Source organism: Rossellomorea aquimaris (genome assembly GCF_020172085.1).
In the GTDB taxonomy this organism is placed as follows: Bacteria; Bacillota; Bacilli; order Bacillales; family Bacillaceae_B; genus Rossellomorea; species Rossellomorea aquimaris_E.
This window is the reverse complement of sequence record NZ_JAIVAT010000012.1, coordinates 1-56,717: the sequence shown is the minus strand read 5'-3', so window position 1 is coordinate 56,717 and position 56,717 is coordinate 1. Positions and strand designations below refer to the sequence as shown.

Genomic DNA, 56,717 nt, shown 5'->3' with positions numbered 1-56,717 from the left:
TCGGCCGAGCCTCCTCAGCAAAATTCGCTTCCGGGGTCTCGGCGCGCCCGTTTTCCGCAGGAGTCTACGTAGTTCCCCATCCCCCTTTTAACAAGTCTTTCGTGACAGAGCTTAATAATGATCATATGATGTGATTACAATCAACAATGTCTGTTAAGTTATTGAAAGAATTTAACTAATTCTCACTTCATCAATATTTATACTATTTTTACGAAATCACCCCAAAATAAAAACCACAAGAAAAAAGCTGAGAGGTTATTCCTCATCAGCTTCTTTTTTGTTTTTATCGTCCATAGTTAGATAATTAAGTACTCCTTGATAGACGGATGCTGCAATTTTTTGCTGATAGTCTTCTTTTAGAAGGTTGGCCCTTTCTCCCGGATTGGAGAGGAAGCCGATTTCGACGAGGGCTCCGGATTTTTTTGCATGTTTCAGGATATATACATTCTGAAGTCCCTTTGCTTCTCTGGTTGTGTTTTCCAGATTCCTTGTCAGTTCAGCCTGGATGGCTTTGGCAAGTGCTTTGTTTTCTTCAAATTTTGGATTGTAGAACGTTTGGGCCCCGCTCCATTTTGCTGATGGGATGGAATTCAGATGAATGCTAAGAAACATATCGGCCTCTGATTCATTAATCAGGCTGAGCCGTTTCTTTAGATCTTCCACTTTTCGGCGGCTGTATCCCCTCGTATCCTCATCAGCAAGATCTTTATCCTTCTCGCGTGTCAGAATTACGAGCGCCCCTTGCTCTTGCAGATAATCCCTTATCATCAGCGATACATTCAAAGCGATATCCTTTTCCAGTGCCTTTTCATCCCCAGCCCCGCCATCAGGACCACCATGGCCAGGATCTATATAAATGATTTTTCCTGATAAGGGGAGGTTCCATGAATCCCATGTATCCTTGTCTAATACCTTATATTGAATGATGAATAATAAGATAGCCAGTGCAGAAATTATCCCGATAACCTTCAGTTTCTGAACCATTCCAGTCCTCCTATTTCCAGTCTTAACCACGGAAGAGAATTCCCGCTGCTTTACTAAAAAATATGGGACAAGAATGGATTTTAGAACTGAATTTAATTCAAACGCAGTTTGTGGCGCTTGATCCCTTTTTCATACCCTTCAGACCACCATGTTTCCACATAGTGTTCACAGCAATAATAAAAGGACTCGTCTACCTGATTGGAGACACCCATCTCAGACCAGTACAACCAAAAATTATACAGGGTATCAATAAAATGCTTCATTTCTTCCTCGCATCGCTTTTTCACCAGCTTCTCGTCTTCACCCGAGTAACCAAACTTACTGACCTTTCCACCCAGGAGATAGGCCTCGATCGCTACATCAAAGCAAGCCTCGTCAAATCCCTGCTGCATAAATACGCCGCCTTGAACCTTTATATATCCAAAATGCCGCCTGACACTCTCCTGCAGCATCTTAATCGAAATTTCTTTCAACAATGTTCTTTCCGTCTTGATTTGCTTTTCTCTTCTCTTTGTATTGAAAGTTGTAATAACGTTCAAACACATCCACCCCTTTGAACGTATTTTCCTACCCAACACCACACTTCATTCGAGTAACTGTTACCAATTTTTTTGAGGGACGGACCTCCAAAATCAGCCTTGTAATATAAAGAATCCATTGATACAAAAGGGTTTTAGTTCAGAAATGGAACATAAATGGAGGTCCGTCCCTCAAACCCAATAAAAAAAGCCCAGCCGACAGAATCGGCTGAGCTTTTGTGTGAAATAATAATTAACGCTTAGAGAATTGTGGCGCGCGACGTGCACCTTTAAGACCGTATTTTTTACGCTCTTTCATACGAGAGTCACGAGTTAATAATCCAGCGCGTTTCAGAGTTCCACGGTATTCAGGGTCTGCTTGTAGTAAAGCACGAGCGATTCCGTGACGGATCGCACCAGCTTGACCAGCATAGCCTCCACCATTAACGTTTACTAAAACGTCGTAGTTACCAAGAGTTTCAGTTGCAACTAGTGGTTGCTTAATTACTTCTCTTAGTGCTGCGAATGGGATATAAACTTCTACTTCACGATCATTGATAACAATGTTTCCGTTACCTGGTACTAAACGTACACGAGCTACTGAGCTCTTACGACGACCAGTTCCGTAATATTGAACTTGAGCCAAGATAATAACCTCCTCTTATTAATTATCCACGAAGTTCGTAAACTTCAGGTTGTTGTGCTTGATGTGGATGCTCTGCTCCAGCATATACATGTAATTTCTTGAACATTTGACGACCTAGAGAACCTTTTGGAAGCATACCTTTGATAGTAAGCTCTAACATTTTCTCTGAGTAGTTTGTACGCATTTCTAATGCTGTACGTTGCTTTAAACCACCTGGGTGATTTGTGTGACGGTAGTAGATCTTGTCCGTTAACTTCTTCCCAGTTAATTCAATTTTTGAAGCATTAAGAATGATTACATGATCACCAGTGTCAACATGTGGTGTGAATGTTGGTTTGTGTTTTCCGCGTAGAATTGAAGCAACTTCACTGGATAGACGTCCAAGAGTTTTACCTTCAGCATCTACAACGAACCATTTACGATCGATTTGGTTGGCTTTTGCCATATACGTTGTACGCATGATTTAACCTCCTATTTAATGAATCCGTAGTATTTATTTTCTAATCACAATAAGTTTCCGGGGCTTATCGTGGGGTTAATAACATACCATATGCTATATTATCTTGTTCCCAGTCTATTGTCAAGAGAATGTTACACCTGGATTAGTTGTTTTAGTATTTTTTTAAATCATTTATAGATAATCCTATTTTTCAGAAGAACCATACTCCACCTTCCACAAATACAACCCATGCGGCGGTGCGGTCTTTCCTGCACGATCACGATTCCGGGCTTCCAGGATTAGAGGTATGTCTTCTATAGGAATATTCCCAGAACCTACCTCCAATAATGTTCCGACCAGGATCCTCACCATATTATATAAAAACCCATTCCCTACAAAAGAAAAAATAATTTCTTCTTCATGCTCGTGAATGCTAATATGGTGGATCGTCCTTACTTTGTCTTCCACCTCGGTCTTAGCTGAGCAGAAGCTCGTAAAGTCATGCTCACCGATAAGATAACCTGCAGCGCGCTCCATGTCGGTCACTGAAAGGTTATAAGGGTAATGAAGCGCAAAGTGACGCTTAAATGGACTTCTTGACTCCCCGGTATAGACCCGATAACGGTATTCCTTCTGCTCTACTGAAAACCTCGAGTGAAAATCTGCCGATACAATCTCCGCGCTTTTCACCGTTACCTCATCCGGCAACCGTGTATTCAGAACTACTGGCCATTTCTCTTCAGGTATGGATAATGGGGTATCAAAATGAAATACCTGTCCGTTCGCATGGACTCCTGCGTCGGTCCGGCCTGAGCCGCTGATCCGTATCCTTTCCCCCTTATGGATGGTAGACAATATATCCTCGATGACACCCTGGACAGTCCGCTCTCTGGGCTGTACCTGATAGCCATGAAAATACGTTCCATCATATGCGATGGTACACTTCACTCTCTGCATAAGCCACACTCCCGTTACCCTCTGAAAATAACTAATACTGCTGTCAGGAGGGCAAGAACGATTAACGCCCCCGTGTCCTTCTTATGCCAGGATAGCAGGCGGTATTTCGTCCTGCCCTCTCCTCCTTGATATCCTCTTGCTTCCATGGCGGTTGCCAGGTCCTCTGCCCGTTTAAAAGCACTGACGAAAAGGGGGATCAATAAAGGAATGATGGCTTTGATCCGATCTTTAATGGGACCGGACGAAAATTCTGCCCCTCTCGCAATCTGTGCTTTCATGATCTTGTCTGTTTCCTCCATCAAAGTGGGGATAAAGCGCAGGGAAATGGACATCATAAGAGCCAATTCATGAACAGGGAACTTTACCTTTTTCAATGGATTCAATAGCGTTTCAAGCCCGTCCGTGATTGTGATGGGAGACGTTGTCAATGTCAATAGTGATGTCACAAGGATCAGGTAAAAGAAACGTAATGAAATAAAGACCCCCTGCCTTAACCCTTCTTTATGAACAGACAGAAGCCCGAGGTCCAGGATGACAGGACCTTCCTTTGTGAAAAACACATGCAAGAAGAATGTAAACAAAATCAGCCATAGAATGGGCTTGAGCCCTCCGATGATGAACCGGATGGAAAGATTGGATAGAATGAGTGCACTAATCGTAAACAGGCCAAGCAATGCGTATGTCACAGCGTTATTCGCCAGGAAGACGACACATATAAATCCGAAAATGAATAATAGCTTTGCCCTTGGATCCATTTGATGAAGAATGGACTTAGCCGGCACATAGCGTCCGAAGATCATTTTCTCCATCATAGCGCTTCACCTCCATCCTGAATCGTATGGATGGCAGAAACCAATTCATCGATTGTTAAGCAGGTCTTAGGCAGCTTCTTCCCTATCCTATGTTCGAGCTGATACTGAAAACGGACGACATCAGGGACATCCAGTCCCATTTCAAAAAGGGAATCCGCATCTGAGAATATATCCCTCGGGCTTCCTTGTCGTTTTAATCGCCCTTTCTGCATAATCACGATTTCCTCTGCATAATGAGCGGCATCCTCCATACTATGGGTGACCAGGATGGTCGTCAGACCCTTTTCTTTGTGAAGAGTATAGAACATGTCCATGATCTCTTTTTGCCCTCTTGGATCAAGTCCTGCTGTCGGCTCATCCAATACGATGACTTCAGGATTCATGGCCAGTACCCCGGCAATGGCGACACGTCTCATTTGTCCACCAGACAGATCGAATGGGGATTTCTGTAACACATCCTCAGACAGCCCGACCTTGACAATCAGTTCTTTCGCTCTTCGGATCGCTTCTTCCTCCGACACACCGAAATTCATGGGACCATAGCAAATATCCTTGAGGACGGTTTCTTCAAACAACTGATGCTCTGGGAATTGAAAGACGATCCCGACTTTTTGTCTTACGGGCTTCAGGTTCTTCGCTTTTTGTTTAGCCTTTATTTCATGCTCCCCTACCCGGACGATTCCCTCCGTAGGCTTTAATAACCCGTTCAAATGCTGCAGGAGTGTAGATTTACCTGAACCGGTGTGGCCGATCACCGCCAGAAACTGCCCCGTTGGAATAGAAAGATTGATATCCTGAAGAGCAAGCTTTTCGAATGGAGTGTTGAATGAATATCGGTATTCTACTTGTTGAAATGTAATGTGCATAATTCATCCACCAACTCTTCTTCTGTAAAATAGGTTCTGCTCAAAGGAATTCCAGAGTTCTTCAATGCCCCGGCAAGCTTGATTGTAAATGGGGAATCCAGTCCGAGCTTCATTAGTTCATCCTCTAAAAGGAAAATCTCTTCTGGCAATCCTTCCTTAAAGACACTGCCTTGGTTTAAGACAATCATACGATCTGCCTTTGTCGCTTCTTCCAGGTCATGGGTAATGGAAATCACCGTCAAGTTTTCTTCCTCTTTCAGTTTACGAACTGTTTCAAGGACTTCCTGTTTTCCTTTTGGATCAAGCATCGAGGTGGCTTCATCCAAGATAATGATCTTCGGCTGCAAAGCTACAACCCCGGCGATCGCAACACGCTGCTTTTGACCTCCTGATAAATGGTGCGGCTCTTGATCAAGAAAATCTTCCATATGGACACTTTTTAAAGCATCATTGACTCTCTGTACCATCGATTCATGAGGTACCCCATGGTTTTCTAACCCAAAAGCCACATCATCTTCCACTGTAGCACCCACAAATTGATTATCGGGATTCTGAAAAACCATACCTAGCTTAGAGCGGATATCCCAAATAGAAATTTCCTCAAGAGTGATTCCATCCACCTTAACAAGTCCCTTCTCAGGAAAATGAAGACCGTTCAACATCTTCGCAAGGGTGGATTTACCTGATCCGTTATGTCCGACAATGGCAAGCCACTCACCCTGACGAACAGTCAGACTAATACCTTTTAGGGCGAAGGTATCTTGATCCGGATATCTGAAATGCACATCGTCCACTTTAATGATTTCTTTCAATTCTGTAACCTCCTCTATGCTCTTCCATACTCAGCTCTGCTAAAACCTTTGCATATAAAAAAAAGCCTGCACCCCGACCAAAGAAAAGAGAGTCTTTTCTTGTTCATCCACTGAACAGCTTCTATGAACATAGAAGTTGGAAGGGGTGCACGAGCTAGACGAGTCAGACAGCGCTGCTCATCGTAACGCTCTGCTTTTCATCACATGCACTTATACAAAAAGGGCAAAGAAGCAGTTAAGGATTAACTGTCCCGCCCTTAATGTTAGAAGTCACGAATTATTAAACTAATTCGATGATTGCCATTGGAGCACCGTCACCACGGCGAGGACCAACCTTCATAATGCGAGTATATCCACCTTGACGCTCTGTGTAACGAGGAGCGATGTCAGAGAATAACTTTTGTAAAGCATCTTGGTTGTTTTCAGCGTTTGCAACTTCTTTACGAATGAATGCACCAGCTTGACGACGCGCGTGAATGTCACCACGTTTACCTAATGTGATCATTTTTTCCACAACTGAACGAAGCTCTTTCGCACGAGTTTCAGTTGTTTCGATGCGCTCGTTAATGATTAGGTCTGTAGCTAAATCACGTAGCATTGCTTTACGTTGAGCACTAGTACGTCCTAACTTTCTGTAAGCCATTAAGGGTTCCCTCCTTTGTTGAGTCTATATATGAAAGAAGATGTTATCAGTCGTCTTTACGTAATCCAAGTCCAAGGTCTTCAAGTTTCACTTTAACCTCTTCAAGGGATTTACGTCCTAGGTTACGTACTTTCATCATATCTTCTTCAGTCTTGTTAGCAAGCTCTTGAACAGTATTGATTCCAGCACGCTTCAGGCAGTTATAAGAACGAACAGAAAGATCCAATTCTTCGATCGTCATCTCAAGAACTTTTTCTTTTTGATCTTCTTCTTTTTCTACCATGATTTCAGCATTCTGCGCTTCATCTGTAAGGCCAACGAAAATATTTAAGTGTTCTGTTAGAATCTTAGCACCTAAAGAAATCGCTTCTTTCGGTCCAATACTTCCATCAGTCCATACATCAAGAGAAAGTTTATCGTAGTTCGTCATTTGACCAACACGAGTATTTTCTATTTGATAGTTTACGCGTGAAACTGGAGTGTAAATAGAATCGATTGGGATCACGCCAATAGGAAGATCCTCACGTTTGTTTTGGTCTGCTGGTCTGTACCCACGACCACGGGATGCACTTAAACGCACACGGAAGTGACCACTCTTAGATAATGTTGCGATGTGTAAATCAGGATTTAACACTTCAACATCACTATCATGAGTAATATCAGCAGCCGTCACGGCTCCTTCACCCTGCACATCAATTTCTAGCGTTTTTTCTTCATCAGAGTAGATCTTTAACGCCAGCTTCTTGATATTCAAAATGATGGATGTAACATCCTCTACGACGCCTTCAATTGTTGAAAACTCATGCAGTACTCCATCTATTTGAATAGATGTGACAGCAGCACCTGGGAGTGACGATAATAGGATACGACGTAAGGAGTTACCCAAAGTTGTACCATATCCACGCTCAAGTGGTTCTACGACGAACTTTCCATATGTGGCATCATCGCTGATCTCAACCGTTTCAATTTTTGGCTTTTCAATTTCGATCATTAATATTTACCCTCCTTCAAAACGTCGAAACTCCGGGCTAAATAAGATAAAGTCCGAAATTCCCCATGTTTACGTTCCCTATTGTGCACCAACAACTGGTTACTTTTCTGAATGAACGTATCTTGTATCATATCCCATTATAGACAACGATACAAAATTTATACAGAAAATTAAACGCGGCGACGTTTTGGTGGACGGCATCCATTATGAGGAACTGGAGTAACGTCTCTGATTGCAGTAACTTCTAGACCTGCTGCTTGAAGAGCACGGATAGCTGCTTCACGACCAGCACCAGGACCTTTAACTGTTACTTCAAGAGTTTTTAGACCATGTTCTTGAGAAGCTTTAGCTGCTGTTTCAGCTGCCATTTGCGCTGCGAATGGAGTGGATTTACGAGAACCTCTGAATCCTAGTGAACCTGCACTTGACCAAGCAACAGCATTTCCGTGAACATCAGTAATAGTTACGATTGTGTTATTGAATGTAGAACGAATGTGTGCAATACCAGCTTCGATATTCTTTTTCACACGACGTTTACGAGTATTAGTTTTACGTGCCATACTAAGAAGTAACCTCCTTTACCTATTATTTTTTCTTGTTAGCTACAGTCTTACGAGGACCTTTACGTGTACGAGCATTGTTCTTCGTATGTTGCCCACGAACAGGTAGTCCACGACGGTGACGAAGACCGCGGTATGAACCGATTTCCATAAGACGTTTGATGTTTAGTGATACTTCACGACGAAGATCACCTTCTACTTTTAATTTATCAACGATATCACGGATCTTTCCTAGTTCGTCGTCAGTAAGATCGCGAACGCGAGTATCCTCAGATACACCTGCTTCAGATAAGATTTTCGCTGCAGTATTTTTACCAATACCGTAGATGTATGTTAATGAAATGACAACACGTTTGTCACGTGGAATGTCTACACCAGCAATACGTGCCATAGTGATAGCGCACCTCCTTTAAGATTAGCCTTGTTTTTGTTTGTGTTTAGGGTTTTCACAGATAACCATGACTTTACCTTTTCTACGAATAACTTTACATTTTTCGCAGATCGGCTTAACAGATGGTCTAACTTTCATCTTATTCTAACCTCCTTAATAGTACGGAGTGCAATAGATTATTTATAACGATAAGTGATTCTACCACGAGTCAAGTCATACGGTGATAATTCTACTGTTACCTTGTCACCAGGTAGGATACGGATGAAATGCATACGGATCTTTCCTGAAACATGTGCCAGTACTGTATGACCATTTTCTAATTCTACCTTAAACATCGCATTGGGCAAAGTCTCGGCGACCTTACCTTCAACTTCAATTACATCATCCTTAGCCATCGAACATGTCTCCCTTCTTCTCATCATTTAACACTTCGTTAACAAACTTTGAAACAGCATAACGCAGTTTACCGTTCGTTACTCTGCCTGATTCTATCATACTGTTTTGAACTTCTGGAGAAACATAGTCACACAAGTGAAGATGAGCGATGTTCTTTCGCTTGGCGCGATCAAACTTTCGTCTATCCCCATCTGCTATGAGTACAAAACGTTCATCCAACTGCTGAACAACGACCGAGTAGCTGCCTGTTTCTCTCCCTTTAAGGGTTTGAACAATTTGGCCAATCCTCGGTACCGTCGAATCTGACTCGATCAATCCAATCACCTTCACTTAGGCTTTCGTCAATATCTCATAGCCGTCTTCAGTAATGGCAATGGTGTGTTCAAAGTGCGCACACATTTTATCATCTACTGTGACGACTGTCCAGTTATCTGATAACGTTCTAACATATCGACTACCTGCATTAACCATTGGTTCAATAGCCAGTACCATGCCAGGTTTTAAACGCGGACCTTTGTTGGGTGGCCCATAATGAGGAATTTGAGGGTCCTCATGTAAGTCTTGACCAACTCCGTGTCCTACATACTCCCGAACGATTGAAAAGCCATTTGCCTCAACAAAAGTTTGTATACTATGAGAGATATTCGACAGACGCTCGCCTGGTTTCGCTTCCTTAAGTCCAAGGAATAATGATTCCTCTGTTACATCCAGAAGCTTCTGGGTTTCATCATCTATTGTTCCAACTGGATAAGTCCAAGCTGAGTCGCCGTGATAACCGTTATATTTAGCACCGATATCGATGCTGATTATATCGCCATCCTTTAATACCCGATCGCCTGGAATTCCATGTACCAACTCATTGTTGACTGAAGCACAGATGCTGCCACGAAACCCATTATACCCTTTAAAAGATGGAATTGCATCATGTTTACGAATGAATTTTTCAGCAATTGCATCCAATTCCTTCGTCGTAATTCCCGGAGAAATATACTTTTGCAATTCCGCATGAGTTAATGCAACGATCTTTCCAGCATGCCGCATAATCTCAATCTCTCTCGGAGTTTTAGAAATGATCATTATGAAAGGCCTCCAAGTAGTTCATCAATGTCATCAAACACTCTATGGATGTCTTGTTGACCGTCAATGTTTTTCAGATAGCCTTTGTCTTCGTAGTAAGCCAATAGCGGCTGGGTTTGTTTGATGTTAACGTCCAAACGGTTTTGGACCGTTTCTTCGTTATCGTCTGCGCGTTGATATAATTCACCACCGCAGCGATCACAAACACCCTCTTCTGTTGGCGGATTAAAGACAAGATGATAAGTAGCGCCGCACTCTTTACAGATCCTGCGACCTGTCAAGCGCTCCATCAGGATGTCCTTATCTACATTTATATTAATGACATAATTCATTTTTTTACCAAGATCAGCTAGGATGTTTTCAAGTGCTTCTGCCTGAGCAACCGTTCTTGGAAACCCATCCAGTAAGAAGCCTTTTTCACAGTCCTCTTTGCTTAAACGTTCACGAACGATACCGATTGTCACTTCATCAGGAACAAGATCGCCATTATCCATGAATGATTTAGCCTTCAAGCCTAGTTCAGTACCTTCTTTAATAGCTGCACGGAACATATCGCCTGTAGAGATATGGGGGATACCATATTTATCTACGATTTTTTCAGCTTGAGTGCCTTTACCTGCGCCTGGTAAGCCCATAAGAACTATATTCACTCGTACTCCCCCTAATTGTCTATAAAATGGTTTCAGGAACAGGACGTTCCCGAAAACCCTCTTATTTAATAAATCCTTTGTAGTGACGTTTCACTAACTGCGCCTCTAGCTGCTTCATTGTCTCAAGTGCAACCCCTACTACGATCAGTAAGCTTGTTCCACCGATTTGAGCTGCAGGTGGTAGACCTGCAAAGTTAATGAAGAATACTGGAAGGACTGCAATGACAGCTAAGAAAATAGCCCCAACAAATGTTAGACGATACAGAACGCGAGTGAGATACTCTTGTGTGGTTTTACCTGGACGAATACCAGGGATATATCCACCTTGTTTCTTCAAGTTTTCAGCCATTTGTTCTGGATTCACTTGAATGAAAGCATAGAAATACGTAAAGGCAATGATCAGAGCTACATAGATAATCATACCAACTGGTTTGGTGTAATCAAAGATGTACTGGATCGTACTGGTCACATCATTATCTCCAAAGAAAGATGAAATGGTCTGTGGCGTGATTATGAAAGAAATCGCAAAGATTACTGGAATAACACCCGCAGCATTTACCTTTAATGGTAGATGTGTTGATTGTCCACCAACCGGACTACGCCCCACTAAACGTTTTGCATATTGAATCGGAATTTTACGAAGTGCTTGTTGAATAAACACGACACCAACAACGATTGCAATAACTGCTAAAACAAGAAGTGCAAGAACCACAATGCGAAGGAAGAGTTCTTGGCCTGCCCCTTCGATTTGTTGAGCATAGATTTGGTTTACAGTGTTAGGGATTGCAGCAACGATACCTGCAAAGATCAGGATCGAAATACCGTTCCCAACACCTTTAGCTGTAATTTGTTCACCAAGCCACATAAGAAAAGCCGTACCAGCCGTTAGAACTAACGCTATTAGTAGGTACGTACTGACTCCCGGGCTTTGGATAAGCATTCCACCATAAATTCTATTGAAGCCATAGGACATGCCTAGAGCCTGGATGAATCCAAGAATGATCGTGAAATAACGTGTGAACTGAGCTAACTTGCGGCGACCGACTTCACCCTGCTTAGACCACTCAGTGAACTTCGGTACAACATCCATTTGAAGAAGCTGTACAATAATCGAAGCTGTGATATAAGGCATGATTCCCATCGCGAAGATGGAGAAGTTCTTTAATGCACCGCCACCAAATGTATTCAGGAATCCAAGGATCCCCGCTTGGTCTTGCATTTTCAATACATTAGCGTCTACGTTTGGTACCGGAATAAAGGTACCAAGACGGAAGACAATTAACATTAGAAGGGTGAAGATAATTTTATTTCTTATATCACCCACGCGCATAAAATTGGAGACAGTTTGAAACATTAGATCACCTCGGATGTACCGCCAGCAGCTTCGATAGCTTCTTTAGCAGTGGTTGAGAATTTGTGTGCTTTTACTGTAAGCTTTTTCTCGATTGAACCTTTACCAAGAATCTTAATACCTGCTTTTTCGTTACTTACTACGCCAGATTCTACAAGTAGAGCTGGAGTAACTTCTGTACCATCTTCGAAGCGATTCAATGCGTCAAGATTGACGATTGCATATTCTTTACGATTGATGTTTGTGAATCCACGTTTTGGTAGACGTTGGAATAATGGTGTTTGACCACCTTCAAAGCCAGGACGAGTTCCGCCACCTGAACGGGCGTTTTGACCTTTGTGACCTTTACCTGCAGTCTTTCCATTACCTGAACCAATACCACGTCCTACACGATTGCGGACTTTACGTGAACCTTCAGTAGGTTTTAACTCATGTAATTTCATGTCGGCACCTCCTTCTTTTAAGGGTTATATATTACTTCTCAGTTACTGTAACAAGGTGGGCAACTTTGTTGATCATGCCGCGGATTGCAGCATTATCTTGTTGCTCAACTGTTTGGTGCATTTTGCGAAGTCCTAAAGCTTCAACCGTTTTACGTTGATCTTGAGGACGGCCAATGATGCTGCGAGTGAGGGTAATTTCTAGTTTGTTAGCCATCGTTATCCCTCCCTTAACCTAAGATCTCTTCTACTGATTTACCACGTAGTTTAGCTACGTCTTCAGCACGCTTTAATTGTTTTAAACCTTCGATTGTAGCGCGAACCATGTTAATTGGAGTGTTAGATCCTAATGATTTAGATAGGATATCTTGAACACCAGCTAATTCAAGTACGGCACGAACAGGTCCACCGGCGATGATTCCTGTACCCGCAGAAGCAGGTTTGATCAGGATCTGACCAGCACCAAAACGTCCAGTTACTAGGTGAGGAGTTGTACCTTCAACCATAGGAACTTCAATTAGATTTTTCTTCGCATCTTCAATCGCTTTACGGATTGCATCAGGTACTTCCTGAGCTTTCCCAGTTCCGAAACCAACGTGACCGTTTTTGTCGCCCACTACTACAAGAGCAGCGAAACGGAAACGACGTCCACCTTTAACTACTTTCGCAACACGATTGATTGTAACTACGCGTTCTTCAAATTCTAGTTTGCTTGGATCAATACGACGCATCTGGATTGTCCCTCCTTTTTTTATTAAAATTCTAAGCCGTTTTCACGAGCTGCTTCAGCCAAAGCTTTGATACGGCCATGATATAAATATCCACCACGGTCAAATACTACGGATTTTAATCCTTTTTCTACAGCACGTTTTGCAACTAGTTCTCCAACTTTTGCAGCAGCATCAGTTGTTGCAGAAGAATCTAGGTTGAAATCTTTATCTTGAGAAGATGCACTAACTAGAGTAACACCATTCATATCATCGATAAGTTGAGCGTAGATATTTTTGTTAGAACGGAAAACGTTCAAACGAGGACGAGTTTCAGTTCCAGTAATCTTTGAACGGACACGAGCATGTCTTTTCTTACGTGTTTTGTTCTTATCTGGCTTAGTAATCACCTACGGTCACTCCTTTCTTTTGCCTACGCGGCATTATTTACCTGTTTTACCTTCTTTACGACGAACATATTCACCTTCGTAGCGAATACCTTTTCCTTTGTAAGGCTCAGGAGAGCGTACAGCACGAATGTTAGCAGCTAATGCTCCAACACGTTCTTTGTCGATACCTTTAATAGATATCTTTGTATTAGCCGGTACTTCGATCTCGATACCTTGTTCTGGTTCGATCTCAACTGGGTGAGAGTAACCAACGTTAAGTACAAGCTTCGTACCTTGTTTTTGAGCACGGTAACCTACACCGACAAGCTCAAGATTTCTTTGGAATCCTTTAGATACACCTTCAACCATGTTCGCGATTAGGGCACGAGTTGTACCGTGTAACGCGCGGTGTTCTTTTGCATCAGAAGGACGAGTAACTGTCGCTACGTTTCCTTCTAATTCAACTTTAATATCAGAATTGAATGTACGAGAAAGTTCCCCTTTAGGTCCTTTTACAGTTACAGTGTTATCTTCACCTACTGTTAGAGTAACGTCAGATGGAATTTCTACTGGTAGTTTTCCTACACGTGACATCCTGTTGCACCTCCATTCATATAAAAAATATTACCAAACGTAAGCTAGTACTTCTCCGCCTACTTGTTGAGCACGAGCTTCTTTATCAGTTAAAACACCTGTAGAAGTTGAAACAAGTGCGATACCTAAACCGTTTAGTACTTTAGGTACCTCTGTTGATTTTGCATATACACGTAAACCAGGTTTAGAGATACGCTTTAATCCAGTAATTACGCGTTCGTTGTTTGCTCCATATTTCAAGAAAATGCGGATAACACCTTGCTTGTTATCTTCTACATATTCTACGTCACGTACGAAACCTTCACGTTTAAGGATTTCTGCAATTTCTTTCTTGATGTTAGAAGCAGGAACTTCTAATCTTTCGTGACGAACCATGTTCGCATTACGGATGCGAGTAAGCAAATCTGCAATTGGATCTGTCATTGTCATAATAATTTACCTCCTTCCCAATATAGGGTATTACCAACTAGCTTTCTTAACGCCAGGAATCTGACCCTTGTATGCAAGTTCACGGAAACAAATACGGCAAAGCTTGAATTTACGGATTACTGAATGAGGACGTCCGCAACGTTCGCAACGAGTGTACGCTTGAACATTATGCTTTGGCGCGCGTTTTTGTTTCGCAATCATAGATTTTTTAGCCACATTTTCGCCTCCCTTATATAGCGATTACTTTTGGAATGGCATTCCGATTTGTGTCAATAATTCACGAGCTTCTTCGTCTGTGTTCGCAGTTGTTACGATTACGATATCCATACCGCGTACTTTAGACACTTTATCATAATCAATCTCAGGGAAAATCAATTGCTCTTTAACTCCTAATGTGTAGTTACCGCGACCGTCGAATGCTTTTTTAGAAACACCACGGAAGTCACGTACACGTGGAAGTGAAACAGAAATTAATTTATCTAAGAATTGGTACATACGCTCTCCGCGTAGAGTAACTTTTGCACCGATTGGCATACCTTCACGAAGACGGAAGCCTGCGATAGATTTTTTAGCTTTTGTTACAACTGGCTTTTGACCAGTGATTTGAGTCAATTCGTCAACAGCTACATCAAGAGCTTTTGAGTTTTGAACTGCGTCACCGATACCCATGTTGACAACGATCTTTTCAACTTTAGGTACTTCCATTACTGATTTGTAATTGAATTTGCTAACTAGAGCTGGACTGATTTCTTGTTGAAATTTTTCTTTTAGGCGGTTCATTCAGAATACCTCCCTTCTTAATCGTACTATTTATCTAGAACTTCACCTGATTTTTTTGCTACACGTACTTTTTTGCCGTCTTCTGTCTTATAACCTACACGAGTTGGCTCGTTAGATTTCGGATCTAGAAGCATAACATTTGATACATGGATAGATGCTTCCTGGCTGATGATTCCGCCTTGCGGGTTCATCTGTGAAGGCTTAGCGTGTTTTTTCACAACGTTGATACCTTCAACTAGCACTCGGTCTTTCTTTGGGAATGAAGCAAGAACAACACCTGTTTTGCCTTTGTCTTTCCCAGTAATGACCATTACTTTATCGCCTTTTTTTACATGCATTTCATCGCACCTCCTTGAATGGCCCAATGCTAATATCTATTAAAGAACTTCTGGAGCTAAAGATACAATTTTCATAAAGTTGCTGTCGCGTAGTTCACGGGCAACAGGTCCGAAGATACGAGTTCCACGTGGTCCTTTATCGTCACGGATAATGACACAAGCGTTCTCGTCGAACTTGATGTAAGTACCATCTTGACGACGTACACCAGACTTAGTACGTACAACAACCGCTTTAACTACGTCACCTTTTTTAACAACGCCACCTGGTGTTGCTTGTTTTACTGTACACACGATAACATCACCGATGTTAGCTGTCTTGCGTCCAGAACCACCAAGCACTTTGATAGTTAATACTTCACGAGCACCAGAGTTGTCAGCAACTTTTAAACGTGATTCTTGTTGAATCATGTAGGTAACCTCCCTTCGGAATATAAAATATCCGAACAAATATATTAGATAATAACTGCTTTTTCAACAACTTCTACTAAACGGAAACGTTTTGTAGCAGATAGTGGACGAGTCTCCATGATACGTACGATATCGCCTACTTTTGCTTCGTTGTTCTCATCATGAGTTTTAAACTTCTTAGAGTACTTAACGCGCTTGCCGTATAGAGAATGCTTTTTATAAGTTTCTACCATAACCGTTACTGTTTTATCCATTTTGTCGGAAACAACACGGCCAGTGTATACCTTACGTTGGTTGCGGTCACTCATTTAAGCAAACCTCCTCTCATTTATCGATTGTTAACCCCGATCTCTCTTTCACGGATTACAGTTTTCATACGAGCGATCCCTTTGCGGACTTCACGGATGCGAGCTGTGTTTTCTAATTGTCCAGTCGCAAGTTGGAAGCGAAGGTTAAATAACTCTTCTTTCAGAGTCTTTACTTTTTGTTCAATTTCAGCAGTGGTTAGGTCACGAATTTCATTAGTTTTCATTTGATTCACCACCAATTTCCTCACGTTTTACAAACTTCGTTTTGATTGGAAGTTTATGTGATGCTAGACGAAGTGCTTCACGAGCTACCTCTTCAGAAACACCAGCGATTTCAAACATGATTTTTCCAGGCTTAACTACTGCTACCCAACCTTCTGGAGCACCTTTACCTGAACCCATACGAACTTCTAAAGGTTTTGCAGTGTAAGGTTTATGAGGGAAGATTTTAATCCATACTTTACCGCCACGTTTCATGTAACGAGTCATAGCGATACGAGCTGATTCGATTTGACGGTTAGTGATCCAAGAAGCCTCAACTGCTTGTAAACCGTATTCACCGAACGCTACTTCTTGACCGCCTTTAGCACGTCCACGCATTTTTCCACGGTGTTCGCGACGATGTTTAACGCGTTTAGGTAATAACATAATTAGTTGCCTCCTTCCTCAGATTTCTTTCTTGTAGGAAGAACTTCTCCACGATAGATCCATACTTTAACGCCAAGCTTACCATAAGTTGTGTCAGCTTCTGCATGAGCATAGTCAATGTCAGCGCGTAGAGTATGGAGTGGAACAGTACCTTCACTGTAATGTTCTGCACGAGCGATATCTGCTCCGCCAAGACGACCAGATACTTGTGTTTTGATTCCTTTTGCACCAGCACGCATCGCACGTTGGATTGATTGCTTCTGAGCACGACGGAAAGAAACACGATTTTCTAATTGACGAGCAATGTTTTCAGCTACTAATTTAGCATCAACGTCAGCTCTTTTGATTTCAACGATGTTGATGTGTACACGTTTTGAAGTAAGTTCGTTAAGTGCTTTACGAAGTGCTTCAACTTCTGTACCACCTTTACCGATAACCATACCAGGCTTAGCTGTATGAACGGTAATGTTAATACGGTTTGCTGCGCGCTCGATTTCTACTTTAGAAACAGAAGCGTCAACTAAACGTTTTGCAATATATTCACGTACTTTAATGTCTTCGTGTAATAGATTAGCGTAATCTTTATCTGCGTACCATTTAGATTCCCAATCACGGATTATACCGACACGAAGTCCGACCGGATGTACTTTTTGACCCACAGCTTATCCCTCCTTCTTTTCTGATACGACAAGTGTAATGTGACTTGTACGTTTGTTAATTTGACTTGCACGTCCCATCGCACGAGGACGGAAACGTTTAAGTGTTGGTCCTTCATTTACATAAGCCTCAGTTACCACTAGGCTATTAATATCCATGTCAAAGTTGTGCTCTGCGTTCGCAATAGCAGACTTAAGTACTTTTTCGATTACTGGTGAAGCAGCTTTAGGTGTATGCTTTAAGATAGCAACCGCTTCTCCAACTTGCTTACCTCGGATTAGATCAACGACTAAGCGTACTTTACGAGGAGCAATACGTACTGTTCTTGCAACAGCTTTTGCTTGCATTAGGATACCCTCCTCTCAATTAGCGTCTTGTTTTCTTATCATCACTTGCATGACCTTTGTAAGTACGAGATGGTGCGAATTCACCAAGCTTGTGTCCTACCATGTCTTCAGTGACGTATACAGGTACATGTTTACGACCATCGTAAACTGCGATAGTGTGACCGATGAATGCTGGGAAGATCGTTGAGCGACGAGACCAAGTTTTCACAACTTGTTTGCCTTCAGTTTCGTTCAATTTTTCGATCTTAGTCATTAAATGATCATCAACAAAAGGTCCTTTTTTTAAGCTACGACCCATGTTTGAACCTCCCTTCGTGATTGACCTACGGCTCTGTTCAGGAACCGTAGCACAATCCCGTTATTTTTTGCGACGACGCACAATAAATTTATCAGATTTGTTGTTTTTCTTACGTGTCTTGTATCCAAGAGTAGGTTTACCCCATGGAGACATTGGTGATTTACGTCCGATTGGAGCGCGTCCTTCACCACCACCGTGTGGGTGATCGTTAGGGTTCATTACAGAACCACGAACTGTTGGGCGTTTACCTAACCAACGAGAACGTCCTGCTTTACCAATGTTGATAAGTTCGTGCTGTTCATTTCCGACTTGACCTACAGTAGCACGACAAGCAGAAAGGATCATACGAGTTTCACCAGAGTTTAAACGTACAAGTACATATTTACCTTCTTTACCAAGTACTTGAGCAGATGTTCCAGCAGAACGAACTAACTGTCCACCTTTACCTGGTTTAAGTTCAATATTGTGTACGATTGTACCAACTGGGATGTTGATAAGTGGTAATGCATTACCTACTTTGATATCTGCTTCAGGTCCAGACATTACTTCCATACCTACTTCGATTGTTTTCGGAGCCAGGATGTAACGTTTTTCCCCATCAGCGTAATTAATTAGTGCAATGTTTGCAGAGCGGTTTGGATCGTATTCGATCGTAGCAACGCGTCCAGGTATACCATCTTTTTCACGTTTGAAATCGATGATACGGTATTGACGCTTGTGACCGCCACCTTGATGACGAACTGTTAACTTACCTTGGTTGTTACGGCCACCCTTTTTGTGTAGGGGTGCTAAAAGTGACTTTTCCGGAGAATCAGTTGTGATTTCAGCGAAATCAGAACTAGTCATTCCGCGACGACCATTAGAGGTAGGTTTATACTTTTTAATCGCCATGTTTTTCCCTCCTCTTCTTAATTAAAGAATTTTATACTTCAAAGAATTCGATTTCTTTACTGTCAGCAGTAAGTTTAACGATAGCTTTACGACGCTTGTTAGTGTAACCAGCGTGTTTACCCATACGCTTGAACTTACCTTTGTAGTTCATGATGTTTACTTTATCTACTTTCACGTCAAAGATTTCTTGAACGGCGTCTTTTACTTGAGTTTTGTTGGCTCTAGTATCAACTTCGAAAGTATATTTTTTCTCAGACATAAGATCAGTTGAAGCCTCTGTAATTACGGGGCGCTTAATGATTTCACGTACATCCATTATGCGAGCACCTCCTCTACTTTTTCAACAGCTGATTTAGTCATCACTAGTTTGTCATGTCCTAATACATCCAGAACGCTAATTCCTTCTGCAGCAACAACAGTTACACCAGGGATGTTACGAGCTGAAAGTGCTACGTTTTCGTCAAGACCGTCAGTGATTACTAATGTTTTAGAATCAACAGAAAGACCTTTAAGAACGTTAGCAAATTCTTTTGTTTTAGGAGCATCGAATGATAATGCTTCTAATACTAAGATGTTTTCTTCTACTACTTTAGAAGAAAGTGCAGATTTAATCGCTAAGCGACGAACTTTCTTAGGAAGTTTGTAGCTGTAGCTGCGTGGAACTGGTCCAAATACAGTACCACCACCGCGCCATTGTGGAGAACGGATTGACCCTTGACGAGCACGACCTGTTCCTTTTTGACGCCAAGGCTTACGACCACCGCCACGTACTTCAGAACGATTTTTTACTTTGTGATTTCCTTGGCGTAAAGAAGCTCTTTGCATCAATACTGCTTCAGTCATCACGTGTGTGTTTGGTTCGATACCAAAAACAGTGTCATTAAGTTCGATATCTCCAACTTTAGAACCGCTTTGGTTAAATAATGCTACTTTCGGCATTCTTGTTTCCTCCTTTCTTGAAAAGTTCTATTAGTTTGCTTTAATAGCTGACTTTACTTTGATCAGTTGTTTCTTAGGTCCAGGTACATTACCTTTAACTAAGATAAGGTTACGCTCAGCATCAACTTTTACAATTTCAAGGTTTTGAATTGTAATTTGTTCTCCGCCCATACGTCCAGGTAGTAATTTACCTTTGAATACACGGTTCGGATCAACAGGACCCATTGAACCAGGACGACGGTGGTAACGAGAACCGTGAGACATTGGTCCGCGAGATTGGTTGTGACGCTTGATAGCACCTTGGAAACCTTTACCTTTTGAAACTCCTGTTACATCTACGATTTCGCCTGCTGCGAAAATATCAACTTTGACTTCTTGACCAACTTCGTACTCTTCTACGTTTACACCGCGGATTTCACGGATGAAGCGCTTAGGAGCAGTTTCAGCTTTAGCAACGTGGCCTCTCTCTGGTTTGTTAGAAAGCTTTTCACGTTTGTCTTCAAAACCTACTTGGATAGCTTCGTAGCCATCAACATCGATAGATTTCTTTTGAAGTACCACGTTTTGAGCAGCTTCGATAACAGTTACAGGGATAAGATCACCGTTTTCAGCGAAAACTTGAGTCATACCAATCTTTCTTCCTAAGATTCCTTTGGTCATAAGTCACACCTCCTAATTATTATGGTTTTTATGAATTAAAGTTTGATTTCGATATCTACACCTGATGGTAAGTCTAAACGCATAAGCGCATCAACTGTTTGAGGTGTTGGGTTTACAATGTCGATTAAGCGTTTATGTGTACGCATTTCGAATTGCTCACGAGAATCTTTGTATTTGTGCACAGCACGTAAGATTGTGTAAACAGACTTTTCTGTTGGTAGTGGGATCGGTCCAGAAACCGCCGCACCAGAACGTTTTGCTGTTTCAACAATTTTCTCAGCTGATTGATCAAGAATTCTGTGATCATAAGCCTTTAAACGGATACGAATCTTTTGTTTTGCCATTATTTTCCCTCCTTTATCGCCTATTTTTGAATAGACATTCTCCACAGAAATTTCCCACACACTCGCCATGGCAAAGCGGCCGTGTGTGTCAGCAACCTTCTGTTTCATCGCAGTCAAAGACCAACATTGTCTATTATAACTAAAACACCCAGAAGAAGCAAGAGTTTCTTGCAATTTCTTTATGTTTTGCACACTTTCTCTATTATACAAACGAACCGTGTTATTTTCAAGGATATGTGTTATTTTCACAATATTTAATATAACTCAAAATATATATCAGATAGAACATTTGATCAAAACGATTTTATTCCTTTATACGTGAGTGTATGTTGATTTCCACTCCAGGCAGCTCGCTTTCCGCGGGGCTGGCGGTGAGCCTCCTCGGGCTTCTGCCCTGTGGGGTCATAAGATCCAGCTACGGCGGCTAGTCCCTCGAGGTCATAAGTCAAATCAACCAAAAAGGCAAAGAACGCCTTTCCGGTTGATTCGCCTTATGCTTGTCGGGCCTGACCAAGCCGCCTCTGCTTTTCATCCTGTCCCACGTTTCCCGCAGGAGTCGAGCTGCCTTCCGTTCCAATCAACAATGGGTTTTGAATTCATGCTTACAATTATGGTAGTAGTTCCTCTATCCTTTATATAAGCAAATTGGTGATAGTAACCTTAATACCTTAATGCTCCATTATGAATTTGTACAATACTTTATATATAGAAGGAACTCACTTATTAGCCCTCACTCATGATGGTTCTAGGCTCCAAGTCAAAGAACATTAAGTGATTGGAATAAATGTATCGATTCGAAAAATCGTTCTTCCTTTTTTGATCGGCAGCTCAAATTTTAATTATTTTAAGACAGCACCCTGAATTCTGCAGTCGTCAGCTGTTGATTGGAGTGCAAGACGGAGACTCCTTCGGGAAAGCGAAATTGGTGAGACCCCGCAGGAGCGATAGCGACGAGGAGGCTCGCCTTTCGCCCGAGGAAAGCGGAGTCTTGCACGGAAATCAACAGCGGTGCAACAAACGATTCACCAATTTTTCCTATATATACATTTACCGTTTTGCACCAGCTACTTATCTTCCCAATCCAAAAATTGAACACAAAAAAACAGATGGACATGAAGTCCATCTGTTTTTAATATCAATGATTACTCAGTGATTGTAGCTACTACTCCAGCACCTACAGTACGTCCACCCTCACGGATAGAGAACTTAGTACCTTCTTCGATAGCGATTGGAGCGATAAGCTCAACAGTCATTTCGATGTTATCGCCAGGCATAACCATTTCTACACCTTCAGGAAGGTTACAGATACCAGTTACGTCAGTTGTACGGAAGTAGAACTGAGGGCGGTAGTTAGTGAAGAATGGAGTGTGACGTCCACCTTCTTCTTTAGAAAGAACATAAACTTCTGCTTTGAACTTTGTGTGTGGAGTGATTGTACCTGGCTTAGCAAGTACTTGTCCACGTTGGATATCTTCACGAGCTACACCACGAAGTAGTGCACCGATGTTGTCTCCAGCTTCAGCATAGTCAAGAAGCTTACGGAACATTTCTACACCTGTTACAGTAGTAGATTTTGGCTCTTCAGAAAGACCGATGATGTCGATAGTGTCTCCAACTTTAACTTGTCCACGCTCAACACGACCTGTAGCAACTGTTCCACGACCTGTGATTGAGAATACGTCCTCAACAGGCATCATGAATGGCTTGTCAGTGTCACGCTCTGGAGTTGGGATGTAGCTATCTACAGCTTCCATAAGTTCGAAGATTTTCGCTTCCCACTCAGCATCTCCTTCAAGAGCTTTAAGAGCAGAACCTTTGATTACTGGTACGTCATCGCCAGGGAAATCGTACTCAGAAAGAAGGTCACGTACTTCCATTTCTACTAGTTCAAGTAGTTCTTCGTCGTCTACCATGTCACATTTGTTCATGAATACAACTAGGTATGGAACACCTACTTGACGAGAAAGAAGGATGTGCTCACGAGTTTGTGGCATTGGGCCGTCAGCAGCAGATACTACTAGGATCCCACCATCCATTTGTGCTGCACCAGTGATCATGTTTTTAACATAGTCAGCGTGTCCTGGGCAGTCAACGTGTGCGTAGTGACGAGTATCAGTTTCGTACTCAACGTGTGCAGTAGAGATTGTGATTCCACGCTCTCTTTCTTCTGGAGCACCGTCGATTTGGTCATATGCCATTGCAGTTCCACGACCATACTTCTTGTGAAGTGTAGTTGTGATAGCAGCTGTTAGAGTTGTTTTACCGTGGTCAACGTGACCGATTGTACCGATATTCGCATGTTGCTTGGAACGATCAAATTTTTCCTTACCCATTTGAAAATCCTCCTTTAATTTTAAAGAAAATAAGTATATTTTGGGATGTTTCAGAGATCGTGCGAAACCACCCCTGAAACACCAATTGCTTACACTAGTATTTATACTTTATAAAAGCGAATAAATCAATTATTCACCTTTATTTTTTTTGATGATTTCTTCAGAAATCGACTTAGGTACTTCTTCGTAGTGATCGAAGTGCATGGAGTATGTTCCACGTCCTTGTGTGTTAGAACGTAATGAAGTTGCATATCCAAACATTTCTGATAGAGGTACGAACGCTTTAACGACTTGAGCGTTACCGCGTGCTTCCATACCTTCTACGCGTCCACGACGTGAAGTAACGTCACCCATGATATCTCCAAGGTATTCCTCAGGGATAACAACCTCAACCTTCATCATTGGCTCAAGGATAACCGGCTTACATTTAGAAGCAGCATTCTTAAGGGCCATTGATGCAGCGATTTTGAACGCCATCTCAGATGAGTCGACGTCATGGTATGAACCATCGAATAATCTTGCTTTAACATCAACAAGTGGGAATCCAGCTAATACTCCGTTTTCAAGAGCATCTTGTAGACCGGCTTGTACTGCAGGAATGTATTCACGAGGAACAACCCCACCGACGATACCGTTTTCGAATTCGAATCCTTTACCTTCTTCGTTAGGCGCGAATTCAATCCAAACGTGTCCGAATTGTCCACGTCCACCTGATTGACGAGCAAACTTACCTTCAACTTTAGCCGTATCACGGAAAGTTTCGCGGTAAGATACTTGAGGAGCACCTACGTTTGCTTCTACTTTGAATTCACGTTTCATACGGTCAACGATGATATCTAAGTGAAGCTCACCCATACCGGCGATGATAACCTGTCCAGTTTCCTGGTCAGTATGCGCACGGAATGTTGGATCTTCCTCTTGTAGTTTTTGTAGAGCAGTTGTCATTTTATCTTGGTCAGCCTTAGATTTAGGCTCAACAGATAGAGAGATAACCGGCTCTGGGAATACCATTGATTCTAAGATAACAAGGTTCTTTTCATCACATAGTGTATCTCCAGTACTAGTATCTTTCAGACCAACCGCTGCTGCGATATCCCCAGCATACACTTGGGAGATTTCTTCACGGGAGTTAGCGTGCATTTGCAGGATACGACCTACACGTTCACGTTTTCCTTTAGAAGAGTTTCTTACGTAAGAACCTGATTCAAGTACACCAGAGTAAACACGGAAGAATGTTAATTTACCAACATAAGGGTCAGTTGCAACTTTGAACGCCAAAGCAGAGAATGGAGCTTCGTCTGAAGATGGACGAGTCACTTCTTCTTCTGTTTCAGGTACAAAACCTTTGATATCTTCAACGTCTGTTGGCGCTGGAAGATAGTCAATAACTGAGTCAATTAGTAATTGAACCCCTTTGTTTTTGAATGCAGATCCACAAACCACTGGGTAGAACTCAACAGTTAGTGTAGCCGCACGGATAGCAGCTTTGATTTCTTCGTTAGAAAGTTCTTCACCTTCTAAGTACTTCATCATAAGCTCTTCATCAAGTTCAGATACTGCTTCAATTAGCTTTCCGCGGTATTCTTCAGCTTGATCTTTGTACTCTTCAGGAATGTCACGAGCTTCTGCGCGAGTTCCAAGGTCATCTTCATAGAAATAAGCTCTCATTTCCACTAAGTCGATGATTCCTTCGAAGTCATCTTCAGCACCGATTGGAAGCTGAATTGGATGTGCATTAGCTTGTAGACGCTCATGTAGTGTACCTACAGAGTAAAGGAAGTCAGCACCGATTTTGTCCATTTTGTTAACGAACACAACACGCGGAACACCGTATGTTGTTGCTTGGCGCCAAACAGTTTCAGTTTGAGGCTCAACACCAGATTGAGCATCAAGTACTGCTACTGCACCATCAAGTACACGCAGGGAACGCTCAACTTCAACAGTGAAGTCTACGTGTCCTGGAGTATCGATGATGTTAATACGATGGCCTTTCCATTGAGCTGTTGTCGCAGCAGAAGTGATTGTGATACCACGTTCTTGCTCTTGCTCCATCCAGTCCATTTGAGAAGCACCTTCGTGAGTTTCTCCAATTTTATGGATACGACCTGTATAAAATAGGATACGCTCAGTTGCAGTTGTTTTACCAGCATCGATGTGAGCCATGATACCGATATTACGAGTGTTTTCTAAGGAGAACTCTCTAGGCATGCGGTATTTCTCCTTCCTTATATAAGAATAATTTGTTTGTTTAAGGTCAGATTACCAACGATAGTGAGCAAACGCTTTGTTCGCTTCAGCCATCTTATGTGTATCTTCACGCTTCTTGACAGAAGCACCAGTGTTGTTAGCTGCATCAAGAATTTCGTTAGCTAAACGCTCTTCCATAGTCTTCTCACCGCGAAGACGAGAGTAGTTTACTAACCAACGAAGACCTAATGTAGTACGACGCTCTGGACGCACCTCTACAGGTACTTGATAGTTTGAACCACCTACACGACGAGCTTTTACTTCTAATACCGGCATGATATTTTTTAAAGCTGCATCGAATACTTCCATTGCATCTTTACCTGAACGCTCGCTAATGATATCAAACGCTGCGTATAATTTCTTTTGAGCTTTACCTCTTTTACCGTCAATCATGATTTTGTTGATTAAACGAGTAACTAGTTTAGAATTGTACATTGGATCAGGTAAAACGTCTCTTTTTGCTACAGGACCTTTACGTGGCATGTGATTTCCTCCTTTCAACGAGAAATGAATTTATAGTTGTTTTATTATTTTTTAGCTGCTTTAGGGCGCTTAGTTCCGTATTTAGAACGTCCTTGCATACGGCCGTCAACTCCAGCTGTATCAAGCGCACCACGTACGATATGATAACGTACCCCTGGTAAATCCTTTACACGTCCTCCACGGATAAGAACAACACTGTGCTCTTGAAGGTTGTGCCCGATACCAGGAATGTAAGCAGTAACCTCGATTCCATTCGTTAAACGAACACGAGCATATTTACGTAAAGCCGAGTTCGGTTTCTTTGGAGTCATTGTACCAACACGAGTACATACACCACGTTTTTGTGGAGAAGACAAGTTCGTGTGCACCTTCTTAAAGCTGTTATAACCTTTGTTAAGAGCTGGTGACTTTGATTTTGTTGATTTAGACTGACGAGGCTTGCGAACTAATTGGTTAATAGTTGGCATTTTGTTTTCCTCCCTTCTTATTTGGTAAGCCCACACATCCAGGTGGTTCTTTTTTGGGTAAAAGTAAAGTTTTTGTAGATCGTTTCTACAAAAACTATTTTACTGTATAATCGCAACAGCTGCTGCTCCAACATCTATTCCGCACGATTTACCAAGTTTCTTCATTGAATCCACTTTGTTAACCGATACATTAAGATCAATCGCGGCCTGAACTACTTTCGCAGTAACTTTGGGATCAGCATCTTCCGCAATGACTACTTCGAGTACATGACCTGTTTTCAGAGCTTTCACTGCTTGCTTTGTTCCTACAATAATTTCTTTAGCCTGCGCTACTTTTTCATAAGACATTTCATATCCTCCAAAGTAACAGGTTATTAATAGGAGCAACCTTGAATATATTATCATCTTAAAATCTCTATGTCAACATAGATTTAAAAGATTTATAAAAGCTAACTCTTAAGACTGTTGTTTGAGCAATCAAACCCGCCTAAGAGTTAGCCTAAATAGATTACTCTACTGTTACTGTTTCTTCATTAGTATCCTCTGCTAAGACCGGCTCTGCCTTGCGGTAACGTTGCATACCTGTACCGGCAGGGACCAGTTTACCAATGATAACATTCTCTTTCAATCCTAGTAACTCATCACGTTTTCCTTTAATCGCAGCGTCCGTTAACACACGAGTTGTTTCCTGGAATGATGCCGCGGATAAGAAGGAATCCGTTTCAAGTGAAGCTTTTGTGATTCCAAGCAATACAGGGCGTCCTGTTGCTGGAAGCTTACCGCCGAATAATGCTTTTTCATTCGCATCTCTGAACTGATGAATATCCATAAGAGTACCCGGAAGTACCTCAGATTCACCGGCATCGATGACACGAACTTTACGAAGCATTTGACGAACCATAACCTCAACGTGTTTGTCGCCGATTTCAACCCCTTGCATACGGTATACTTTTTGTACCTCACGCAGCAAGTATTCTTGAACAGCAGACACATCACGGACTTTTAGGAGTTCTTTAGGATCGATCGAACCTTCAGTGATTTCCTGACCGCGTGCGACTTTATCGTTCACAGCGAACTTCAGGCGCGCTGTGTAAGGAGCTGTGTAACTTCTCGTTTCCACATCACCTTGTACGGTAATTTCGTACTGACGATCTTTCCCTTCACTGATGGAAGTGATCACACCATCAATTTCAGAAATGACAGCTTGACCTTTCGGGTTACGCGCTTCGAAGATCTCTTGGATACGCGGTAAACCTTGAGTGATATCGTCTCCTGCAACCCCACCTGTATGGAACGTACGCATCGTTAACTGTGTACCCGGTTCCCCGATGGATTGAGCAGCGATGATACCGACAGCTTCCCCGACTTCGACTTTTTGACCTGTTGCAAGGTTTGTTCCGTAACATTTTTCACACACACCGTGTCTTGTGTTACATGTGAAGGCAGAACGGATCGAAACATGTTCGACACCAGCATCAATGATCGTCTTAGCCAGATCTTCTGTGATCAACTGATTTTCTGTGATGATGATTTCATCTGTCTCAGGGTGACGCAATGTTTTGCGTGAATAACGACCAAGTAAACGTTCTTCAAGGGGCTCGATGATTTCGGTACCCTCTTTAATGGAGCCTACAAGTAAGCCTCTGTCCGTTCCACAGTCTTCTTCACGAACGATAACGTCCTGGGCAACGTCAACAAGTCGACGTGTCAAGTAACCTGAGTCAGCTGTTTTCAGTGCTGTATCGGCAAGACCTTTACGGGCACCGTGTGTAGAGATGAAGTATTCAAGAACCGTCAGACCTTCACGGAAACTTGATTTGATCGGTAACTCGATGATACGACCAGCCGGGTTGGCCATCAGTCCACGCATACCGGCAAGCTGAGTGAAGTTAGATGCGTTACCACGGGCACCTGAGTCACTCATCATGAAGATCGGGTTGCGTTTATCCAATGTAGCCATTAACTTGCCTTGAATCGTATCTTTCGCAGCACTCCAGATGGAGATGACACGATCATATCTTTCATCTTCTGTAATGAGACCACGTTTAAATTGCTTTAATACGTTGTCTACCTTACTTTGGGCTTCAATCAGGATTTCCTCTTTTTCCGCTAGTACAACGATATCAGCGATACCTACTGTAATACCGGCTTTCGTAGAGAATTTAAATCCAAGGTCCTTCATCTTATCAAGCATACGAGATGTCTCAGTGATGGCAAACTTCTTGAATACTTCCGCAATGATATTCCCTAAGAAGCCTTTTTTGAATGGGTTAATTAACTCACGATTTTGGAATACTTCCTTAACGTCCGTCGATGGATCAACAAAGTAGTTCTCAGGAGTTGCAACTTCCAAGTTCGTTCTTGTTGGCTCATTAATGAACGGGAATGTATCAGGTAAGATTTCATTAAAGATCACTTTACCTACCGTAGTTAATAGTAATTGTTTATTTTGCTTATCAGTGAACGTTTTATTATTGATGGTGCTTGCATGGATCGCAATTCGGGTATGCAAGTGTACATAACCGTTTTGATATGCAAGGATGACTTCATTTGCATCGTTGAAAATCATTCCTTCACCAACAGCATTTTCACGTTCAAGTGTCAGGTAATAGTTACCTAGTACCATATCCTGGGACGGAGTAACAACCGGTTTACCGTCTTTCGGATTTAGGATGTTTTGAGCAGCAAGCATCAGCATGCGTGCTTCAGCCTGAGCTTCAGAAGATAGTGGTACGTGAACCGCCATTTGGTCACCATCGAAATCCGCGTTGTATGCTGTACATACAAGTGGATGAAGACGGATCGCTCTTCCTTCAACAAGAGTTGGTTCAAATGCTTGGATACCAAGTCTGTGAAGAGTAGGGGCACGGTTTAATAGAACTGGATGTTCCTTGATAACCCCTTCTAATACATCCCATACTTCCGGCTGTACGCGTTCGATCTTACGTTTCGCACTCTTAATGTTGTGTGCCAACCCTTTTTCAACGAGCTCTTTCATCACAAATGGTTTGAATAACTCAAGAGCCATTTCTTTAGGAAGACCACATTGGTACATCTTAAGGTTAGGACCAACAACGATTACAGAACGACCGGAATAGTCGACACGTTTACCAAGAAGGTTCTGACGGAAACGACCTTGCTTCCCTTTAAGCATATGTGAAAGGGATTTTAATGGACGGTTACCAGGCCCTGTAACAGGACGGCCGCGACGACCATTATCAATTAAAGCATCAACCGCTTCTTGAAGCATACGCTTCTCATTTTGAACGATGATGCTTGGAGCACCAAGGTCCAATAAACGCTTAAGACGGTTATTACGGTTAATAACACGACGGTATAAATCATTCAGGTCGGAAGTGGCAAAGCGTCCACCGTCAAGTTGAACCATCGGGCGAAGCTCTGGAGGAATGACAGGTAGTACGTCAAGAATCATCCAATCCGGATCATTTCCTGAGTTCCTGAACGATTCCACTACTTCTAATCGTTTGATTGCACGGGTACGGCGTTGACCTTGAGCTGTTTTCAATTCTTCTTTAAGGAAATCAGCTTCTTTATCCAGGTCAATGTCCTGCAGAAGCTTTTTAATCGCTTCAGCTCCCATTGCAGCTTGGAATTTCACTCCGTATTTCTCACGGTACGCACGGTACTCTTTTTCAGAAAGAAGTTGTTTTCTTTCAAGAGCCGTGTCACCAGGTTCTGTTACTACATAAGAAGCGAAGTAGATGACTTCTTCCAAAGCACGTGGGGACATGTCTAAAACAAGACCCATACGGCTTGGAATTCCTTTGAAGTACCAGATATGAGATACAGGGGCAGCAAGTTCGATGTGACCCATACGTTCACGACGGACTTTCGCCTTTGTTACTTCAACACCACAGCGGTCACAAACAACGCCCTTATAACGGACACGTTTGTATTTCCCACAGTGACATTCCCAGTCCTTCGTTGGACCGAAGATTCGTTCACAGAACAAACCATCTTTTTCTGGTTTTAACGTACGATAGTTGATCGTTTCGGGCTTTTTAACTTCCCCGAAAGACCATGAACGGATCTTATCGGGGGAAGCTAAACCAATTTTCATATACTCAAAATTATTTACATCTAGCAAGGGGCCTACCTCCCTTTTAATCTACAGGCTCTAACCCTAATTGCTCTAAATTTATTCTTTCGACCCAACTGTCTCGGATTCTTGTGCATTAGATTCAGAGATATTTAGCGTGTCTGCTTGTTGTACTTCTTCTTCATCCTCTAGGTCACGCATTTCGATTTCTTCTTCGTTACTGGAGAGGATCTTAACATCCATACCTAAACTTTGGAGCTCTTTGATCAGAACTTTGAATGATTCCGGAACACCAGGTTCAGGAACGTTTTCACCTTTGACGATGGCTTCGTATGTTTTCACACGACCCACAACGTCATCAGACTTAACTGTTAGAATTTCTTGTAGAGTGTAAGCAGCACCATAAGCTTCAAGTGCCCATACCTCCATCTCACCGAAACGCTGTCCACCGAATTGGGCTTTACCTCCAAGAGGCTGCTGCGTAACAAGTGAGTAAGGACCCGTTGAACGTGCGTGAAGTTTGTCATCAACCATGTGAGCCAGTTTAATCATATACATGATCCCTACTGATACACGGTTATCAAACGGTTCACCTGTTCGACCATCGTATAGAACCGTTTTGGCATCACGTGCCATACCCGCTTCTTCAATGGTTGCCCAGACATCTTCCTCACGTGCTCCGTCAAATACTGGTGAAGCGACATGAATGCCAAGGTATCTTGCTGCCATACCTAAGTGAAGCTCAAGCACCTGTCCTATATTCATACGTGATGGTACCCCTAATGGGTTAAGCATGATATCGATCGGTGTACCGTCCGGTAAGAACGGCATGTCTTCTTCAGGCAGGATTCTTGAGATAACACCTTTGTTACCATGACGACCAGCCATTTTGTCCCCTTCAGAAATCTTACGTTTCTGAACGATGTAGACACGTACCAGCTGATTCACACCTGGTGGTAATTCGTCTCCATCTTCACGGTTGAAGACTTTCACATCAAGGATGATTCCGCCACCACCATGTGGTACACGAAGGGATGTATCCCGAACTTCACGAGCCTTCTCTCCGAAGATTGCATGTAATAAGCGTTCTTCCGCCGTTAGCTCTGTTACACCTTTAGGCGTTACTTTACCAACGAGCAAGTCCCCGTCTTTCACTTCAGCACCGATGCGGATGATCCCACGCTCATCAAGATTGCGAAGCGCATCTTCACCAACGTTTGGAATATCACGAGTGATTTCTTCAGGCCCTAATTTCGTATCACGAGATTCAGACTCATATTCTTCAATATGAATAGAAGTGTATACATCGTCTTTCACAAGACGTTCACTCATGATGATCGCATCTTCATAGTTGTAACCGTCCCAAGTCATGAACCCAACCATTACGTTACGTCCTAAGGCTAGTTCTCCTTTTTCCATTGAAGGGCCATCAGCAAGGATCTCTCCTTTTACTACACGGTCTCCTTCACTTACGATCGGACGCTGGTTGTAACATGTTCCCTGGTTAGAACGGATGAATTTTTGCATACGGTATTTATCGAGGTCACCTTTTACTTCCTGACCATCGATTTCTTTCACACGTCGTACCCAAACTTGTTTCGCTTCAACCTTTTCCACGATACCTTCATACTTACAGATCACGGCTGCACCGGAGTCTTTCGCAGATACGTGTTCCATACCTGTTCCGACGATCGGTGATTCCGGGTTCATCAAAGGTACCGCTTGACGTTGCATGTTCGCTCCCATTAGAGCACGGTTGGAGTCATCGTTTTCTAAGAACGGGATACATGCCGTCGCAGCTGATACTACTTGCTTAGGAGATACATCCATGTAGTCAAGACGCTCACGCTTGATGACCGTGTTCTCTCCACGGAAACGAGCGATGACTTCTTCATCAAGGAACTCCCCGTCTTCTCCAAGACGCGCGTTCGCTTGAGCCACTACATAGTTATCCTCTTCGTCCGCTGTCAGGTAATCGATGCGATCGGTTACCTTCCCTGTATCAGGGTCGACACGACGATACGGCGTTTCAATAAAGCCGAATTTATTCACTTTCGCAAACGATGAAAGTGAGTTGATGAGTCCGATATTCGGTCCCTCAGGCGTTTCAATCGGACACATACGACCATAGTGGGAGTAATGAACGTCACGTACTTCGAAACCGGCACGTTCACGAGTTAATCCACCAGGCCCTAAAGCAGAAAGACGACGTTTGTGCGTTAATTCTGCAAGAGGATTCGTTTGGTCCATGAATTGAGACAATTGAGAGCTTCCAAAGAACTCTTTAATTGATGCAATAACAGGGCGAATGTTAATCAGTTGCTGAGGCGTGATGGTATTGGTGTCCTGAATCGACATTCTTTCACGAACAACACGCTCCATACGTGATAAACCGATACGGAATTGGTTTTGCAGTAATTCACCAACCGAACGTAAACGACGGTTTCCTAAATGGTCAATATCATCCGTCAGTCCTACTCCATGTAATAAGTTAAAGAAGTAAGAAATAGAAGAGATGATATCAGCAGGTGTAATGTACTTAACCTCTTCCTCAACATACGCATTGCTAATTACGTTAATTTCAAATTCTCCCTCTTCGTTAGGAGAATAGATTTTGATAGATTGAAGAACGACATCTTCCTCTAATACGCCGCCGGACTGTTGGTAATTTTTGAAACCAATGCCGTTTTCCAGATAAGGAATGATCTTATCCAGGGCGCGACGGTCAAGAACCGTGCCCTTCTCTGCCAGAATCTCGCCCGTTTCCGGATCTGCTAGAGTTTCTGCTAGAGTTTGACCGAATAAACGGTTCTTAATGTGAAGCTTTTTGTTCATTTTGTAACGTCCAACGTTTGCTAAGTCATAACGCTTAGGATCAAAGAAACGAGAAACGAGTAAACTTTTAGCATTTTCTACAGTAGGAGGCTCTCCCGGACGTAGACGCTCATAAATCTCGAGCAATGCCTTGTCGATACCTTCCGTGTTGTCTTTCTCGAGCGTGTTACGAATGTACTCATTATCACCGATCAAATCGATGATTTCTTGATCAGAGCCAAACCCAAGGGCACGTAAAAGAACCGTTACCGGTAGTTTGCGAGTTCGATCAATTCGCACATATACAACATCTTTTGCATCTGTTTCATACTCAAGCCAAGCTCCGCGGTTTGGTATAACGGTAGCAGTAAACCCTTTCTTTCCGTTCTTATCTACTTTTCCACTAAAGTAAACACTAGGTGAACGTACTAACTGAGAAACGATAACGCGCTCAGCACCATTAATGACAAAAGTACCTGTGTCTGTCATTAATGGGAAATCACCCATAAATACGTCTTGATCCTTTACTTCTCCTGTTTCCTTATTCACAAGACGGACTTTCACTCTAAGTGGTGCAGAGTAAGTTACATCTCTTTCCTTTGATTCTTCCACCGAGTACTTTGGCTCTCCTAGACTATAATCAATAAATTCTAAAGAGAGATTACCAGTGAAGTCCTCAATCGGAGAAATGTCACGGAACATTTCTCTTAACCCCTCATCAAGAAACCATTGATACGAGGAAGTTTGAATTTCGATTAGATTCGGCAATTCTAAAACTTCACTGATACGCGCAAAACTTCTGCGTTGGCGGTGTCGTCCATACTGAACTAGTTGACCTGTCAACTGATTCACCCCTCAAATCAAGCGTTTTGGTTGTGTCTATATGTCTTAAAGTAGGAAATTCTACTCTACACAAGACAAAAAGAAAAAGGGTTTTAATGATAAAACCTCATTTTCATATGACGAACTATTATTTTATAATCTTTTCCAATTTATCCATTATGTATACATATGGACATATTACCGGAAAATAATATTTTTGCATTTTATAATGTTATCATAGCAGATTAGCTACGTCAACGGATTTCTTTTACTGATTTCAAGATGTAGTAACCCTTTTTCCTTGCGACGATTTCTACATTTGAAAACAATGTTTCCATTTTTTCAATGGCAGATGGAGCACCTTGCTTCTTCTGAATAACGACCCACAATTCTCCGTTTTCCGTCAGATGATCATAACTCCCTTCAAGAATCGCATGAACCGTTTCTTTCCCTGCACGTATCGGCGGATTCGTTAATACGGCAGCAAACTGCCTTTCAACGACTTTAGCATATCGGTCACTTTGATAGATATTGACGTTTTGAACATTGTTCTCAGCAGCATTCTCTTTCGCCAAAGCCAAAGCTCTCTCATTTACATCAATCATATGGACCGTCCGATCACCAAAGTCTTTCGCAAGTGACAATCCAATTGGTCCATACCCGCAACCAACATCGAGCAAAGCTCCTTTAGCATCAGGTAAATCAAACGTTTCAATCAATGCTCTTGATCCAAAGTCCACTTCCTTTTTCGAGAAGACACCCTGATCCGTTTTGAACCGGAATGAATGCCCTCTTAATTGAAAGGTGATGGTTTGAGGATTACTTTCTACATCAGGTTTATGGGAATAATAGTGTTTAGTCATTATATCATCTCCATCCATTGGTACCTCCCGACTGGTAACCATCCTTCCCCAAAAGAAGCGATGGCAGAAGCCAGACAAGAAAAAAGCCCGCCAACGATAGCGAGCTTTTCATCTATACAATCATTACTTAACTTCTACGCCAGCTCCAACTTCTTCAAGTTTAGCTTTAAGTTCTTCAGCTTCCTCTTTAGAAACTCCTTCTTTAAGAGCTTTAGGAGTGTTATCAACCATTTCTTTCGCTTCTTTAAGGCCAAGACCTGTGATTTCACGAACAACTTTGATAACCTTGATTTTTTGAGAACCAGCGCTCTCAAGAACTACGTCGAATTCAGTTTTTTCTGCAGCAGCGTCAGCGCCACCAGCAGCTACAGCTACAGGTGCAGCAGCAGTTACTCCGAATTCTTCTTCGATTGCTTTAACTAGATCGTTTAGTTCAAGAACTGACATTTCTTTAATCGCGTCAATGATTTGCTCTTTAGACATTATAAATTTCCTCCTTGTTATGCTTGCTTTAATTTTTTATTTAAGCGACTTGCTTTAACTTACGCGCCTTGCTCTTCTTTTTGATCTGCAACGGCTTTTGTTGCCAATGCGAAGTTGCGCATTGGTGCTTGAAGCACGCTGAGTAGCATAGAAAGAAGTCCTTCGCGGCTTGGAAGTTCAGCGATTGCTTTAACATCCTCAACTGAAGTGATTGTTCCTTCGATGACACCCGCTTTGATTTCAAGCGCTTCGTGTTCTTTGGCAAAGCTGTTAAGAATCTTTGCAGGTGCAACTACTTCTTCTGAACTGAACGCAATCGCGTTAGGACCAGTTAAGAATTCGTTTAACCCTTCAAGACCAGCTTCTTCTGCTGCACGACGTACCATCGTGTTTTTGTACACTTTGAAGTCGATACCAGCTTCACGAAGTTGTTTACGAAGCTCAGTTACTTCGGAAACATCTAGGCCACGGTAATCTACAACGATTGTAGATACACTGTTTTTAAGCTTGTCAGAGATTTCTCCAACGATGTGTTTCTTTTGATCTAGAATGCTGCTCATCATTACACCTCCTGTAGATTGACTGATGAACATTTATACCGTCATCCAATAAAAAATGCCCTTATATCAAGGTAGACATAAGGGCATTGCAAACACGCTAGCAGCGGTTATTTTATCGCAATTACCTCGGCAGGATATTAAGCTCGTGATGAGCCCCTACTGTCTACGGTACAAATGTATTCGTTTTTTAACAACAGAACTAATTATAATCACTAGCTCTCAGTAAGTCAATACCAAATTATGCCTTAACTGCGAAAGTTGAAGGATCGACTTTAACGCCAGGTCCCATTGTAGAAGTTACAGAAACGTTCTTCATGTAAGTTCCTTTTGCAGCAGCAGGTTTAACTTTAAGCATTGTTTCATACATAGTTGCAAAGTTTTCAACAAGCTTCTCGTTGTCGAATGAAATCTTTCCAACAGGAACGTGTACGTTACCTGATTTGTCAGCGCGGTATTCAACTTTACCAGCTTTGATTTCATTCACTGCTTTCGTTACATCAAATGTAACTGTACCAGTTTTAGGGTTTGGCATTAAACCTTTAGGTCCTAATACGCGACCAAGTTTACCAACTTCACCCATCATGTCTGGAGTTGCAACGATTACGTCAAACTCGAACCAACCTTGGTTGATCTTGTTGATAAGGTCTGCATCACCTACGAAGTCAGCGCCAGCAGCTTCTGCTTCTTTCGCTTTATCGCCTTTAGCGAATACAAGAACCTTTTGAGTTTTACCAGTACCGTGTGGAAGTACAACTGCTCCACGTATTTGCTGGTCGTTCTTACGAGTATCTACACCTAAGCGGAACGCTACTTCGATCGTTGCGTCAAACTTAGCGAAGTTTGTTTTCTTTACTAATTCGATTGCTTCTTCAACTGAATAAGCTGTAGTACGATCTACAAGCTTTTGAGCTTCAAGAAACTTTTTACCTTTTTTAGCCATTTTAAATTTCCTCCTATATGTGGTTTTAGCGGAATAACCTCCCACGAAATAAGGTTGCGAGTGAAACGTACATTTCATCATCGCAACCTTGTTCAACAAGAACCTTTACTTCAACGAAACAGGGATTAGTCTTCGATGACGATACCCATGCTGCGTGCAGTTCCTTCTACCATGCGCATAGCTGATTCAACACTAGCTGCATTTAAGTCAGGCATTTTTGTTTCAGCAATTTCACGTACTTTGTCGCGTTTAAGTGTTGCCACTTTCTTGCTGTTTGGTTCGCCTGAACCAGACTCGATACCTGCAGCTTTCTTAAGAAGAACAGCAGCGGGTGGAGTTTTTGTGATGAATGTAAATGAACGGTCTTCAAATACCGTAATTTCAACAGGAATGATTAAGCCAGCTTGATCTGCTGTACGAGCATTGAATTCCTTACAGAATCCCATGATGTTAACACCTGCTTGACCTAGTGCAGGACCAACTGGTGGAGCTGGATTAGCTTTACCGGCAGGAATCTGCAATTTAACCATTTTTATAACTTTTTTAGCCACGAGACACACCTCCTTAAGTCCGTGATGTGGTTATTGGGTTTTTCACCCTCCCACTCAAATGTAAAAAATGTCTTTATCAACATAAAGAACGTTTATTAGTTTCAGTATCTCTTTGTGGAGACGCACTGACTTATGAAATAGTATCATTTTTTCAAAATGATTTCAAGTTCTTTTCCATTATAATTTATCAATTTGAGAGAAATCCAGTTCTACCGGGGTGTCTCTACCAAACATATTGACGTGGACTTTTACTTTTGCTTTCGCATTATCGATCTCTTCTATCGAACCGGTGAAGTTTGCGAATGGACCTTCGTTCACTTTCACTGTTTCTCCTAATTCGAAGTCGATTTCTACCTTTTTCTCTGTCATGCCCATTTGCTTCAGAAGATTTGTTACTTCTTCAGGCAATAACGGCGTCGGCTTCGAACCAGAACCTGATGAACCAACGAATCCAGTCACTCCAGGTGTGTTACGGACTACATACCAGGAATCATCCGTCATGACGATTTCTACAATCACGTAACCAGGAAATACTTTCTTCTTAATCACTTTTTTCTTACCATTCTTAAAATCTGTCTCTTCTTCTTCAGGCACGATCACGCGGAAGATTTTGTCTTGCATCCCCATTGATTCTACACGTTTCTCGAGGTTTGCTTTAACCTTATTCTCGTATCCTGAATAAGTATGAACTACGTACCAATTCTTCTCCATCTTATAGGACTAAACGTCCGTCCCTCCTCACTATTTAAGAATACTCATTCGCCTTTTTTCTCCAAATGAAAAAACCCGTAAAAAGTTAACGGGCTCTAAGGTCATGTACTCTATTAATAATCATTATACCATGCTTCGACGGTATATATACAACTAATTCTATGTTTCTCTTACTTAGAACCAATGATCAATCGCATAAGTTCTGAGATGCCCAGGTCAATTACAGCAAAGAAAAGGGCAACGAATACCACTGTCGTGATAACAGTTATCGTGTAGCGTGTTAACTCTTTACGTTTAGGCCAGCTGACCTTTCTCATTTCCGATGCAACATTGCGAAAGAATTTAAACATCCGTTAGTAACCTCCAACTAATATCAATGCGCAAGACTTCTACACTATTTAGTCTCTTTGTGTAGGGTGTGAGCATTACATGTATTGCAGAATTTCTTTATTTCTAATCGAACAGCCTGGTTACGATTACCCGGCACAGTATAATTCCTGGAACCGCATACCGAACAAGCCAGTATTAATTTAGTAGTCATATATTCCACCTACACTATACATAGTAAGTCCTATCAAAAATAACACGACCACCAATTTGTGTCAATATGACTTTACATCGTTATTTCACGAACTTCCAAGTATCGCTCGAGCTTTCGTTTCACCCGCTGTAATGCGTTATCGATGGACTTCACATGGCGATTCAGCTCTTCAGATATTTCCTGATAGGACTGCCCGTCCAAATAAAGGGCAAGTACTTTCCTCTCAAGATCACTTAATAACTGTGCCATCTTGTCTTCCATATTGTCGAATTCTTCACGATTGATAATTAGCGCTTCCGGATCCATTACTTTCGCACCTGAAATGACATCTAATAGCGTACGGTCCGACTCATCATCATAAATGGGTTTATCCAATGAAACATACGAATTAAGCGGTATATGCTTCTGTCTGGTGGCTGTCTTAATGGCCGTAATGATCTGCCTTGTGATACAAAGCTCTGCAAACGCTTTAAAAGAAGTCAGCTTGTCCTCTTTATAATCGCGTATGGCTTTGTATAAGCCAATCATACCCTCCTGGACGATATCTTCCTTATCTGCCCCGATTAAAAAATACGACCGCGCTTTCGCCCTGACAAAATTCCGGTATTTCTTTATTAAAAAATCTAACGCTTCGCTGTGACCCTGATGGACGGCTTCTATTATCTCTTCATCATCCATGCCTTCTAATCGATTATCAAATGCTTCTGTCCTGGTGATATTGCTCACACACATCCCCCCGCGCAAAACAATAGATAGAATTATTATACATTACAGAAAATTCAACCGTCAACCTATCATTGTTCCCCACGGCGCCATTTTTCGAAAATTTCAGCAACTTCATCGGACAATTGGATCTTGGATGCCGGCCTTTTTTCACTGGAATTCCGAACCTTACGTTCGATCTTTTTTTCAATGACTTTCACTTCCGTCAAGAGTTCCCTTGCTGATTTGCGAAGGGCACCCTGACCAAAGATCGCCCATTGCTCTGTGAAATCAGAAGTCGCCACGTGGATTTGTGTTTTAATATTGCTTAATTCGATGGCCAACCTTTCGATTCGTTCATCTGCGGTTTCATTTTCCTTCGTAAAAAGCACTTCTACTTTATTATTCTTATATTTACGGGCGATCCCCTGGACGTAGTAGGCATCGAATACAACAATGACACGGTAGCCCGTATATCCTTGATATTCTGCCATTTTCTCGACCAGGAGATCTCTTGCTGAGGCTAAATCCTTATGCTTCAACTCATTCAATTCCGGCCATGCGCCGATGATGTTATAGCCATCCACAAGGAGAATATCCATCTCCCTATTCTCCTAATGGGTGGCGTTTACGATAAACCTCATACATTAAAATACTGGCTGCCACCGAAGCGTTTAGTGATGTGACATGTCCGATCATAGGCAACTGAACAAGGAAATCACATTTATCCCTCAGGATACGGCTCATCCCTTTTCCTTCACTACCGATAATTAAGCCGATAGGCAATGTACCATCCAACTGGCGGAAATCCTGCTTTCCTTTTGCATCGGTTCCAGCCACCCATACACCACGCTCTTTCAGTTCATCCACCGCTCTCGAAAGGTTGGTCACCCGCGCCACCGGTATATGCTCAATGGCACCAGTAGATGCTTTCGCTACGGTAGAGGTAAGTCCCACCGCTCTTCGCTTGGGGATAATGATCCCATGAGCACCTGCTGCATCTGCCGTCCTCATGATCGAGCCGAGATTATGAGGGTCTTCCAACTCATCCAGTATGAGAATGAACGGATCCTCTCCACTTTGTTCCGCCCTGTGAAAAATATCATCAATTTCTGCATACTGATACGCAGCAACAGAAGCAACCACCCCTTGATGATTCTCAGAAACCATCTGCTCAATCTTCTTCTTCGGGACGTATTGAACCATGACATTCGATTCTTTAGCCAGACCCACGATCTGCTGGATGGACCCTTTCTGTGACCCTTCTGCAATCCAAATCTTATTGATATCCCTTCCCGACCTCAATGCTTCCATGACGGGGTTTCTTCCTCCGATAAAATCTTTACTCATACCTACTCCTCCTTTCCTGCCTGGGCTTGTTCAAAAATGATCTTCAATAGTTCCTCTAATCGTTCCGTCCGATTAAGTAAAAACAAATATCCAATAAGAGCCTCAAAAGCAGTGCTGTGTTTATACGTCTGTACATCTGTATTTTTAGGGGTTGTCCCTGACTTTGCGTTTCGTCCCCGTTTCACAATCGAAATCTCTTCTTCGGTTAACAGGTCTTGATCAAACAATGTCCGGAGAATCGCCGCCTGGGCTTTGGCGGAAACATACTTGGTCGCGGCCCTGTGCAACTGATTCGGTTTGATCTTCCCTTTGGTTAATAGGAGCTGCCGTACATATGTTTCATATACAGCATCCCCCATATAAGCAAGTGCAAGCGCATTGATTTGTTTCGCGTCGATTTGTTCGTTTATCTCGTGCAGCATTAAGACCCTCTTTTCCAGCGGGTGCCTTGAGGAGTATCTTCCAGGATAATATCCATCTCTTTCAATGTATCCCGAATCTCATCAGCTAATTGGAAGTTCCGGTCTTTACGTGCTTGAATACGTTTTTCGATCAGTTCTTCCACTTCTTCGTCCAAGAGCCCCGCTTCCTGAAGGGTCAATCCTAGCACTGAAAAGAAATCTTCAAATTGGTGTAAGAACCCATCAATGACCTCTATGGAAGTGTTCTTCTCCATCAAGTAATAGTTCGCTTGTCTGGATAGTTCGAATAAAACGGAAATTCCGTTCGCTGTATTAAAATCATCATCCATGTCCGAAATGAACTGAGCTTTCAATTCGTCGATTTTATCGAGCCATTCCTGGTTGTTCTCCGTTAAGTCCGCACTTGATTCTTTGCGGTGCTTCAGGTTTTCATACGCTGTCTTAATTCTGTCTAAAGAAGTCTCCGCGTTCTGGAGAAGCTCAAGATTATAGTTGATCGGGTGACGATAATGAACCGACAGCATGAAGAAGCGCAGCACTTGAGGATCCTGTTCTTTGATGATGTCGTGTACCAAGACGAAATTACCGAGTGACTTGGACATCTTCTCATTATCGATATTGATGTACCCATTGTGCATCCAGTACTTTGCGAAAGTCTTGCCAGTAAGGGCTTCTGATTGCGCAATTTCATTCTCGTGATGAGGGAAGGTCAGATCCTGTCCCCCGGCGTGGATATCAATGGTATCCCCCAAGTAGCGCTTTGCCATGGCCGAGCACTCAATATGCCAACCCGGACGCCCTTCACCCCAAGGGCTTTCCCATGAAATCTCCCCTTCTTTGGCGGCTTTCCATAGAACGAAATCAAGGGCATCTTCTTTCTTATCCCCTACATCTATTCGGGCACCTGCTTTCAGTTCATCAATTGGCTGATGGGACAGCTTACCATACCCGTCAAATTTTCTTGTACGATAATAAACATCTCCCTGAGACTCATAGGCATACCCTTTTTCCACAAGCGCATGGATAAAATCAATAATGGTGTCAATATTCTCTGTTACGGTCGGATGAATATCGGCTTTCTTGCACCCAAGGGCCCCCGTGTCTTCAAAGTAAGCATCGATGAACCGCTGTGCGATCGTCGGTACGTCTTCCCCGAGTTCCTTCGCTGCCCTGATCAATTTGTCGTCCACATCCGTGAAGTTGGAGACGAATTGAACATCATAGCCTCTGTATTCCAAATATCGTCTTACGGTGTCAAATACAATGGCAGGGCGGGCATTTCCTATATGGATATAGTTATAAACCGTCGGCCCGCACACATACATTTTGACTTTACCCTCTTCCAGGGGTTTAAATTCCTCTTTTTTCCTTGTCAGTGTGTTATATAAACGAATCGTCAAGATGATCGACTCCTTCCCTCATATTCCCTTAATAGTGTCTTTAACTCATTCACTTCTTTTTCAAGTTGTTTCATTCGATCATTAATCGGATCCGGCAGATCACAGTGATTCAAATCCTTCTGTATCTTCACTCCATCTTGGATGACGACCTTCCCGGGTATACCGACTACAGTCGAATTGGGAGGAACATCTTTTAGGACGACGGACCCTGCCCCTACCTTAGAATTTTCCCCAACTACGATGGATCCTAACACTTTCGCCCCTGTGGCAATTAAAGCATTATCTTGGATCGTCGGGTGACGCTTCCCTTTTTCCTTCCCGGTCCCACCGAGGGTGACCCCTTGGAAGAGCGTGACATTATCTCCTATTTCACATGTCTCACCTATCACCACACCCATACCATGATCGATGAAAAAACGGCGGCCGATCTTAGCACCCGGATGAATCTCCACACCCGTAAAGAAGCGGCTGACCTGCGAAATGACCCGTGCAATAAAAAAGAACTTCCGTTTAAAAAATGCATGGGCAATGCGATGAGCCCAAATAGCATGAAGACCCGAGTACGTGAGGATGACCTCCACATAATTCCTCGCAGCCGGGTCCTGGTCAAACACAACATCTATATCTTCTTTAAACGACTTAAACATACGGATCTGTCCCCCTTCCATTTTTTTTAAAATAAAATAATAGCTGTTAACAATAAAAAAACGCCCCTGTCAATAAACTGACAGAGACGCATAGGCAGCGCGGTTCCACTCTGATTGAGAAGACAAACCCTTCTCCAACTCGAATCCTGTTAACGGTAGGAAGCCGCCTTTACCTACTCTATTTCGGCAACGGGCTCAGAGGTGCATTTCAGAAAAGGAGGGGCTTAAACCACTTTCAGCCGGTGATGGTTCTCTCTACTAAGCATCCTTTTCTTACTTCTCCTCATCAACGCGATATCATTTAGTGTGATACTCTTACTATATTACATATCCTCGAAAATGTTAACCTAAAAGACTTTGAAGGCGATGTTTAACAGTATCTTTCCCTAAAAGCTCGATGGCATTCGGTAATTCAGGACCATGAGTCTGGCCCGTTACTGCTACACGGATCGGCATGAACAGTTTCTTCCCTTTATGACCAGTCGCCTTTTGGACCGCTTTGATGGACGATTTGATTTCTGCCGCTTCGTAATTTTCCAGGGCGTCAATTTCGTTCAAGAAAGCTTGAAGGACTTCAGGTACCTGCTCTTCATCAAGTACGGCTTTCGCCTCTTCATCATATTCAAGATCGGTCTTAAAAAACATTTCAGACAGTTCAACAATTTCAGCACCGAAGCTCATTTGCTCCTGGTATAAAGAAATGACGCGACTTGCCCATTCACGCTGCTCATCGGACATGTTCTCATCCAGTTTACCTGCGCTGATCAAATGTGGAAGAGAAAGATCCACGACTTGATCTAGCTCTAGATTCTTCATGTACTGGTTGTTCATCCAAGTAAGCTTCTGGTTATCGAACAGAGCCGATGAAGTGGAAAGGCGCTCAGGATCAAAGATTTCAATAAATTCGTCTCTCGAGAACAACTCTTCTTCTCCCTTTGGAGACCAGCCAAGTAGCGCAATAAAGTTGAATAACGCTTCAGGCAAATAACCGAGGGCTTCATATTGCTCGATGAACTGAATGATGCTCTCATCCCGTTTGCTCAGCTTCTTACGGCTTTCATTGACGATCAACGTCATATGCCCGTAAACCGGTGCATCCCAACCAAGAGCTTCAAAAATCATCAGCTGCTTCGGAGTATTGGAGATATGATCCTCCCCGCGAAGAACATGGCTGATTTTCATCAAATAATCATCCACTGCAACGGCGAAGTTATACGTTGGTGTACCATCTTTCTTCGCAATGACAAAATCACCGATGCCATCTGATTCAAATGACACGTCCTCTTTCACGATATCATTGAAAGAATATACTTTCCCTGCAGGCACACGGAAGCGAATGCTCGGCTGACGGCCTTCTGCTGCCAGTTTCTCCTGATCCTCTTTCGTCAGGTTGCGGCATTTCCCTGAGTAGCGAGGCATTTGACCTGCTGCTGATTGTGCTTCACGTTCCGCTTCCAGTTCTTCCTCCGTACAATAACACTTATAAGCCTGACCGCTCTCTAACAGCTCGTTTAAATACTGCTCATAAATATGATTACGCTCGGATTGACGGTAAGGTCCGTATTCACCCGGTTTATCTGTACTTTCATCCCAATCGATTCCAAGCCACTGAAGATATTTAAGCTGACTTTCTTCTCCGCCTTCAATATTTCGTTTCTTATCCGTATCTTCAATACGGATGATGAACTTTCCACCTACGCTGCGGGCGTATAGATAATTAAATAAAGCGGTTCTTGCATTTCCAATATGTAAATGACCCGTTGGACTCGGGGCATAACGGACGCGTACTTCTTGTGTCATTATGTTTCCTCCTCTTCGTGTTTCCTGCTTAAAGCCTCTGACCTATTTTAACACCGTTAAGTATGGGAATAAAGCGAATTTATCCCCTACTTCTTTTTTATCAATATAGTGGTTTGTGCGGCAATCCCTTCGCCTCTTCCGGTAAAACCAAGTTTCTCAGAAGTGGTAGCTTTCACGTTCACATCCGCTATATCCGCTTCCAGTAACGTGGCGATGCTTTGTCTCATCTCGTCGATATATGGAGCCATTTTAGGTTTCTGGGCAATGATCGTGCAATCGATATTCCCCAGTTCATAGCCTTCCTCTTTCACAAGAGCCCATACATGTTCGAGCAGCTTCGCTGAATCAGCATCCTTGAACTCGGGATCTGTATCCGGAAAATGCTTTCCGATATCTCCTGCAGCAATCGCACCCAGACACGCATCCGCTACAGCATGCAACAAAACGTCTGCATCCGAATGGCCCAATAACCCTTTTTCATATGGAATCGTGATGCCTCCCATGATAAGAGGTCTCTCTTCCACTAATTGATGAACATCGAATCCTTGTCCAATCCTAAACATGTTTCTCTCCTCCACTCATTTCCTCTCGCTTCTTCAAGATCGCCTCGGCAAAATATAAGTCCTCGGGAGTTGTCAGTTTGATATTGTCATAATCACTCTCCACGACAGCTACCTCAACATCCGATCTTTCTACCAGTGACGCATCATCAGTACCAAGGAAACCATCTTGATCTGCATCTTGATGTGCTCTTTTCAAAATGGAAACACGAAAAGCTTGTGGGGTTTGAACCATCCACAAGCTTGAGCGTTCAATCGTTTCCTCGACCTCTCCATCCAGTACTTTTTTGATTGTATCTTTAACAGGAACTGCCGCAATGGCGGCCCCTGTCGAATAAGTCTTTTCGACCAATTGGTGAATCGTGGACTCCTTAATAAAAGGTCTTGCTCCGTCATGGACGAGAACAACCTCATGATCAACCTCAAGCAACGCATTGTATACACTGTGCTGTCTTTCTTCGCCCCCATCAACAAGCTTGACTACCTTCTTGATGCCAAAGCGATCCAAGAGCCCTTGGAACACCTGTCGCTCTGATGGGTGTATGGCTAAGTAAATGCCCTTACAATGGGTGTCATATTCGAAAACACGCAAGGTATGGATGATGACAGGGCATCCTTTCAACTCAAGTAACAGTTTGTTTTTGCCCGCTTTCATTCGTTTCCCCTGTCCAGCAGCTGGAATGACAACTTCATATTCCATAGAATAACTCCTTTAACACACAAGTAATACTACTATTATACCTTACTGAATCAATGGAGTCAGGGCAAAACGGCCTTACAATGCTTTTTCTAATTGCTTCGGTTTCGCAAAGATCATCCTGCCTGCGGAAGTTTGTAAAACGGATGTGACGAGTACATCGATATACTTGCCGATGTAATTGCGGCCTTCTTCCACGACGATCATCGTACCATCATCCAGGTATGCAATTCCCTGGTTATGCTCTTTACCATCTTTGATCACCTGGACCTTCAGCTCTTCACCAGGTAATACAACCGGCTTGACGGCATTGGCCAAGTCATTGATGTTCAATACTTGTACACCTTGAAGATCACACACTTTATTCAAGTTGAAATCATTGGTTACAACGATTCCATTTGTAAGCTTCGCCAATTTCACCAACTTCGAATCCACTTCCTGGATTTCCTCAAAATCCCCTTCATAAATCTGGACCTCTACCGGAAGTTCCTTTTGGATGCGATTCAGGATATCCAATCCTCGACGTCCACGATTCCGCTTCAATACATCGGAAGAATCCGCAATATGCTGAAGCTCTTCCAGGACGAATTGAGGAATGACAACAATCCCTTCCAAAAATCCTGTTTGGCAGATATCCGCGATACGACCATCAATAATCACACTTGTATCCAATATCTTAAGGGTCTTCACACCCTCTTCATCTAAATCTTCTTCCGTTCCTTTTTTCTTACCACGGTTTGTCGTACCGAATAGACCAACCAGTTCATCCCTTTTCTTGAATCCAACCTGGAACCCTAAATACCCTAAAAGCAGGGTTAATAAAATCGGGACCACTGTGTTGACAATCGGAATCTCCATTTGGTTGAACGGAATTCCAAACAAATAGGCAACGAACAAACCAATAATCAGGCCTAAACTACCAAATAACAAATCCGTTACCGGTGCCTTTACCAAGCTATCTTCAAACCACTTGACGAAGTTGACGACATACTCGACTGCCCAAAACGTAAGAATATAAAAAATAATGGCACCAAATATAGCAGTCATATAAGGGTTATTAATTAAAGGAATGTCTGATAGATTTATGACGGTAAATAATTCGGGAAGCAGAAATATTCCCAGTGTTCCCCCGACGATCAGGAAGCACGCTTGAACGATTCTTTTTAACATTCCCTCACCTCCTCCTACTCATTATAAACAATTTACTATTTTTGAAACGTGTGAGCTTTGAAAATTTCAAATTTAATACTGCTGAAACGATTTTGATACACTTATCCCATATTAGTAGCTTCCTTAAGTGAAGGCTAACACGTCTTTTAGCCACTGTCAATTTTTTGAAAAAGCAACAATTATACCACATAAGGAAAATGTAGGTCTACATTCCTATAACTGCCTGTCAGCGAACGTTTGTTCCTTTATTAGTTTTAAACCCTCTTTTATTTTCCTTGCCCTTACTTCACCGATTCCTTCAACTTCATCTAAATCGTCCACGGAGGCACTCACGACATGAGGAAGGGTTTGAAATCTTGTGATAAGGTTTTCAATAATCACAATCGGTAACCGGGGGATCTTATTCAACACACGATATCCTCTTGGATAGATGGCATCATCGTGATGGACATACCCGTGATAGCCCAACAATTTTAATAAGACATTATCCTCTAATACCTCTGAATGAACAAGCTCCTGGAATTTATAAAGAAGTTCAAACGGCTTGATGTTTCTTTCCTGGGAATAGTCCCTGATGATGAGCATCGCTTCATCTTCAATATCCGTCAATAACTCATTCATCTGAAGACGAATCAACCGACCCTCGATACCAAGCTCACTTAAATACGTCAATAATTCATTCTTGATCCTGAGGACCATTTCGAACCGGTGAAGCACCTGCAGCAGATCACTTTGAGTGACAAGCTCCTCAAACTCAAGTACCGACAAATTAGAAATGCTCTGATCAAGGACCACCTTATACTTCTCCAGGGTTTGAATGGCTTGATTGGCCTTCGTTAAGATGACAGAGATGTCCTTTAATGCATATCGGAAGTTACCTTGATAGAGGGTGATGACGTTTCTCCGTTGTGAAATCGCAATGACAAGGGCATTGGTTTGTCTCGCAACCCGCTCGGCCGTTCGATGTCGCATTCCTGTTTCAGTGGATGGAACGTACACATCGGGAGCAAGCTGAGCATTCGCCAAAATAATCTTCGTCCCTGCTTCATTCAGGATGATGGCCCCGTCCATTTTGGCCAGTTCATACAGGTAACTCGGAGAGAAAGCACAGTTAATATGAAATCCCCCGTCCAATACAGACTTCACCTTATCATTGTAGCCAACGACAATAAGCCCTCCCGTATTGGCTCTCAGCACATTATCAATACCATCCCTGATCGGGGCACCGGGAGCAACGAATTGTAATATATCCGACATGGACTTATCTCTTGCCTTCTTATCTTCCATTTCTTATCCTCCTAAAATAATTGACAACGCTTCGTTTATATTTGAAACGCCTTTAACCTCTATATCGGATGGTGGCTGCCATCCACTTAAGTTATTCTGGGGAATGATGACTCGTTTGAATCCCAGCTTAGCCGCTTCCTGAACGCGTTGCTCGATCCTTGACACCCTTCTGATCTCACCCGTCAATCCGACTTCGCCGATGATACAATCGTGCGCACTGGACGCTCTATCCCGAAAGCTTGAAGCGATACTCGCCGCGACGGCCAAGTCAATCGCCGGTTCGTCCAGCTTCACCCCGCCTGCCACTTTCAGATAGGCATCCTGCTGCTGCAGAAGCATACCTGCACGCTTCTCCAACACAGCCATGATCAATGATACCCTGCTATGATCTATCCCTGTGGCCATCCTTCTGGGATTGTTAAAGCTGGTAGGCGTCACAAGGGCTTGAATCTCCACAAGAACAGGTCTTGTACCCTCCATCGATGCCACAACAGTCGAACCCGCTGCACCCTGTGATCGCTCTTCCAAGAAGATCTCAGACGGGTTGGCCACTTCCTCCAAGCCGAGCTCCTTCATTTCAAATATCCCCATTTCATTCGTTGAGCCGAAGCGATTCTTAACCGCCCTTAGGATACGATACGAATGATGACGCTCCCCTTCGAAATACAACACGGTATCCACCATATGTTCCAACAAACGAGGTCCTGCAATCGAGCCTTCTTTCGTAACATGCCCGACAATGAAAATCGCAATTCCCTTTGTCTTCCCGATTCGCATCAGTTCCGCCGTACACTCCCTCACCTGGGAAACACTACCTGGAGCAGACGTCACGTCAGGATGAAAAATCGTTTGAATCGAGTCGATGATGACGAAATCCGGTGAGATCTGTTCAATCGTTTGATGAATCAACTCAAGATTCGTTTCCGCAAATATATATAAATCATCTGATTTAACGTTTAACCGATCCGCCCGCAGCTTTGTTTGCTTGATGGACTCCTCACCGGATATATACAAAACCTTTTGCTTCTGATCCGCAAGCTGAGCCGAAACCTGCAGCAATAAAGTCGATTTCCCTATTCCAGGGTCTCCGCCGATCAAAACGAGGGAACCCGGTACAACTCCTCCACCCAGCACCCGATTCAGTTCTTTCGATTCGGTCAATACCCTCGGCTCTTGCTTGGTTTCGATGGAAATCAATTTCTCTGCTTTAGAGGGGCCGCTATTCTCAGAATGCATAAACGACGTACGGGGCTTCTTCCCCGTCATCTCCACTTCTTCCACCATCGTATTCCACTCATTACATCCCGGACATTTCCCCATCCATTTAGCAGACTCATATCCACAGGATGAACACACAAACTTCGTCTTTTTCTTTGCCAATCTATTCTTCTCCTCTATAACTCTATTTGTACTCTTACCTATTCACGATAATACCCATTTGGCATGATTGTATCGGTTTTATGTATGGGATTCAAGAAAAGCGTAGCCGGCTTGGTAGGCCCGACAAGCACAACTGGGAAATCCCAAAAGGCGTTTTTTGCCTTATGGGATTTTTCAGTTGTGACCTCGAGGGACTAGCCGGCGGAGCTAGACAATAAGAAAAGCGTAGCCGGCTTGGTCAGAGGCGACAAGCATAAGGCGAGCCCACTGGAAAGGCGCTCTTTGCCTTTTCGGTGGGATTGACTTATGACCTCGAGCCTCTAGCCGGCGGAGCTGGACAATAAGAAAAGCGTAGCCGGCTCGGTAGGCCCGACAAGCATCTCCCAAAGTATTCATTATGATAAAAGAGGTACACGAAAACAAATACGTGTACCTCTTTATCACTCTTACTATTATGTCGTAGTGTTCGCTGCTTCTTCTTTCACCTTCACTACGAACTCACTATCTTCTACATCGATCACGATATTCTGTCCTGTCAGCACTTTCCCTCTTAACAGTTCCTCGGACAGTTTATCTTCAACATATTTCTGAATCGCGCGACGCAGCGGACGTGCACCATATTCAGGATCAAATCCTTCATCTGCAATTTTCTCTTTGGCAGCCGAGGATAGTTCTAAATGAATATCCTGCTCTTTCAAGCGGCTCGTCAATTGGTTGGACATCAATGTTACAATCTCTTTCAAGTGATCTTTTTCAAGAGAGTGGAACACGATGATTTCATCGATACGGTTAAGGAATTCAGGTCGGAAAGCACGTTTCAATTCTTCCATGACCTTACCTTTCATATCTTTATAATCCTGTTTGCCGTCTTGAATGTTGAACCCAACATATTTATTGCTCTTAAGGGACTGGGCACCAACGTTCGATGTCATGATCAGGACTGTATTCCTGAAGTCTACCGTTCTACCTTTGGAATCCGTTAATCGGCCGTCCTCCAGTACTTGCAGAAGAATGTTGAACACATCCGGATGTGCTTTTTCGATTTCGTCCAATAGGACGACGGAATATGGTTTGCGGCGAACTTTCTCCGTTAACTGACCGCCTTCTTCATACCCTACATATCCTGGTGGTGAACCGACTAAACGGGAAGTCGAGTGTTTTTCCATGTACTCGGACATATCGATCCGGATCATCGCATCCTCATCACCGAACATAGATTCAGCAAGAGCGCGGGCCAATTCCGTTTTCCCTACCCCGGTTGGTCCAAGGAAGATGAAGGAACCAATTGGACGCTTCGGATCTTTAAGACCTGCCCTTGCACGGCGGACAGCTTTCGACACTGCCACAACGGCTTCCGATTGCCCGATGACTCTTGAATGAAGAATCTCTTCTAATTTGAGTAAACGATCCGTTTCGGTTTGAGCCAATTTCGATACCGGCACTCCCGTCCAGTTCGAAACAACCTTCGCAATATCTTCAACGGTCACTTCTGTATTTTCCTGACCTTGTTTTTCTTTCCAGGTGTTCTTCGTTTCTTCTAACTCTTCACGAAGCTTCTGCTCAGAATCCCTCAAAGAAGCAGCTTTTTCAAATTCCTGGCTTTGTACGGCCGCATCTTTCTCTTTGCGGATTTCTTCGAGCTTTGCTTCAAGCTCTTTCAGATTTGGTGGTGTCGTATAAGAGCGTAAACGCACCTTTGAACCAGCTTCATCAATTAAATCGATGGCTTTATCCGGAAGGAATCGATCAGAGATGTAACGATCAGACAGCTTCACCGCAGCATCGATTGCTTCATCCGTAATGGAAACCCGGTGATGGGCTTCATAACGATCACGCAGTCCCTTCAGGATTTGAATGGACTCTTCTGCTGTCGGCTCGTTGACTTGAATTGGTTGGAAACGACGCTCCAGAGCAGCATCCTTTTCAATATATTTGCGGTACTCATCTAATGTTGTGGCACCGATACACTGTAATTCTCCACGGGCAAGGGATGGTTTCAGGATATTCGATGCGTCAATCGCACCTTCCGCCCCTCCTGCACCGATCAGGGTATGAAGTTCGTCGATGAAGAGGATGATATTACCCGCTTGACGGATTTCATCCATTACCTTCTTCAGACGATCCTCGAACTCCCCACGATATTTCGTACCGGCTACAACCGTACCCATATCAAGGGTCATAACACGCTTGTCGCGCAGGATTTCCGGCACTTCATTGGCGATGATCTGTTGTGCAAGTCCCTCAGCAATCGCCGTCTTCCCTACACCTGGCTCACCGATTAATACCGGGTTATTTTTCGTACGACGACTCAATACTTCAATGACGCGCTGAATCTCTTTACTGCGTCCGATGACCGGATCCAGGCTGCCTTCACGTGCGATGGCTGTCAGATCACGGGCTAAGCTATCAAGAGTTGGAGTATTGGCATTGGCATTGCCACCACCCTGATGATTGCTTGAATCATTACTGCCAAGCAGCTGCAATACTTGCTGCCTTGCTTTATTCAAGCTGACTCCAAGGTTTCCAAGAACACGTGCGGCCACTCCTTCACCCTCGCGGATCAACCCTAGTAAAATATGTTCCGTCCCTACATATGAGTGCCCCAGCTTACGGGCTTCATCCATGGAAAGTTCGATTACTTTCTTCGCACGCGGCGTGTAATGAATCGTTTGGGATTTCTCGGTTCCTTTCCCGATTAATCCTTCCACTTCCTTCTGGATTTTTTCCGGGCTTAACCCCAATGCCGTAAGTGCCTTGGCGGCAATCCCTTCACCTTCGCGGACAAGTCCCAATAAAATATGTTCAGTACCAATATTACTGTGTGATAAACGAATTGCTTCTTCCTGGGCTAATGCCAATACTTTTTGGGCTCTTTCTGTAAATCGACCAAACATCATATTATTTTTCCTCCTCACATGTATCTTTATCTAACTTAATTCGCTCTCGAATCAAAGAAGACCTTCTTATATCTCTTTCATTTGGTCTCAATGGACCTCCAGAATATTGTTGTAAAAATCCAGGTTGGGTTAAAATCATTAGTTCATTCAATATATTCTTAGATATCACTTTGATGTATCCTAAATCAATTCCAAGCCTGACATCCGATAAACACTTCGCTGCTTCCTTGGATTCAATGATCCTGCTGTGCTCCAGCACCCCAAGAGAGCGGAAAATCCTATCTTCTAATTGTATGTTTGACGTCTGAACTAGTGCGTTTCTTGCCGATTGTTCTTTCTCGATGATCTGCTTCACTACGCTTAGCAAATCTGCGACGATATCCTCTTCCGACTTACCAAGTGTCGTTTGATTCGATATCTGAAAGATGTTCCCCAGCGCCTCGCTGCCTTCCCCATATATCCCTCTGACCACTAATCCCAACTGATTAATGGCCGGAATGATACGGTTCAACTGTTGTGTCAATACAAGGCCTGGTAAATGCATCATGACGGAAGCTCTCAGCCCTGTGCCTACATTGGTAGGACAAGTCGTTAGATACCCATGCTTCTCATCAAAAGCAAAATCAAATTCACCTTCAAACCAATCATCGATCTGATTGGCTTTTTGTAATGCTTCCTCCAATTGCAAACCTGGATATAAACACTGTATTCGAATATGATCCTCTTCGTTTACCATTATGCTGATATCTTCTTCATTTGATAATAGAACAGCACCGTAATTCGTGTCCTCCGCTAAGTTAGGGCTTATAAGATGTTTCTCCATCAATACCCTCTTTTGCAGAGGTTGAATCTCACTTGTAGGTAAAAATTCCAACTCACCTAAATCTTTAGGATATGAAGAGAGTTTCTCTTTCACGCGATCCACAATCTCTTTCGCTTCTTCAGAGGAATAAAGAGTGGAAAAACGGTAATCCGTCAAGTTCCTCGCAAGCCTTACCCGGGAGCTGAGAACTATATCCGAATTAGGCCCTTCTTCATTCATCCATGAACTAACAGCATTACTCAAGAACTTCTCCAGACTCATTCTTTCTCTCCTCCCTCTTTCTTGATATCTTTTTCCAGGGAGCGAATTTCGTCTCGAACCTCAGCTGCTTTTTCAAACTCTTCATCTGCTATCATCATTTGGAGCTCAGATTTTAACTGCTGAATCTTCTTTTTCACATGAATGGCTCCACCCATACGTTCCGGAACCTTTCCGTGATGCTCGACATTGCCACTATGAACGCGCTTTAACAAAGGAGTGAGCTCATCTTTAAACGTCTCATAACAATGGGCACACCCAAAGCGACCTACATTAATGAACTGATGAATCGTCATCTTACACTTTTTACACTGCAACACTTCTGTCTTAGGAATTTCCGTCTCTTTTGCCTGCTTAAACGCAGGAGCTATATTAAGAAGACCTGCCAGGAGGTTGTTTACAGAAAACCCGGGTGAAGAATCAAACATAAACATCTCACCCTTGTCTTGAGCACATTGCTCACATAAATGAACCTCTGTCTTTTCCCCGTTTACCACCTTGGTAAAATGAAGGGTCGCAGGTCTTTCATTACACTCTTGACAAACCATCCCATTCACCTCTTTAACCCTTACTCATACTTCAATGTATCCAGCATAGCTCTAAGCATTCTGCCTCTCAGGATATCCCGTTCGGGTAAATCGACCATAATGACGGAGCGGTCCATCACACTCAGCATGATCTTGGCTTCTCTTTCAGAAATGATCTCTTCCTCTACCAAGCGAAACACAATATCTGCTGCTGTATTCTGACTGATCGTTTGTGTAATCAATGCCACTAACTGATCAATCAAATGAACTTGATCATGGGCCCTCACCTTCATAATCCGAATGTAGCCACCGCCACCACGTTTACTTTCTACTACATAACCCCGTTCTATGGTGAAACGGGTATTGATCACATAATTAATTTGAGAAGGAACACATTGAAACTTATCAGCGATCTCGCTTCTTTTAATCTCGACTATCTCACTTTCACTCAGCTCTAACACATTCTTTAAATAACTTTCAATGATGTCGGATATGTTCCTCATCAAACCTCCTCCTCATTTTGACTTTGACTATATTTGACTATAATTATACAACCGTGATTTGAACTTTGCAATTATGAAGTTTGACCTTAGAAGTTTTCCTGTTTAGGGAAAGTTTTAAACGTGGGAATGGAAGATTATTGGATAGAAATTTGGTAATGGGGCACTGTGGTGGTTTGTTCGGGGAGTGTTGGGGGATGAATCGATCTGTTTGGATTGAGATGGTTGGTTGTGTTGGTGGCAGAGTGATATTTATAGATTTGAAGACTGTATTTTAGTAAAAGTTATGGGGAATAGAGAGATTGGTTAAGTGAAGGATTTGTTTATGTATGAATGGTGTGTTTTTGACTGAGAGGTTGGGAGGTTTCTTGGCGGGGTTTAGGGGGAATTGCGTCGTTTTTATCTTTTTTGCGTCATTATCGGAGGGAATTGCGTCATAATTTTATTTTATGCGTCGTTTTCGGTGATATTTGCGTCACTTTTTTGTTATATGCGTCATTTACCATTTTTTACCTAGTATAAAACATCAGCTGCTCCCTTCTCATTAATCAAAAAAAGAGTAACTCACAATGAGATACTCTTTCCACATATCTTCCTGTCGACGTCCTACTCTCACAGGGGGAGCTCCAACTACCATCGGCGCTGAAGGCTGCGGCTAGTGATGAGCGGCGAATCTCTTCGTCCGCTTCACTCATTCAAATCTTCGTGTGGGAGCCTGAACGAAGGTCTTCACTCCCTCGCGTCCTCGACCTTCTTGATCCTCCCTACCCTCGCAGTGCGTCCAATGAGAATGAAATAAAAACCAATGGTTCTTCGAACTTCAAACCAACAAAAAAAGAGTAACTCCACTGAGCTACTCTTTTCACATATTGCCTGGCGACGTCCTACTCTCACAGGGGGAGATCCCCCAACTACCATCGGCGCTGAAGAGCTTAACTTCCGTGTTCGGCATGGGGAACGGGTGTGACCTCTTCGCCATTATCACCAGACGAATATTCAATTGAAGGATTGTTCCTTCAAAACTAGATAAAGAATTGATGTCAAGAAAGTCGAGAATCGACCAATGTTGTTCATTTAATAATGACTCTTTGTGGTTAAGTCCTCGATCGATTAGTATCAGTCAACTCCACATGTCGCCATGCTTCCATCTCT

Annotated in this window: 70 protein-coding genes, 1 rRNA gene and 2 other annotated features; all 71 genes read right to left on the bottom strand. The window is 42.9% G+C overall.

Annotation, left to right across the window (positions count from 1 at the left end; all coding sequences use genetic code 11):
• Nucleotides 1-255: 255 nt before the first annotated feature.
• Nucleotides 256-984, bottom strand: a complete 729-nt coding sequence (gene cwlD / locus LCL96_RS22640; RefSeq protein ID WP_224945509.1) for an N-acetylmuramoyl-L-alanine amidase CwlD — start codon at nucleotides 982-984, stop codon at nucleotides 256-258.
• A gap of 92 nt (nucleotides 985-1,076) precedes the next feature.
• Complete coding sequence (locus tag LCL96_RS22635; RefSeq protein WP_224945508.1) at nucleotides 1,077-1,523, bottom strand: DUF2521 family protein; 447 nt, start codon at nucleotides 1,521-1,523, stop codon at nucleotides 1,077-1,079.
• A gap of 232 nt (nucleotides 1,524-1,755) precedes the next feature.
• Nucleotides 1,756-2,148 (bottom strand): 30S ribosomal protein S9, encoded by a 393-nt coding sequence (rpsI, locus tag LCL96_RS22630; protein WP_034765933.1) that lies wholly within the window; start codon nucleotides 2,146-2,148, stop codon nucleotides 1,756-1,758.
• Nucleotides 2,149-2,170: 22 nt separating this feature from the next.
• Nucleotides 2,171-2,608: a 50S ribosomal protein L13 gene (gene rplM, locus LCL96_RS22625; RefSeq protein WP_034765935.1), complete on the bottom strand. Its 438-nt coding sequence runs from the start codon at nucleotides 2,606-2,608 to the stop codon at nucleotides 2,171-2,173.
• Nucleotides 2,609-2,791: 183 nt separating this feature from the next.
• The gene (truA, locus tag LCL96_RS22620; RefSeq protein ID WP_224945507.1) at nucleotides 2,792-3,544 is read right to left on the bottom strand and encodes a tRNA pseudouridine(38-40) synthase TruA; all 753 of its coding nucleotides are present in this window, start codon (nucleotides 3,542-3,544) and stop codon (nucleotides 2,792-2,794) included.
• Nucleotides 3,545-3,558: 14 nt separating this feature from the next.
• On the bottom strand, nucleotides 3,559-4,356 hold the full coding sequence (locus LCL96_RS22615; protein ID WP_224945506.1) for an energy-coupling factor transporter transmembrane component T family protein: 798 nt from the start codon (nucleotides 4,354-4,356) through the stop codon (nucleotides 3,559-3,561).
• Nucleotides 4,353-5,222: an energy-coupling factor ABC transporter ATP-binding protein gene (locus tag LCL96_RS22610; protein WP_224945505.1), complete on the bottom strand. Its 870-nt coding sequence runs from the start codon at nucleotides 5,220-5,222 to the stop codon at nucleotides 4,353-4,355. Before LCL96_RS22610 ends, LCL96_RS22615 begins: the two co-directional genes overlap by 4 nt.
• Nucleotides 5,198-6,034, bottom strand: a complete 837-nt coding sequence (locus LCL96_RS22605; protein WP_224945504.1) for an energy-coupling factor ABC transporter ATP-binding protein — start codon at nucleotides 6,032-6,034, stop codon at nucleotides 5,198-5,200. Before LCL96_RS22605 ends, LCL96_RS22610 begins: the two co-directional genes overlap by 25 nt.
• Before the next feature lie 280 nt (nucleotides 6,035-6,314).
• Nucleotides 6,315-6,677 carry a 50S ribosomal protein L17 gene (gene rplQ / locus LCL96_RS22600; RefSeq protein WP_034765940.1) on the bottom strand — a complete coding sequence of 121 codons (363 nt, stop codon included), beginning with the start codon at nucleotides 6,675-6,677 and terminating at the stop codon, nucleotides 6,315-6,317.
• A gap of 46 nt (nucleotides 6,678-6,723) precedes the next feature.
• The gene (locus LCL96_RS22595; protein WP_060674096.1) at nucleotides 6,724-7,668 is read right to left on the bottom strand and encodes a DNA-directed RNA polymerase subunit alpha; all 945 of its coding nucleotides are present in this window, start codon (nucleotides 7,666-7,668) and stop codon (nucleotides 6,724-6,726) included.
• Nucleotides 7,669-7,838: 170 nt separating this feature from the next.
• Nucleotides 7,839-8,228, bottom strand: coding sequence for a 30S ribosomal protein S11 (gene rpsK, locus LCL96_RS22590; protein ID WP_032085294.1), 390 nt, complete (start codon nucleotides 8,226-8,228; stop codon nucleotides 7,839-7,841).
• Nucleotides 8,229-8,253: 25 nt separating this feature from the next.
• Nucleotides 8,254-8,619 (bottom strand): 30S ribosomal protein S13, encoded by a 366-nt coding sequence (gene rpsM, locus LCL96_RS22585; protein WP_034765943.1) that lies wholly within the window; start codon nucleotides 8,617-8,619, stop codon nucleotides 8,254-8,256.
• A gap of 24 nt (nucleotides 8,620-8,643) precedes the next feature.
• Nucleotides 8,644-8,757 (bottom strand): 50S ribosomal protein L36, encoded by a 114-nt coding sequence (gene rpmJ, locus LCL96_RS22580; protein WP_003156543.1) that lies wholly within the window; start codon nucleotides 8,755-8,757, stop codon nucleotides 8,644-8,646.
• A 38-nt stretch (nucleotides 8,758-8,795) separates the two neighbouring features.
• Complete coding sequence (gene infA / locus LCL96_RS22575) at nucleotides 8,796-9,014, bottom strand: translation initiation factor IF-1 (protein ID WP_034765945.1); 219 nt, start codon at nucleotides 9,012-9,014, stop codon at nucleotides 8,796-8,798.
• Entirely contained in the window at nucleotides 9,007-9,330 is a 324-nt protein-coding gene (locus LCL96_RS22570; protein ID WP_224945502.1) for a KOW domain-containing RNA-binding protein, read from the bottom strand. Before LCL96_RS22570 ends, infA begins: the two co-directional genes overlap by 8 nt.
• A gap of 15 nt (nucleotides 9,331-9,345) precedes the next feature.
• A complete protein-coding gene (gene map / locus LCL96_RS22565; RefSeq protein WP_206857900.1) occupies nucleotides 9,346-10,092 on the bottom strand; it encodes a type I methionyl aminopeptidase in 747 nt (248 codons plus the stop codon).
• The gene (locus LCL96_RS22560; protein ID WP_034765951.1) at nucleotides 10,092-10,742 is read right to left on the bottom strand and encodes an adenylate kinase; all 651 of its coding nucleotides are present in this window, start codon (nucleotides 10,740-10,742) and stop codon (nucleotides 10,092-10,094) included. Before LCL96_RS22560 ends, map begins: the two co-directional genes overlap by 1 nt.
• A 61-nt stretch (nucleotides 10,743-10,803) precedes the next feature.
• Nucleotides 10,804-12,096 (bottom strand): preprotein translocase subunit SecY, encoded by a 1,293-nt coding sequence (gene secY, locus LCL96_RS22555; protein WP_224945501.1) that lies wholly within the window; start codon nucleotides 12,094-12,096, stop codon nucleotides 10,804-10,806.
• Entirely contained in the window at nucleotides 12,096-12,536 is a 441-nt protein-coding gene (rplO, locus tag LCL96_RS22550; protein WP_098353385.1) for a 50S ribosomal protein L15, read from the bottom strand. The genes secY and rplO overlap by 1 nt, the downstream gene beginning before the upstream one ends.
• 31 nt (nucleotides 12,537-12,567) lie before the next feature.
• A complete protein-coding gene (gene rpmD / locus LCL96_RS22545; RefSeq protein ID WP_034765956.1) occupies nucleotides 12,568-12,750 on the bottom strand; it encodes a 50S ribosomal protein L30 in 183 nt (60 codons plus the stop codon).
• A gap of 13 nt (nucleotides 12,751-12,763) precedes the next feature.
• On the bottom strand, nucleotides 12,764-13,264 hold the full coding sequence (rpsE, locus tag LCL96_RS22540) for a 30S ribosomal protein S5 (RefSeq protein ID WP_044340531.1): 501 nt from the start codon (nucleotides 13,262-13,264) through the stop codon (nucleotides 12,764-12,766).
• A gap of 23 nt (nucleotides 13,265-13,287) precedes the next feature.
• Nucleotides 13,288-13,650 (bottom strand): 50S ribosomal protein L18, encoded by a 363-nt coding sequence (gene rplR, locus LCL96_RS22535; protein WP_034765960.1) that lies wholly within the window; start codon nucleotides 13,648-13,650, stop codon nucleotides 13,288-13,290.
• Between the two features lie 33 nt (nucleotides 13,651-13,683).
• On the bottom strand, nucleotides 13,684-14,223 hold the full coding sequence (gene rplF / locus LCL96_RS22530) for a 50S ribosomal protein L6 (RefSeq protein ID WP_034765962.1): 540 nt from the start codon (nucleotides 14,221-14,223) through the stop codon (nucleotides 13,684-13,686).
• 30 nt (nucleotides 14,224-14,253) lie between these two features.
• On the bottom strand, nucleotides 14,254-14,652 hold the full coding sequence (rpsH, locus tag LCL96_RS22525; protein ID WP_034765964.1) for a 30S ribosomal protein S8: 399 nt from the start codon (nucleotides 14,650-14,652) through the stop codon (nucleotides 14,254-14,256).
• Between the two features lie 30 nt (nucleotides 14,653-14,682).
• Nucleotides 14,683-14,868 (bottom strand): type Z 30S ribosomal protein S14, encoded by a 186-nt coding sequence (locus LCL96_RS22520; RefSeq protein WP_044340528.1) that lies wholly within the window; start codon nucleotides 14,866-14,868, stop codon nucleotides 14,683-14,685.
• 24 nt (nucleotides 14,869-14,892) lie between these two features.
• Nucleotides 14,893-15,432 (bottom strand): 50S ribosomal protein L5, encoded by a 540-nt coding sequence (gene rplE / locus LCL96_RS22515; protein WP_034765967.1) that lies wholly within the window; start codon nucleotides 15,430-15,432, stop codon nucleotides 14,893-14,895.
• Between the two features lie 26 nt (nucleotides 15,433-15,458).
• Nucleotides 15,459-15,770 carry a 50S ribosomal protein L24 gene (rplX, locus tag LCL96_RS22510; protein WP_034765969.1) on the bottom strand — a complete coding sequence of 104 codons (312 nt, stop codon included), beginning with the start codon at nucleotides 15,768-15,770 and terminating at the stop codon, nucleotides 15,459-15,461.
• Nucleotides 15,771-15,809: 39 nt separating this feature from the next.
• Entirely contained in the window at nucleotides 15,810-16,178 is a 369-nt protein-coding gene (gene rplN, locus LCL96_RS22505; protein ID WP_032085280.1) for a 50S ribosomal protein L14, read from the bottom strand.
• 44 nt (nucleotides 16,179-16,222) lie between these two features.
• Complete coding sequence (rpsQ, locus tag LCL96_RS22500; protein WP_032085279.1) at nucleotides 16,223-16,486, bottom strand: 30S ribosomal protein S17; 264 nt, start codon at nucleotides 16,484-16,486, stop codon at nucleotides 16,223-16,225.
• Nucleotides 16,487-16,506: 20 nt separating this feature from the next.
• Entirely contained in the window at nucleotides 16,507-16,710 is a 204-nt protein-coding gene (rpmC, locus tag LCL96_RS22495; RefSeq protein ID WP_032085278.1) for a 50S ribosomal protein L29, read from the bottom strand.
• Nucleotides 16,700-17,134 (bottom strand): 50S ribosomal protein L16, encoded by a 435-nt coding sequence (gene rplP / locus LCL96_RS22490; RefSeq protein ID WP_034765971.1) that lies wholly within the window; start codon nucleotides 17,132-17,134, stop codon nucleotides 16,700-16,702. Before rplP ends, rpmC begins: the two co-directional genes overlap by 11 nt.
• 2 nt (nucleotides 17,135-17,136) lie before the next feature.
• Entirely contained in the window at nucleotides 17,137-17,793 is a 657-nt protein-coding gene (rpsC, locus tag LCL96_RS22485; RefSeq protein WP_224945499.1) for a 30S ribosomal protein S3, read from the bottom strand.
• Between the two features lie 3 nt (nucleotides 17,794-17,796).
• Nucleotides 17,797-18,138, bottom strand: coding sequence for a 50S ribosomal protein L22 (rplV, locus tag LCL96_RS22480; protein WP_034765976.1), 342 nt, complete (start codon nucleotides 18,136-18,138; stop codon nucleotides 17,797-17,799).
• A 19-nt stretch (nucleotides 18,139-18,157) separates the two neighbouring features.
• Nucleotides 18,158-18,436, bottom strand: a complete 279-nt coding sequence (gene rpsS, locus LCL96_RS22475) for a 30S ribosomal protein S19 (protein ID WP_034765978.1) — start codon at nucleotides 18,434-18,436, stop codon at nucleotides 18,158-18,160.
• 60 nt (nucleotides 18,437-18,496) lie between these two features.
• Nucleotides 18,497-19,327, bottom strand: coding sequence for a 50S ribosomal protein L2 (rplB, locus tag LCL96_RS22470; protein WP_044340525.1), 831 nt, complete (start codon nucleotides 19,325-19,327; stop codon nucleotides 18,497-18,499).
• A 31-nt stretch (nucleotides 19,328-19,358) separates the two neighbouring features.
• Nucleotides 19,359-19,643 (bottom strand): 50S ribosomal protein L23, encoded by a 285-nt coding sequence (gene rplW / locus LCL96_RS22465; protein ID WP_211201344.1) that lies wholly within the window; start codon nucleotides 19,641-19,643, stop codon nucleotides 19,359-19,361.
• Nucleotides 19,643-20,266: a 50S ribosomal protein L4 gene (gene rplD, locus LCL96_RS22460; protein WP_219166396.1), complete on the bottom strand. Its 624-nt coding sequence runs from the start codon at nucleotides 20,264-20,266 to the stop codon at nucleotides 19,643-19,645. The genes rplW and rplD overlap by 1 nt, the downstream gene beginning before the upstream one ends.
• Nucleotides 20,267-20,296: 30 nt before the next feature.
• Complete coding sequence (rplC, locus tag LCL96_RS22455) at nucleotides 20,297-20,926, bottom strand: 50S ribosomal protein L3 (RefSeq protein WP_044340523.1); 630 nt, start codon at nucleotides 20,924-20,926, stop codon at nucleotides 20,297-20,299.
• 35 nt (nucleotides 20,927-20,961) lie between these two features.
• On the bottom strand, nucleotides 20,962-21,270 hold the full coding sequence (gene rpsJ / locus LCL96_RS22450) for a 30S ribosomal protein S10 (protein WP_007085291.1): 309 nt from the start codon (nucleotides 21,268-21,270) through the stop codon (nucleotides 20,962-20,964).
• 1,142 nt (nucleotides 21,271-22,412) lie between these two features.
• Entirely contained in the window at nucleotides 22,413-23,603 is a 1,191-nt protein-coding gene (gene tuf / locus LCL96_RS22440; protein WP_034765989.1) for an elongation factor Tu, read from the bottom strand.
• A 129-nt stretch (nucleotides 23,604-23,732) separates the two neighbouring features.
• Nucleotides 23,733-25,811 carry an elongation factor G gene (gene fusA, locus LCL96_RS22435; RefSeq protein ID WP_224945497.1) on the bottom strand — a complete coding sequence of 693 codons (2,079 nt, stop codon included), beginning with the start codon at nucleotides 25,809-25,811 and terminating at the stop codon, nucleotides 23,733-23,735.
• Nucleotides 25,812-25,862: 51 nt separating this feature from the next.
• Nucleotides 25,863-26,333: a 30S ribosomal protein S7 gene (gene rpsG / locus LCL96_RS22430; protein ID WP_034765993.1), complete on the bottom strand. Its 471-nt coding sequence runs from the start codon at nucleotides 26,331-26,333 to the stop codon at nucleotides 25,863-25,865.
• A 44-nt stretch (nucleotides 26,334-26,377) separates the two neighbouring features.
• Complete coding sequence (gene rpsL, locus LCL96_RS22425) at nucleotides 26,378-26,800, bottom strand: 30S ribosomal protein S12 (protein WP_034765995.1); 423 nt, start codon at nucleotides 26,798-26,800, stop codon at nucleotides 26,378-26,380.
• A 99-nt stretch (nucleotides 26,801-26,899) separates the two neighbouring features.
• Nucleotides 26,900-27,148, bottom strand: coding sequence for a 50S ribosomal protein L7ae-like protein (locus LCL96_RS22420; RefSeq protein ID WP_224945495.1), 249 nt, complete (start codon nucleotides 27,146-27,148; stop codon nucleotides 26,900-26,902).
• A 160-nt stretch (nucleotides 27,149-27,308) separates the two neighbouring features.
• The gene (rpoC, locus tag LCL96_RS22415; RefSeq protein ID WP_224945494.1) at nucleotides 27,309-30,908 is read right to left on the bottom strand and encodes a DNA-directed RNA polymerase subunit beta'; all 3,600 of its coding nucleotides are present in this window, start codon (nucleotides 30,906-30,908) and stop codon (nucleotides 27,309-27,311) included.
• 51 nt (nucleotides 30,909-30,959) lie between these two features.
• Nucleotides 30,960-34,517 (bottom strand): DNA-directed RNA polymerase subunit beta, encoded by a 3,558-nt coding sequence (gene rpoB / locus LCL96_RS22410; protein WP_224945492.1) that lies wholly within the window; start codon nucleotides 34,515-34,517, stop codon nucleotides 30,960-30,962.
• 233 nt (nucleotides 34,518-34,750) lie between these two features.
• On the bottom strand, nucleotides 34,751-35,359 hold the full coding sequence (locus LCL96_RS22405) for a class I SAM-dependent methyltransferase (RefSeq protein WP_224945490.1): 609 nt from the start codon (nucleotides 35,357-35,359) through the stop codon (nucleotides 34,751-34,753).
• 123 nt (nucleotides 35,360-35,482) lie between these two features.
• On the bottom strand, nucleotides 35,483-35,842 hold the full coding sequence (gene rplL, locus LCL96_RS22400) for a 50S ribosomal protein L7/L12 (protein WP_219166391.1): 360 nt from the start codon (nucleotides 35,840-35,842) through the stop codon (nucleotides 35,483-35,485).
• 59 nt (nucleotides 35,843-35,901) lie between these two features.
• The gene (gene rplJ, locus LCL96_RS22395; protein WP_224945517.1) at nucleotides 35,902-36,402 is read right to left on the bottom strand and encodes a 50S ribosomal protein L10; all 501 of its coding nucleotides are present in this window, start codon (nucleotides 36,400-36,402) and stop codon (nucleotides 35,902-35,904) included.
• Between the two features lie 42 nt (nucleotides 36,403-36,444).
• Nucleotides 36,445-36,589 (bottom strand) — a sequence feature (ribosomal protein L10 leader region).
• Nucleotides 36,590-36,640: 51 nt separating this feature from the next.
• Nucleotides 36,641-37,342, bottom strand: coding sequence for a 50S ribosomal protein L1 (gene rplA / locus LCL96_RS22390; protein ID WP_219166389.1), 702 nt, complete (start codon nucleotides 37,340-37,342; stop codon nucleotides 36,641-36,643).
• 125 nt (nucleotides 37,343-37,467) lie between these two features.
• Nucleotides 37,468-37,893, bottom strand: a complete 426-nt coding sequence (rplK, locus tag LCL96_RS22385; RefSeq protein WP_032085258.1) for a 50S ribosomal protein L11 — start codon at nucleotides 37,891-37,893, stop codon at nucleotides 37,468-37,470.
• 177 nt (nucleotides 37,894-38,070) lie between these two features.
• On the bottom strand, nucleotides 38,071-38,604 hold the full coding sequence (gene nusG, locus LCL96_RS22380) for a transcription termination/antitermination protein NusG (RefSeq protein ID WP_206857918.1): 534 nt from the start codon (nucleotides 38,602-38,604) through the stop codon (nucleotides 38,071-38,073).
• A 170-nt stretch (nucleotides 38,605-38,774) separates the two neighbouring features.
• The gene (gene secE, locus LCL96_RS22375) at nucleotides 38,775-38,954 is read right to left on the bottom strand and encodes a preprotein translocase subunit SecE (protein WP_044340513.1); all 180 of its coding nucleotides are present in this window, start codon (nucleotides 38,952-38,954) and stop codon (nucleotides 38,775-38,777) included.
• A gap of 44 nt (nucleotides 38,955-38,998) precedes the next feature.
• Entirely contained in the window at nucleotides 38,999-39,145 is a 147-nt protein-coding gene (gene rpmG / locus LCL96_RS22370) for a 50S ribosomal protein L33 (protein ID WP_219166388.1), read from the bottom strand.
• A 72-nt stretch (nucleotides 39,146-39,217) separates the two neighbouring features.
• A complete protein-coding gene (gene sigH, locus LCL96_RS22365; protein ID WP_412103632.1) occupies nucleotides 39,218-39,862 on the bottom strand; it encodes an RNA polymerase sporulation sigma factor SigH in 645 nt (214 codons plus the stop codon).
• A 77-nt stretch (nucleotides 39,863-39,939) separates the two neighbouring features.
• Entirely contained in the window at nucleotides 39,940-40,449 is a 510-nt protein-coding gene (locus LCL96_RS22360) for an NYN domain-containing protein (protein ID WP_224945486.1), read from the bottom strand.
• A 4-nt stretch (nucleotides 40,450-40,453) separates the two neighbouring features.
• The gene (rlmB, locus tag LCL96_RS22355; protein ID WP_224945484.1) at nucleotides 40,454-41,197 is read right to left on the bottom strand and encodes a 23S rRNA (guanosine(2251)-2'-O)-methyltransferase RlmB; all 744 of its coding nucleotides are present in this window, start codon (nucleotides 41,195-41,197) and stop codon (nucleotides 40,454-40,456) included.
• A gap of 2 nt (nucleotides 41,198-41,199) precedes the next feature.
• Complete coding sequence (locus LCL96_RS22350) at nucleotides 41,200-41,619, bottom strand: Mini-ribonuclease 3 (protein ID WP_224945482.1); 420 nt, start codon at nucleotides 41,617-41,619, stop codon at nucleotides 41,200-41,202.
• Entirely contained in the window at nucleotides 41,619-43,019 is a 1,401-nt protein-coding gene (cysS, locus tag LCL96_RS22345) for a cysteine--tRNA ligase (protein WP_224945480.1), read from the bottom strand. Before cysS ends, LCL96_RS22350 begins: the two co-directional genes overlap by 1 nt.
• Nucleotides 43,016-43,666, bottom strand: coding sequence for a serine O-acetyltransferase (cysE, locus tag LCL96_RS22340; protein WP_224945478.1), 651 nt, complete (start codon nucleotides 43,664-43,666; stop codon nucleotides 43,016-43,018). The genes cysS and cysE overlap by 4 nt, the downstream gene beginning before the upstream one ends.
• A gap of 79 nt (nucleotides 43,667-43,745) precedes the next feature.
• Nucleotides 43,746-43,965: a binding site (T-box leader), on the bottom strand.
• Between the two features lie 43 nt (nucleotides 43,966-44,008).
• Nucleotides 44,009-45,466, bottom strand: coding sequence for a glutamate--tRNA ligase (gene gltX / locus LCL96_RS22335; RefSeq protein ID WP_224945476.1), 1,458 nt, complete (start codon nucleotides 45,464-45,466; stop codon nucleotides 44,009-44,011).
• Nucleotides 45,467-45,552: 86 nt separating this feature from the next.
• Complete coding sequence (ispF, locus tag LCL96_RS22330) at nucleotides 45,553-46,029, bottom strand: 2-C-methyl-D-erythritol 2,4-cyclodiphosphate synthase (protein ID WP_224945474.1); 477 nt, start codon at nucleotides 46,027-46,029, stop codon at nucleotides 45,553-45,555.
• Nucleotides 46,022-46,726 (bottom strand): 2-C-methyl-D-erythritol 4-phosphate cytidylyltransferase, encoded by a 705-nt coding sequence (gene ispD / locus LCL96_RS22325; protein ID WP_224945472.1) that lies wholly within the window; start codon nucleotides 46,724-46,726, stop codon nucleotides 46,022-46,024. Before ispD ends, ispF begins: the two co-directional genes overlap by 8 nt.
• 75 nt (nucleotides 46,727-46,801) lie before the next feature.
• Nucleotides 46,802-47,893: a PIN/TRAM domain-containing protein gene (locus LCL96_RS22320; protein ID WP_224945471.1), complete on the bottom strand. Its 1,092-nt coding sequence runs from the start codon at nucleotides 47,891-47,893 to the stop codon at nucleotides 46,802-46,804.
• 213 nt (nucleotides 47,894-48,106) lie between these two features.
• Nucleotides 48,107-49,180, bottom strand: a complete 1,074-nt coding sequence (gene disA, locus LCL96_RS22315) for a DNA integrity scanning diadenylate cyclase DisA (protein ID WP_224945470.1) — start codon at nucleotides 49,178-49,180, stop codon at nucleotides 48,107-48,109.
• Between the two features lie 3 nt (nucleotides 49,181-49,183).
• Entirely contained in the window at nucleotides 49,184-50,560 is a 1,377-nt protein-coding gene (radA, locus tag LCL96_RS22310; RefSeq protein WP_224945469.1) for a DNA repair protein RadA, read from the bottom strand.
• Between the two features lie 452 nt (nucleotides 50,561-51,012).
• Nucleotides 51,013-53,457, bottom strand: coding sequence for an ATP-dependent protease ATP-binding subunit ClpC (clpC, locus tag LCL96_RS22305; protein ID WP_224945468.1), 2,445 nt, complete (start codon nucleotides 53,455-53,457; stop codon nucleotides 51,013-51,015).
• Between the two features lies 1 nt (nucleotide 53,458).
• Nucleotides 53,459-54,541, bottom strand: coding sequence for a protein arginine kinase (locus tag LCL96_RS22300; RefSeq protein ID WP_224945467.1), 1,083 nt, complete (start codon nucleotides 54,539-54,541; stop codon nucleotides 53,459-53,461).
• Nucleotides 54,538-55,086 (bottom strand): UvrB/UvrC motif-containing protein, encoded by a 549-nt coding sequence (locus LCL96_RS22295; protein ID WP_224945466.1) that lies wholly within the window; start codon nucleotides 55,084-55,086, stop codon nucleotides 54,538-54,540. Before LCL96_RS22295 ends, LCL96_RS22300 begins: the two co-directional genes overlap by 4 nt.
• 20 nt (nucleotides 55,087-55,106) lie before the next feature.
• Nucleotides 55,107-55,568, bottom strand: coding sequence for a CtsR family transcriptional regulator (locus LCL96_RS22290; protein WP_224945465.1), 462 nt, complete (start codon nucleotides 55,566-55,568; stop codon nucleotides 55,107-55,109).
• 868 nt (nucleotides 55,569-56,436) lie between these two features.
• Nucleotides 56,437-56,554 (bottom strand): 5S ribosomal RNA (gene rrf / locus LCL96_RS22285).
• Between the last annotated feature and the right edge of the window lie 163 nt (nucleotides 56,555-56,717).

Bases quoted from the DNA above. Each gene is read 5' to 3' on its own strand.
- cwlD (WP_224945509.1), bottom strand. From the start codon at position 984: ATGGTTCAGAAACTGAAGGTTATCGGGATAATTTCTGCACTGGCTATC.
- rplM (WP_034765935.1), bottom strand. From the start codon at position 2,608: ATGCGTACAACGTATATGGCAAAAGCCAACCAAATCGATCGTAAATGG.
- truA (WP_224945507.1), bottom strand. From the start codon at position 3,544: ATGCAGAGAGTGAAGTGTACCATCGCATATGATGGAACGTATTTTCAT.
- LCL96_RS22615 (WP_224945506.1), bottom strand. From the start codon at position 4,356: ATGATGGAGAAAATGATCTTCGGACGCTATGTGCCGGCTAAGTCCATT.
- LCL96_RS22610 (WP_224945505.1), bottom strand. From the start codon at position 5,222: ATGCACATTACATTTCAACAAGTAGAATACCGATATTCATTCAACACT.
- rplQ (WP_034765940.1), bottom strand. From the start codon at position 6,677: ATGGCTTACAGAAAGTTAGGACGTACTAGTGCTCAACGTAAAGCAATG.
- LCL96_RS22595 (WP_060674096.1), bottom strand. From the start codon at position 7,668: ATGATCGAAATTGAAAAGCCAAAAATTGAAACGGTTGAGATCAGCGAT.
- rpsK (WP_032085294.1), bottom strand. From the start codon at position 8,228: ATGGCACGTAAAACTAATACTCGTAAACGTCGTGTGAAAAAGAATATC.
- rpsM (WP_034765943.1), bottom strand. From the start codon at position 8,619: ATGGCACGTATTGCTGGTGTAGACATTCCACGTGACAAACGTGTTGTC.
- rpmJ (WP_003156543.1), bottom strand. From the start codon at position 8,757: ATGAAAGTTAGACCATCTGTTAAGCCGATCTGCGAAAAATGTAAAGTT.
- infA (WP_034765945.1), bottom strand. From the start codon at position 9,014: ATGGCTAAGGATGATGTAATTGAAGTTGAAGGTAAGGTCGCCGAGACT.
- map (WP_206857900.1), bottom strand. From the start codon at position 10,092: ATGATCATTTCTAAAACTCCGAGAGAGATTGAGATTATGCGGCATGCT.
- secY (WP_224945501.1), bottom strand. From the start codon at position 12,096: ATGTTTCAAACTGTCTCCAATTTTATGCGCGTGGGTGATATAAGAAAT.
- rplO (WP_098353385.1), bottom strand. From the start codon at position 12,536: ATGAAATTACATGAGTTAAAACCTACTGAAGGTTCACGTAAAGTCCGC.
- rpmD (WP_034765956.1), bottom strand. From the start codon at position 12,750: ATGGCTAACAAACTAGAAATTACCCTCACTCGCAGCATCATTGGCCGT.
- rpsE (WP_044340531.1), bottom strand. From the start codon at position 13,264: ATGCGTCGTATTGATCCAAGCAAACTAGAATTTGAAGAACGCGTAGTT.
- rplF (WP_034765962.1), bottom strand. From the start codon at position 14,223: ATGTCACGTGTAGGAAAACTACCAGTAGAAATTCCATCTGACGTTACT.
- rpsH (WP_034765964.1), bottom strand. From the start codon at position 14,652: ATGACAATGACAGATCCAATTGCAGATTTGCTTACTCGCATCCGTAAT.
- rplE (WP_034765967.1), bottom strand. From the start codon at position 15,432: ATGAACCGCCTAAAAGAAAAATTTCAACAAGAAATCAGTCCAGCTCTA.
- rplX (WP_034765969.1), bottom strand. From the start codon at position 15,770: ATGCATGTAAAAAAAGGCGATAAAGTAATGGTCATTACTGGGAAAGAC.
- rplN (WP_032085280.1), bottom strand. From the start codon at position 16,178: ATGATTCAACAAGAATCACGTTTAAAAGTTGCTGACAACTCTGGTGCT.
- rpsQ (WP_032085279.1), bottom strand. From the start codon at position 16,486: ATGAGTGACCGCAACCAACGTAAGGTATACACTGGCCGTGTTGTTTCC.
- rpmC (WP_032085278.1), bottom strand. From the start codon at position 16,710: ATGAAAACTAATGAAATTCGTGACCTAACCACTGCTGAAATTGAACAA.
- rplP (WP_034765971.1), bottom strand. From the start codon at position 17,134: ATGTTATTACCTAAACGCGTTAAACATCGTCGCGAACACCGTGGAAAA.
- rplV (WP_034765976.1), bottom strand. From the start codon at position 18,138: ATGCAAGCAAAAGCTGTTGCAAGAACAGTACGTATTGCTCCTCGTAAA.
- rpsS (WP_034765978.1), bottom strand. From the start codon at position 18,436: ATGGGTCGTAGCTTAAAAAAAGGACCTTTTGTTGATGATCATTTAATG.
- rplB (WP_044340525.1), bottom strand. From the start codon at position 19,327: ATGGCGATTAAAAAGTATAAACCTACCTCTAATGGTCGTCGCGGAATG.
- rplW (WP_211201344.1), bottom strand. From the start codon at position 19,643: ATGGATGTACGTGAAATCATTAAGCGCCCCGTAATTACAGAGGCTTCA.
- rplD (WP_219166396.1), bottom strand. From the start codon at position 20,266: ATGCCGAAAGTAGCATTATTTAACCAAAGCGGTTCTAAAGTTGGAGAT.
- rplC (WP_044340523.1), bottom strand. From the start codon at position 20,926: ATGACCAAAGGAATCTTAGGAAGAAAGATTGGTATGACTCAAGTTTTC.
- rpsJ (WP_007085291.1), bottom strand. From the start codon at position 21,270: ATGGCAAAACAAAAGATTCGTATCCGTTTAAAGGCTTATGATCACAGA.
- tuf (WP_034765989.1), bottom strand. From the start codon at position 23,603: ATGGGTAAGGAAAAATTTGATCGTTCCAAGCAACATGCGAATATCGGT.
- fusA (WP_224945497.1), bottom strand. From the start codon at position 25,811: ATGCCTAGAGAGTTCTCCTTAGAAAACACTCGTAATATCGGTATCATG.
- rpsG (WP_034765993.1), bottom strand. From the start codon at position 26,333: ATGCCACGTAAAGGTCCTGTAGCAAAAAGAGACGTTTTACCTGATCCA.
- rpsL (WP_034765995.1), bottom strand. From the start codon at position 26,800: ATGCCAACTATTAACCAATTAGTTCGCAAGCCTCGTCAGTCTAAATCA.
- LCL96_RS22420 (WP_224945495.1), bottom strand. From the start codon at position 27,148: ATGTCTTATGAAAAAGTAGCGCAGGCTAAAGAAATTATTGTAGGAACA.
- LCL96_RS22405 (WP_224945490.1), bottom strand. From the start codon at position 35,359: ATGACTAAACACTATTATTCCCATAAACCTGATGTAGAAAGTAATCCT.
- rplL (WP_219166391.1), bottom strand. From the start codon at position 35,842: ATGTCTAAAGAGCAAATCATTGACGCGATTAAAGAAATGTCAGTTCTT.
- rplJ (WP_224945517.1), bottom strand. From the start codon at position 36,402: ATGAGCAGCATTCTAGATCAAAAGAAACACATCGTTGGAGAAATCTCT.
- rplA (WP_219166389.1), bottom strand. From the start codon at position 37,342: ATGGCTAAAAAAGGTAAAAAGTTTCTTGAAGCTCAAAAGCTTGTAGAT.
- nusG (WP_206857918.1), bottom strand. From the start codon at position 38,604: ATGGAGAAGAATTGGTACGTAGTTCATACTTATTCAGGATACGAGAAT.
- secE (WP_044340513.1), bottom strand. From the start codon at position 38,954: ATGTTTAAATTCTTTCGCAATGTTGCATCGGAAATGAGAAAGGTCAGC.
- rpmG (WP_219166388.1), bottom strand. From the start codon at position 39,145: ATGACTACTAAATTAATACTGGCTTGTTCGGTATGCGGTTCCAGGAAT.
- LCL96_RS22360 (WP_224945486.1), bottom strand. From the start codon at position 40,449: ATGGATATTCTCCTTGTGGATGGCTATAACATCATCGGCGCATGGCCG.
- rlmB (WP_224945484.1), bottom strand. From the start codon at position 41,197: ATGAGTAAAGATTTTATCGGAGGAAGAAACCCCGTCATGGAAGCATTG.
- LCL96_RS22350 (WP_224945482.1), bottom strand. From the start codon at position 41,619: ATGCTGCACGAGATAAACGAACAAATCGACGCGAAACAAATCAATGCG.
- cysE (WP_224945478.1), bottom strand. From the start codon at position 43,666: ATGTTTAAGTCGTTTAAAGAAGATATAGATGTTGTGTTTGACCAGGAC.
- gltX (WP_224945476.1), bottom strand. From the start codon at position 45,466: ATGACACAAGAAGTACGCGTCCGTTATGCCCCGAGTCCAACGGGTCAT.
- ispF (WP_224945474.1), bottom strand. From the start codon at position 46,029: ATGTTTAGGATTGGACAAGGATTCGATGTTCATCAATTAGTGGAAGAG.
- ispD (WP_224945472.1), bottom strand. From the start codon at position 46,726: ATGGAATATGAAGTTGTCATTCCAGCTGCTGGACAGGGGAAACGAATG.
- LCL96_RS22320 (WP_224945471.1), bottom strand. From the start codon at position 47,893: ATGTTAAAAAGAATCGTTCAAGCGTGCTTCCTGATCGTCGGGGGAACA.
- disA (WP_224945470.1), bottom strand. From the start codon at position 49,180: ATGGAAGATAAGAAGGCAAGAGATAAGTCCATGTCGGATATATTACAA.
- clpC (WP_224945468.1), bottom strand. From the start codon at position 53,457: ATGATGTTTGGTCGATTTACAGAAAGAGCCCAAAAAGTATTGGCATTA.
- LCL96_RS22300 (WP_224945467.1), bottom strand. From the start codon at position 54,541: ATGAGTCTGGAGAAGTTCTTGAGTAATGCTGTTAGTTCATGGATGAAT.
- LCL96_RS22295 (WP_224945466.1), bottom strand. From the start codon at position 55,086: ATGGTTTGTCAAGAGTGTAATGAAAGACCTGCGACCCTTCATTTTACC.
- LCL96_RS22290 (WP_224945465.1), bottom strand. From the start codon at position 55,568: ATGAGGAACATATCCGACATCATTGAAAGTTATTTAAAGAATGTGTTA.